General features: G+C 45.1%; 46 protein-coding genes and 1 tRNA gene (1 of these 47 running past the window's edge). 21 read left to right on the forward strand and 26 right to left on the reverse strand.

Annotation, left to right across the window (positions count from 1 at the left end; translation table 11 throughout):
• A partial coding sequence (locus JMX98_RS08090; protein ID WP_201585830.1) for a transposase occupies nt 1-245 on the forward strand: 245 nt, incomplete at its 5' end.
• A 208-nt stretch (nt 246-453) separates the two neighbouring features.
• Here the strand turns inward: JMX98_RS08090 and JMX98_RS08095 are convergent.
• Both JMX98_RS08095 and JMX98_RS08100 read right to left on the reverse strand, forming a co-directional pair.
• Complete coding sequence (locus JMX98_RS08095; RefSeq protein WP_198337077.1) at nt 454-1,710, reverse strand: type II toxin-antitoxin system HipA family toxin; 1,257 nt, start codon at nt 1,708-1,710, stop codon at nt 454-456.
• A gap of 4 nt (nt 1,711-1,714) precedes the next feature.
• Entirely contained in the window at nt 1,715-2,020 is a 306-nt protein-coding gene (locus JMX98_RS08100) for a helix-turn-helix domain-containing protein (protein ID WP_192520902.1), read from the reverse strand.
• 335 nt (nt 2,021-2,355) lie between these two features.
• On the opposite strand from JMX98_RS08100, the gene JMX98_RS08105 reads away from it, so the two are divergent.
• The 9 genes from JMX98_RS08105 (at nt 2,356) to JMX98_RS08145 (ending at nt 13,643) form a co-directional block, all read left to right on the forward strand.
• A complete protein-coding gene (locus tag JMX98_RS08105; protein ID WP_201585831.1) occupies nt 2,356-3,222 on the forward strand; it encodes an exonuclease domain-containing protein in 867 nt (288 codons plus the stop codon).
• Nucleotides 3,223-3,259: 37 nt separating this feature from the next.
• Nucleotides 3,260-5,680 (forward strand): TerB N-terminal domain-containing protein, encoded by a 2,421-nt coding sequence (locus JMX98_RS08110; RefSeq protein ID WP_201585832.1) that lies wholly within the window; start codon nt 3,260-3,262, stop codon nt 5,678-5,680.
• Between the two features lie 65 nt (nt 5,681-5,745).
• Nucleotides 5,746-7,059: an ATP-binding protein gene (locus JMX98_RS08115; protein ID WP_200662084.1), complete on the forward strand. Its 1,314-nt coding sequence runs from the start codon at nt 5,746-5,748 to the stop codon at nt 7,057-7,059.
• Nucleotides 7,060-7,097: 38 nt separating this feature from the next.
• Entirely contained in the window at nt 7,098-9,356 is a 2,259-nt protein-coding gene (locus tag JMX98_RS08120; protein ID WP_201585833.1) for a DEAD/DEAH box helicase, read from the forward strand.
• A gap of 483 nt (nt 9,357-9,839) precedes the next feature.
• Nucleotides 9,840-10,709 (forward strand): PP2C family protein-serine/threonine phosphatase, encoded by an 870-nt coding sequence (locus JMX98_RS08125; protein ID WP_201585834.1) that lies wholly within the window; start codon nt 9,840-9,842, stop codon nt 10,707-10,709.
• Between the two features lie 67 nt (nt 10,710-10,776).
• Nucleotides 10,777-11,865, forward strand: coding sequence for a helix-turn-helix transcriptional regulator (locus tag JMX98_RS08130; RefSeq protein WP_201585836.1), 1,089 nt, complete (start codon nt 10,777-10,779; stop codon nt 11,863-11,865).
• A 67-nt stretch (nt 11,866-11,932) separates the two neighbouring features.
• Entirely contained in the window at nt 11,933-12,532 is a 600-nt protein-coding gene (locus JMX98_RS08135) for a PD-(D/E)XK nuclease family protein (protein ID WP_201585837.1), read from the forward strand.
• Between the two features lie 78 nt (nt 12,533-12,610).
• A complete protein-coding gene (locus JMX98_RS08140) occupies nt 12,611-12,958 on the forward strand; it encodes a hypothetical protein (RefSeq protein WP_201585838.1) in 348 nt (115 codons plus the stop codon).
• A gap of 43 nt (nt 12,959-13,001) precedes the next feature.
• Complete coding sequence (locus JMX98_RS08145; RefSeq protein WP_201585839.1) at nt 13,002-13,643, forward strand: hypothetical protein; 642 nt, start codon at nt 13,002-13,004, stop codon at nt 13,641-13,643.
• Between the two features lie 42 nt (nt 13,644-13,685).
• Here the strand turns inward: JMX98_RS08145 and JMX98_RS14310 are convergent, their stop codons facing one another.
• The 5 genes from JMX98_RS14310 to JMX98_RS08165 form a co-directional block, all read right to left on the reverse strand.
• Entirely contained in the window at nt 13,686-14,045 is a 360-nt protein-coding gene (locus tag JMX98_RS14310; protein WP_413786537.1) for a phage integrase central domain-containing protein, read from the reverse strand.
• A complete protein-coding gene (locus JMX98_RS08150; protein WP_265089363.1) occupies nt 14,011-14,343 on the reverse strand; it encodes an Arm DNA-binding domain-containing protein in 333 nt (110 codons plus the stop codon). Before JMX98_RS08150 ends, JMX98_RS14310 begins: the two co-directional genes overlap by 35 nt.
• Before the next feature lie 186 nt (nt 14,344-14,529).
• Nucleotides 14,530-14,605 (reverse strand) — tRNA-Arg (locus JMX98_RS08155).
• Nucleotides 14,606-14,676: 71 nt separating this feature from the next.
• On the reverse strand, nt 14,677-15,480 hold the full coding sequence (locus JMX98_RS08160; protein WP_201585841.1) for a hypothetical protein: 804 nt from the start codon (nt 15,478-15,480) through the stop codon (nt 14,677-14,679).
• Nucleotides 15,481-15,598: 118 nt separating this feature from the next.
• Complete coding sequence (locus JMX98_RS08165) at nt 15,599-16,144, reverse strand: hypothetical protein (protein WP_201585842.1); 546 nt, start codon at nt 16,142-16,144, stop codon at nt 15,599-15,601.
• Nucleotides 16,145-16,516: 372 nt separating this feature from the next.
• Here JMX98_RS08165 and JMX98_RS08170 point away from each other — a divergent pair, with 372 nt between their 5' ends.
• From JMX98_RS08170 to recD, 3 genes are all read left to right on the forward strand, one after another.
• Nucleotides 16,517-20,992, forward strand: coding sequence for an exodeoxyribonuclease V subunit gamma (locus JMX98_RS08170; protein WP_201585843.1), 4,476 nt, complete (start codon nt 16,517-16,519; stop codon nt 20,990-20,992).
• 74 nt (nt 20,993-21,066) lie between these two features.
• Complete coding sequence (locus JMX98_RS08175) at nt 21,067-25,656, forward strand: UvrD-helicase domain-containing protein (protein WP_201585845.1); 4,590 nt, start codon at nt 21,067-21,069, stop codon at nt 25,654-25,656.
• A gap of 102 nt (nt 25,657-25,758) precedes the next feature.
• Nucleotides 25,759-27,972 carry an exodeoxyribonuclease V subunit alpha gene (gene recD, locus JMX98_RS08180; protein WP_201585847.1) on the forward strand — a complete coding sequence of 738 codons (2,214 nt, stop codon included), beginning with the start codon at nt 25,759-25,761 and terminating at the stop codon, nt 27,970-27,972.
• Nucleotides 27,973-28,048: 76 nt separating this feature from the next.
• Here recD and JMX98_RS08185 read toward each other — a convergent pair whose 3' ends face one another.
• Together JMX98_RS08185 and JMX98_RS08190 are read right to left on the reverse strand one after the other, a co-directional pair.
• Nucleotides 28,049-28,609, reverse strand: a complete 561-nt coding sequence (locus tag JMX98_RS08185; protein WP_105245837.1) for a hypoxanthine-guanine phosphoribosyltransferase — start codon at nt 28,607-28,609, stop codon at nt 28,049-28,051.
• 90 nt (nt 28,610-28,699) lie between these two features.
• A complete protein-coding gene (locus JMX98_RS08190; protein WP_201585849.1) occupies nt 28,700-29,368 on the reverse strand; it encodes a hypothetical protein in 669 nt (222 codons plus the stop codon).
• Nucleotides 29,369-29,725: 357 nt separating this feature from the next.
• Here JMX98_RS08190 and JMX98_RS08195 point away from each other — a divergent pair, with 357 nt between their 5' ends.
• The 3 genes from JMX98_RS08195 (at nt 29,726) to JMX98_RS08205 (ending at nt 32,948) form a co-directional block, all read left to right on the forward strand.
• Nucleotides 29,726-31,408 carry a carbon starvation protein A gene (locus JMX98_RS08195; RefSeq protein ID WP_201585851.1) on the forward strand — a complete coding sequence of 561 codons (1,683 nt, stop codon included), beginning with the start codon at nt 29,726-29,728 and terminating at the stop codon, nt 31,406-31,408.
• A gap of 126 nt (nt 31,409-31,534) precedes the next feature.
• On the forward strand, nt 31,535-31,858 hold the full coding sequence (locus tag JMX98_RS08200) for a cory-CC-star protein (RefSeq protein ID WP_413786538.1): 324 nt from the start codon (nt 31,535-31,537) through the stop codon (nt 31,856-31,858).
• A gap of 52 nt (nt 31,859-31,910) precedes the next feature.
• Complete coding sequence (locus JMX98_RS08205) at nt 31,911-32,948, forward strand: ArsA family ATPase (RefSeq protein WP_201585853.1); 1,038 nt, start codon at nt 31,911-31,913, stop codon at nt 32,946-32,948.
• Between the two features lie 4 nt (nt 32,949-32,952).
• Here the strand turns inward: JMX98_RS08205 and JMX98_RS08210 are convergent, their stop codons facing one another.
• Both JMX98_RS08210 and JMX98_RS08215 read right to left on the reverse strand, forming a co-directional pair.
• A complete protein-coding gene (locus tag JMX98_RS08210) occupies nt 32,953-34,566 on the reverse strand; it encodes a DUF3482 domain-containing protein (RefSeq protein WP_201585854.1) in 1,614 nt (537 codons plus the stop codon).
• Nucleotides 34,567-34,632: 66 nt separating this feature from the next.
• Nucleotides 34,633-36,000 carry a DUF2868 domain-containing protein gene (locus JMX98_RS08215; RefSeq protein ID WP_201585855.1) on the reverse strand — a complete coding sequence of 456 codons (1,368 nt, stop codon included), beginning with the start codon at nt 35,998-36,000 and terminating at the stop codon, nt 34,633-34,635.
• 217 nt (nt 36,001-36,217) lie between these two features.
• Between JMX98_RS08215 and JMX98_RS08220 the strand changes: the two genes are divergently transcribed.
• Nucleotides 36,218-36,970 carry an SDR family oxidoreductase gene (locus tag JMX98_RS08220; protein WP_201585856.1) on the forward strand — a complete coding sequence of 251 codons (753 nt, stop codon included), beginning with the start codon at nt 36,218-36,220 and terminating at the stop codon, nt 36,968-36,970.
• 40 nt (nt 36,971-37,010) lie between these two features.
• Here JMX98_RS08220 and JMX98_RS08225 read toward each other — a convergent pair whose 3' ends face one another.
• From JMX98_RS08225 to JMX98_RS08235, 3 genes are all read right to left on the reverse strand, one after another.
• Complete coding sequence (locus tag JMX98_RS08225; protein WP_265089364.1) at nt 37,011-37,154, reverse strand: hypothetical protein; 144 nt, start codon at nt 37,152-37,154, stop codon at nt 37,011-37,013.
• Between the two features lie 73 nt (nt 37,155-37,227).
• Entirely contained in the window at nt 37,228-37,848 is a 621-nt protein-coding gene (locus JMX98_RS08230) for a GNAT family N-acetyltransferase (protein WP_201585857.1), read from the reverse strand.
• Nucleotides 37,849-38,004: 156 nt separating this feature from the next.
• Complete coding sequence (locus JMX98_RS08235; protein WP_201585883.1) at nt 38,005-39,480, reverse strand: ABC transporter ATP-binding protein; 1,476 nt, start codon at nt 39,478-39,480, stop codon at nt 38,005-38,007.
• Between the two features lie 143 nt (nt 39,481-39,623).
• On the opposite strand from JMX98_RS08235, the gene JMX98_RS08240 reads away from it, so the two are divergent.
• Complete coding sequence (locus JMX98_RS08240; RefSeq protein WP_201585858.1) at nt 39,624-40,088, forward strand: DMT family transporter; 465 nt, start codon at nt 39,624-39,626, stop codon at nt 40,086-40,088.
• A 9-nt stretch (nt 40,089-40,097) separates the two neighbouring features.
• Here the strand turns inward: JMX98_RS08240 and prpF are convergent, their stop codons facing one another.
• Nucleotides 40,098-41,345 (reverse strand): 2-methylaconitate cis-trans isomerase PrpF, encoded by a 1,248-nt coding sequence (prpF, locus tag JMX98_RS08245; protein ID WP_201585859.1) that lies wholly within the window; start codon nt 41,343-41,345, stop codon nt 40,098-40,100.
• 78 nt (nt 41,346-41,423) lie between these two features.
• Here prpF and JMX98_RS08250 point away from each other — a divergent pair, with 78 nt between their 5' ends.
• Nucleotides 41,424-41,576, forward strand: a complete 153-nt coding sequence (locus tag JMX98_RS08250) for a hypothetical protein (RefSeq protein ID WP_201585886.1) — start codon at nt 41,424-41,426, stop codon at nt 41,574-41,576.
• Between the two features lie 3 nt (nt 41,577-41,579).
• Here JMX98_RS08250 and JMX98_RS08255 read toward each other — a convergent pair whose 3' ends face one another.
• The 6 genes from JMX98_RS08255 to JMX98_RS08280 all read right to left on the reverse strand — a co-directional run bounded on the left by JMX98_RS08255 (nt 41,580) and on the right by JMX98_RS08280 (nt 49,970).
• Nucleotides 41,580-41,825: a type II toxin-antitoxin system Phd/YefM family antitoxin gene (locus tag JMX98_RS08255; RefSeq protein WP_201585860.1), complete on the reverse strand. Its 246-nt coding sequence runs from the start codon at nt 41,823-41,825 to the stop codon at nt 41,580-41,582.
• A gap of 201 nt (nt 41,826-42,026) precedes the next feature.
• Nucleotides 42,027-44,666, reverse strand: coding sequence for a Fe/S-dependent 2-methylisocitrate dehydratase AcnD (acnD, locus tag JMX98_RS08260; RefSeq protein ID WP_201585884.1), 2,640 nt, complete (start codon nt 44,664-44,666; stop codon nt 42,027-42,029).
• A 99-nt stretch (nt 44,667-44,765) separates the two neighbouring features.
• Nucleotides 44,766-45,896, reverse strand: coding sequence for a 2-methylcitrate synthase (prpC, locus tag JMX98_RS08265; RefSeq protein ID WP_201585862.1), 1,131 nt, complete (start codon nt 45,894-45,896; stop codon nt 44,766-44,768).
• A gap of 112 nt (nt 45,897-46,008) precedes the next feature.
• Nucleotides 46,009-46,902, reverse strand: coding sequence for a methylisocitrate lyase (prpB, locus tag JMX98_RS08270; protein WP_105245810.1), 894 nt, complete (start codon nt 46,900-46,902; stop codon nt 46,009-46,011).
• Between the two features lie 427 nt (nt 46,903-47,329).
• Complete coding sequence (locus tag JMX98_RS08275) at nt 47,330-48,637, reverse strand: NRAMP family divalent metal transporter (protein ID WP_201585864.1); 1,308 nt, start codon at nt 48,635-48,637, stop codon at nt 47,330-47,332.
• A gap of 277 nt (nt 48,638-48,914) precedes the next feature.
• Nucleotides 48,915-49,970 (reverse strand): LysR family transcriptional regulator, encoded by a 1,056-nt coding sequence (locus JMX98_RS08280; RefSeq protein ID WP_201585865.1) that lies wholly within the window; start codon nt 49,968-49,970, stop codon nt 48,915-48,917.
• A 168-nt stretch (nt 49,971-50,138) separates the two neighbouring features.
• Between JMX98_RS08280 and JMX98_RS08285 the strand changes: the two genes are divergently transcribed.
• Nucleotides 50,139-51,185, forward strand: a complete 1,047-nt coding sequence (locus tag JMX98_RS08285; protein WP_201585866.1) for a hypothetical protein — start codon at nt 50,139-50,141, stop codon at nt 51,183-51,185.
• Nucleotides 51,186-51,433: 248 nt separating this feature from the next.
• Here the strand turns inward: JMX98_RS08285 and JMX98_RS08290 are convergent, their stop codons facing one another.
• Nucleotides 51,434-51,934, reverse strand: coding sequence for a hypothetical protein (locus JMX98_RS08290; RefSeq protein ID WP_201585867.1), 501 nt, complete (start codon nt 51,932-51,934; stop codon nt 51,434-51,436).
• A 154-nt stretch (nt 51,935-52,088) separates the two neighbouring features.
• Between JMX98_RS08290 and JMX98_RS08295 the strand changes: the two genes are divergently transcribed.
• A complete protein-coding gene (locus tag JMX98_RS08295) occupies nt 52,089-52,745 on the forward strand; it encodes a hypothetical protein (protein WP_227680096.1) in 657 nt (218 codons plus the stop codon).
• Nucleotides 52,746-52,919: 174 nt separating this feature from the next.
• Here JMX98_RS08295 and JMX98_RS08300 read toward each other — a convergent pair whose 3' ends face one another.
• The 4 genes from JMX98_RS08300 to JMX98_RS08315 all read right to left on the reverse strand — a co-directional run.
• Nucleotides 52,920-53,324 (reverse strand): helix-turn-helix transcriptional regulator, encoded by a 405-nt coding sequence (locus tag JMX98_RS08300; RefSeq protein ID WP_201585868.1) that lies wholly within the window; start codon nt 53,322-53,324, stop codon nt 52,920-52,922.
• Nucleotides 53,325-53,428: 104 nt separating this feature from the next.
• Entirely contained in the window at nt 53,429-54,172 is a 744-nt protein-coding gene (locus tag JMX98_RS08305; RefSeq protein ID WP_201585869.1) for a zinc-dependent peptidase, read from the reverse strand.
• A 56-nt stretch (nt 54,173-54,228) separates the two neighbouring features.
• Complete coding sequence (gene uvrA, locus JMX98_RS08310; RefSeq protein WP_201585871.1) at nt 54,229-56,787, reverse strand: excinuclease ABC subunit UvrA; 2,559 nt, start codon at nt 56,785-56,787, stop codon at nt 54,229-54,231.
• Nucleotides 56,788-57,003: 216 nt separating this feature from the next.
• Nucleotides 57,004-57,671 carry the 3' portion of a DUF819 domain-containing protein gene (locus JMX98_RS08315; protein WP_201585873.1) on the reverse strand. The gene runs 577 nt beyond the window's last position, so 668 of the gene's 1,245 nt are visible here — the last part of the coding sequence; its start codon lies beyond the right edge, outside the window; its stop codon occupies nt 57,004-57,006.

Raw genomic sequence — 57,671 nt, forward strand, 5'->3', positions numbered from 1 at the left:
TACCAAGTCTTAAAACAAAATGTGTGATCGTGATGGACAATGCTAGATTTCATAAGAACAAATGCATTCAAAAACTACTGAACAGACATGGCCATCGTATTCTTTGGTTGCCACCCTACAGCCCTGATCTAAATCCCATTGAAAAGAAGTGGGCACAGGCAAAATTTCTACGTCAAGGCTGGATGGAGAATAATCTACCTAAGCTGTTTCATGATATGGGTTGTATCTCTTTTATTCTAGACTGACTATAGATGATGACAATTATTTAACAAAGACTAAAAACTAGGTATGACATGGGTTTAAAGGGCTTGAGGTAATGCGAGGTTATGTCTAAATACAATGATTGGCGCGCCCACCACGCATCGACTAATACACCTTAATCCTTAAAATATAAGGTCTATAGGATTTGTTTTATTAATTTTAACAACAAATTTAACAACTTATATAACGCCATCAACTTGCCATCCGCTCAATGTTATCTTTTATATCACAAGCGACCTTATTTGATAACTCTTTTTCAATATCATAGTTGTCAATGATAGTTAAAAACGCTTCAGCGACTGATGCTACTTGATCAATCATTGCTTGAGCTTTATTTTTCTTAATATCAGCTGCTTTAGCCAGTTTCAGTAAGTCAGATCGAGTAGGGTGCTTCGCTTCACCTGTCACATCCATTTGATGATAACCATTCATTCCTGAGTTATAAGCAAGATCATAAACGGGCGCTAATGACCACCTGCCAGCTTTGTCCATCATAAAAGAGAAGTTTTTGCTATGGTCGTCTTTATTATTAAAAATCACATTAAATACCGCATGTCTAAAACCGTCTTCTACCGCGGCTTGTGACCCAGTTAACATACGCACACAGCGCAAATACTGCAGATAATCTAGCGATGGGATGCGAAAATCAATGTCTAATAAGCCTGCCAGCGTATGAGTATGCACGCGCTGATCGCCTATTCGGTCAAAACGTTCAACCCCAAACGCGGCATAGTCGTTATTAATATCAAAATAGTGATGCGCTGGCATGTTAAGACCTGCTTGTTTTGCCATATCAGCGTAAAGCGCTTCTAATAGACAGACGCTTTTGTGCTCAGACTGAGCAGGGAACTTGATAAGCCAAGGTGTTGCCGGTGGGTTTGCGCGGGTTAAATCAGTAGTGATAAAATCACTTGCCTCATCATATAAAACCAACGCTTTTGGTCTAGCGCCCTGAGGGGAGCCGCCAATAACGATAAGCTCAGCCAATATGTCACTGTCTTGACCCGATAGAATGGTTTGATTGGCAGCCGCAAGCTTCGCTAAAGTCAGCTCCGGCATATCAATAGCATCAGATAAATCATGCTCAGGTTCAAAGCTCAGGGCGCCCATGGCTGAATCGCCAATATAAGCCAAGCGATCTAAAACATTAATTTGCTGTATAGGTTTGTCCATAACCTTCCGAAAAAACCTATCCATCAGCAGCATGCCCCAACCATCAGGCAAGCTATCTGACAACAGACCGCAAAGATAATGACTGGACGCATGACTGCCATAGTAAGGCGCACTGCGTAGTGGCATCTCGATAGGCGATATCTCTAAACCATCAGCAATCCACGCCGCATCATAGCCAAATACAGGGCGGCGTCCGTCCATTGTGAGCTGACCGATAAGACGTTTAGATCCAAAGCCTTTATAATAGACATTAATAACAGATATTGGTTGGTACATAGCGTTACTCGCTAGCTTTATTTGATGCTCGCAGGCGTGGGTTTTGTTTAGCGATAATGTCTTCAATACTGCTAGGTTTGATGTCAAACAATTCGGCAAAATGATTAATCATACCAAGTGCAATGGCAAGCCGGATTACATTATCTAGCGTGCCACCTTGTCCCGACTCAATGCGAGCCACTGTACTGACACCAACACCTGCTTTTTCTGCTAGAGTAGCTTGGGTTAGATTGAGTACCAATCGCTGCGTTTTTAGGCGCTCACCCAAAATGACAGCTATTTCACTTGGCGTATAAAAATCAAATCGCATATTATGTTAATCGCTCATAATTGGATGTTTAAGTGCTATTATAGCATTTAAAGACTCAAATATGAATGATGGTGTATATAAGTAATAAGTTGACAGCAAATTATATTGCTCTAGCACTCATCTTTAGTGTCATGAATCATGCGGAAAATATTAAAATATAGTTTTAACCCTTTAAAGTATAGCGCTTGTGAAGCAAGAAGATGTCGCAAGGCTATCGTCAGAGTTTCAATAGAGCTCTATTCATATTTATCAGTCAGATAGGTTGGGATGTCAATTTTAGTTTACTGTTATTAGCGATTCAGATATATTACATACCATTTGTGCAAGGATAGATGATGAATTTCGTGACTATTGATGTGGAAACTGCTAACTCAGATGTCGGCTCTATTTGCCAAATAGGAATGGCGAAATATATCAAGGGTAAACTGGTAGATACTTACTGTCATTTTATCAGACCAGCGTCTAGCTTTAGTCGAGTAAATACAGGCATTCACGGTATCGATACCATGCAAGTTAAAGACGCGCCGTCTATGTTTGATATTTATGGCAATATCATTCAGTTTGTTGGGAACAATATGGTGGTCAGTTACACCGATTTTGATCAAAGAGCGATAACCAAATGCTTAGATGATCATAATTTACCGCTACCTTCTTGGCAATGGGTGGACGCCTCACGCATGGTACGTGATACTTGTCAGCGCTTTAAGGATTCAGGATATAACCTTGCCAATGTGTGCCGCGAGTGGCGATATGATTTTAACCATCATGACGCCTTAGAAGATGCTAAGGCATGCGGTTTTGTGACAACTACGATTCTTAGAGAAAATAGCGCCTGCATTACAGAGTGGTTACAAGACGCCTCATCTCAATCAAAAAACAAACATACGCCGCCGCGATTCCCTCAAAATCGAGCGATAGCAGGCAATAAAGAGGGGCGGTTTTTTGGACTAAATATTTGTTTTACAGGTGAGCTGTCCATAAAGCGGGCCGAAATTACTGAGATTGCTGCAAAGCAAGGATTCCATGTTAAGGCAGGTGTGTCCAAAAAGCTTGATTACTTGGTTGTGGGAACGCCCGACTTAGCCGTACTAAATGGACATGATAAAAGCAGTAAACAGCGCAAGTCTGAGGCGTTGATAGCAGAAGGTAGTGATATCAGTATTATTACAGAGCATGAGTTTCTTAAAATACTAAAACTATAGTTTGATTCTTTGTTTTTTATAATGGGCTTCATAGATAATGAAAAACTTCATTGATAACGTCATGGCACGGTTTAAAGAAAAATACGATGCCAAGAACAATGATACAAAGTCCACTTTTATCGATTTGCCGCCTGATATAAAACAGTCAAGTCGTACGAGCCAATACGATAACAGTGACTCAGATGATATCGATAACCTAGCGACGTTTGTCCTCTCATCAGACGACTTAACAAGCCGTCAAAATGACCAAATTATACCCTCAAATCAAAACCTCAAAAAAGGACGCTGGGTCACTCAGTACGAGTCCATAACGATTCATGGTCGCACAATTGAACGGGGATTTATTTATGTGGGTGCGCAGCTTGATACATTGGTCGGCTATGGTATTGAGCCCTCATTAATAGATGAGCGCTTATCAGTCAGTCCGCCGAAATTCATACATAGCATGACCGCCATTTATAGTGATGAGTCGCTTGGATACTGGCCAGCTTACGTGCAGCTTTCACCCGCATGCCGCGGCATTTATTTAGACTGGTTGGCGTCAGATCGTACCCATCCTAATATACCCATCGGTTACGTGTTTATTTACTTCAACGGGCTTGAGCGCCGCGTGATTGAAAGTATCAGTGAAGATAATGTCTCTGACGATGAGTTCATTAGCCTCTATAATGAAGTGTATCGTTTGCATACGATTTATGGCGAGCAGTCCTCTTTTTATAATTATTCCGCCCGTCTTTTAGAGTTTATGACGCTGGTGCGCTCACCACTATTCGAAGAACGATTACAAGCCAACCAAGTGTCACCGCCACCTGCCAACAGCCATAATCTCATCTTTAAAATGCAATTGGCAAAAATCGTAACTTTAAAACAGCCTGTTCCTACGACATTGGCGTGGGAGTGGCTGGTTTTTTCTAATGAGTATCATTTTAAAACGCCTGCAAGGCGCTGCGCATCAGAGTTCAAAGACTTGTTTGATGTTTTATATCAAAAAGCCTATCCCAAAGGTTTTATGGTTGCCCCTAATAAAACCAAATTAAAATTAAACTATAATGCTGCCAGTCGTGCCATTGGTTATGTTGATCTAACGCTTGATGACTTGCAAGATGCCAGTGTTTTAAAAGCACCGGTTAAAAAATTGACGGCTATTGCTGAGCAATGCAACGAGGCGTTAGATGCTTATAGTCGCTATTTGGGTCGTGATAATAACGACAAAATGGACATCGATGCCATATTGCTATTGCCAGAGGTATTGACTGAGCGACCAGATTATCAAAACAAATATCCTGCCATAAAAGACTTTAAACTATGGGCGGAGTCTATTGTTTTAAACAATGAAGGACTGACGACAGTTGATGCATTGTGGCGTTGTATTCATGAGCGGTCATCCAACGCGCCTGCATCATCCCATGCGTTGCCTCGGTCATTAACCAAAAAACATCATGAGCGTATTATTAATTTAGCCGAGCGGGTAGGCTTTGGTGTCGTACCTGATCCGCGTTATTATCAGGCTAAGCTAAAGTCGGATGGGTATGTCGTTATATTTCGCGGCGGTCACGGTCATGACTTTGAGCCAAGCGCCGCTTTTTATCAAATCAGCTTAGCGCTCAGATTAGGAGCAATGGTTGCCACTATAGATGGTCATGTTGATAAGCAAGAAGTAGATACGCTATTGACAATTACTGAACAGGACCAGTCACTACTGTCAAGCATTGAGAAGTCATCATTAAAGGCATACCTACTATGGCGATTAAACACGCCATCCAATATGGCAGGATTAAAATCAAAACTTAGCGCTTTAAGTGAGGATCACGTCAGCTTTATCAGCCATTTTATTATTAGCGTTGCCTTAGCAGATGGTCAGGTAAAACCAAACCAAGTTAAGCAAATTGAAAAGCTATATCAGGCGTTAGGTCTGGATAAGCAAGCCGTTATTAGTGACATTCATCACATCACCAGTAATAGAAATTTATCAAAAACCACAACTGCGCTGAATCAAAAAGCAGATATTATGGGTGACGCTATAAGTACAGCTGTTAAAGACAGCTCACATCAGCCGTTTGTTTTTGATAAAGAATTATTAGCTGCTTATGAGAGCGATACTGGGGATGCCAAAGCCATGCTGGCAAGCATATTTGCAGATGAGGACATAGCAGATGACGCAGATGAAGACAGTGGTGTATTGTCAGATGCGCCTGTAGATGACGACACCGCTCATAATACTTTAGTAAAAGGGTTAGATACCACGCACAGTCAGCTTTATCAGCAGCTTATTAGCAAAGAGGTTTGGCAGCGTGAAGAGGCTGAAGTCTTGTGTGAGTCACTAAACCTTATGATTAATGGGGCTATTGAGACTATTAATGACTGGGCTTTTGATAATGTTGATGCGCCTGTGTTAGACGATGATGATAACCTTGTAATTGATTTTGAAATCGTCGATGAATTAAAAACACTGGTCTGACAGACAGTCACGATAATTCTGACAATAACGATAATAACAATGTAATGACAGCGTAAGGATAAGCCATGACAAGCAAAAAAATCAGAACCAAAGAGCGCGATGCCATCATTCAATCGCTAAAGGCTGGGGTGACCCCAAAGGTCGGTATTCAGCATATTCAAGTAGGGCGTATTCATGAGCTCAAAGCGCTGATCGATGATATTGATCGCGTGGCGGATGGTGGTTCCGCCTTTCGATTGATTATTGGTGAGTATGGGTCAGGCAAAACCTTTTTTTTGAGTGTGGTAAGAGCGATTGCGCTTGAGCGTAAGCTGGTCACAGTAAACGCTGACTTATCACCTGACAGACGCATTCAAGCATCAAGCGGGCAAGCAAGATACTTATATTCTGAGCTCATGCGTAACCTATCGACGCGTAATAAACCAGACGGCAATGCGCTTGCAAGCGTTGTCGAGCGCTTTATTACCGAAGCTCGCAAACGCGCTGATAGCACGGATGAAACCATTGGTGAGGTGATTCAAGATAAGTTGGCTGAGCTGACAGAACTGGTGGGCGGTTATGACTTTGCTAAAGTGATCGAAGCGTATTGGCAAGGTCACGAATCAGGCGATGATGCGCTAAAAGCCAATGCCATTCGTTGGTTACGGGCAGAGTACTCAACCAAAACCGATGCCAGACGCGATCTGGGCGTGCGTACGATCATCTCTGACGCCTCATTTTATGACGCGCTAAAGATTATGAGTCTGTTTGTACGTCAAGCGGGTTATCAAGGCTTATTAGTCAATCTAGATGAGATGGTCAACTTATATAAACTCAATAGCACTCAAGCCCGTCAAGCCAATTATGAGCAAATCCTACGTATTTTAAACGACTGCTTGCAAGGATCAGCCGCCCATTTGGGCTTTTTACTGGGCGGTACGCCGGAATTTTTACTTGATCCGCGTAAAGGACTCTACAGCTATGACGCGCTACAAACACGGCTTGCAGACAATAGCTTTGCCAAGCGGGCAGGCGTGATTGATTACACGTCCCCTGCGCTGCACTTAGCGAGCCTTACGCCAGAAGAGTTATATATCTTGCTCAAAAATCTGCGTCACGTTTATGCAGGTGGCGATGAAACCAAATACTTAGTACCAGATGAGTCCTTGCAAGCTTTTTTGCAGCATTGTAGCCAAACCATTGGTGACGCTTATTTCAGAACACCTCGCAATACAATTAAGGCGTTTTTGGATATGCTTGCCGTCATTGATCAAAATCCAGACGTATCTTGGGATCAGCTCATAAGCGCGGTCGCCATTGATCCAGAACATCCGTCTGATATGGATATCGATATGAGCGGGATGGATGTAGAGGATGAATTGGCTGATTTTAAACTATAAGCTTTCGATAATACTCATAACAATAAGAGAAATAACTTTTGAGAGACGCGCATTTTCAGCTTGATCATCAGGTACAGCGCTGGATATTTAATCAAGGCTGGCAAGGGTTACGTGACGTTCAAGCCCAAGCGATAGTGCCCATTTTATCAGGTGATACAGATGTATTGATCAGTGCGGCAACGGCAGCGGGCAAAACGGAAGCGTTTTTCTTGCCTGCCTGTAGTGCGCTTATGCGCTCAGATAAGCGCGATAATGGCGTCGGTATCTTATATATCAGCCCACTCAAAGCATTAATTAACGATCAGTATCGCAGGCTTGAAAGCTTGGCTGAGCTACTTGATTTGCAAGTGACGCCTTGGCATGCTGACAGCTCTTTAGGTCAAAAGAGACAACAGAAAAAATCACCATCCGGTATTATTTTGATCACGCCTGAATCGCTTGAGTCGCTGCTTGTGCGTGATATGGGCTGGGTCAAACAAGCATTTAGCAACTTACAATATATTGTGATTGATGAGTTTCATGCTTTTTTGGGAGGCGCGCGCGGTCAGCACTTATTGTCGTTATTGACAAGGCTTGAACATGTGACCAATCGTATCACCTCGCCCATCCCACGAGTGGCATTGAGTGCCACCTTAGGAGAGCTGCAAAGCGTACCGCGGTCACTCAGACCCAACCAGTCGCTGCCTTGCACCATCATAGAAGACAGTAATGCCCGCGCTAGTGTCAAAGTTCAGGTAAAGGGCTATGTTCAGCCCAGCCAATTAACACTTAACACGAATCAAGAACAGGCGGATTCTGAATATCACGTCTTTGAAGGTATCGATGTTCTTGACACTGCTGAGACAAAAGTCTGCGCTGATCTCTATCGATTGTGCCGCGGCGGCAATCATTTGGTATTTGCTAACAGTCGCGCGCGTACCGAGCTGATTGCCGCAGGACTGAGTGATCTGTGTGAGTACAACACCGTGCCTAATGAGTTCTTTCCGCATCACGGCTCGCTCTCAAAAGAGCTAAGAGAAAGCTTAGAGAGTCGATTACAAAAAGAGGCGCTGCCAACCACTGCCGTTTGCACCATGACTTTAGAGCTTGGTATTGATATTGGTAAGGTTGACACCGTCATTCAAGTCACCGCCCCACATTCGGTTGCAAGCCTTCGCCAGCGACTTGGACGCTCAGGCAGACGCGGCGGATCAGCGGTACTTAGAATGCTGATTACCGAGCATGAAATCAATAAAGACAGTAGCCTAATCGATGACTTGCGGCTTGAATTGATTCAATCTCTCGCGATGATAAGGCTACTCATTACCGACAAGTGGTTTGAGCCTGCCAACACGTCTTTATATCATTTTTCAACATTATTGCATCAAGTACTTGCCCTAGTTGGACAATGGGGCGGCATTCGTGCTGATCAAATATACGTGCTCCTGTGCAACCAAGGTCCTTTTCAAAAGGTGAAACCTGCGCACTTTAAATTGTTGCTCATTCAAATGGGGGCAGCGCAACTGCTGACCCAATTGGGCAACAATCAACTCGTACTAGGCGTGATGGGTGAGCGTATAGTCAGTCATTATACTTTTTATGCCGTGTTTAAGACTCCAGAAGAGTACCGTATCGTGGCTGGCAATAAGACGCTGGGAACACTGCCCATTGACACCATGATATTGCCCGACCAATATATTATTTTTGGCGGTAAGCGCTGGCAGGTCAAAGATGTTGATGTTGAGAAAAAAATCGTTGATGTCATCAAAGTCAAAGGCGGCGGTAAGCCACCAACATTTGGTGACAGCAGTATGTCCATACATGACAAAGTTCGCCAAGAGATGATTGGTATATTGAACAAAAAAGACTACCGAATTCAAGTTGGTAGTGAGTACATAGACTTTGCCGATACAGTCGCAAAGCAGTTGTTTTTAGACAGTATCAAAACGTTTGAAAGATATGACTTAAGTCATCAATCACTCGTCAATAAAGACGGCAGTTGCTATATATTTATGTGGCGCGGCGATAGCGTGGTTAATACGTTGGTAGCGCTACTGTTACAAAATGGATTTACGGTTGAGAGTTACGCTGGGGTTATTTGCGTACTCAAAACCAGTTCTGCTCAAGTCTATGCGTTTTTACAGAAGATCGCCCAGCGCCCAGTACCGACTGCCACTGAACTTGCTAAAACTGTTCCTAACAAAATGATCGAAAAGTTTGATGAATATCTACCTGATGAATTGCTTGATATGGGTTACGGCGCACAAGCATTTGATATCGAGGGATTGGATGATTGGCTAAGGACATTGAGTAAATAAATTTTTTGAAACGGTATCATCATTACCTTTATGATAGCTATCAGGTTTTTGAGAAAGCAAACCCCGATATCACTCATGCCACCTAAGAATTTTGTAAAACTGACGAAACCCTGCTGAGCGTTTACTATTATAGCCTAGCAGGGTTTTTTCTGCTAAATCGCACTAGGCGCATATCACTCTATTCTATGAATACTGATAATGCGATACCCTAAAAAAGGACAGAATAGTCACCTGATAAGTAAGGAAAAATTAATATGTATTCATATTCCTAATAAAAAATATAACGATTCATATGATTTAAATATTGCCTTTGTGATCTACCAGCAATAGCGCTAATCTTTTTAAACTTGGATTGGTAAACCTTTAGAAGGTTTCAGTCAATCGTCATTACTATCAACTCAAAATATCGTATAACCTAGAAAAAAAATTACTAGGTAATCTATTATACTTATCCTAATTATAATAAATAATGAGCGAATGAATATGACAGCGACTTTGAGTGATGAGGATAAACCTCTTATTGAAACAATAGCGCACGCCTGCGCCATTACTTTTCAAGGTAATGCTAGCAATAACCTCCAACAAGACGCATTTTTCTTTTTAGACCATTGGTATCAAGAGAATTTAGGAATAATGCCTGTAATATCAGTGCAAGCGCCATTTTGTCTTGCGGTATCAGACGGCGTTGCCAGCTCTAACCAGTCACAGCACTGCTCAAAGGCAGTTGTTAAAGCAATTAGATCGCTATGGAATGACGAACAAGTAAACATCCAAAACATGACCTCAGATTGTATCTATACGCAACTGAGTCAAACCAAACACACAAAAAAACGCTATGGCGCTGCAGCAACCCTCGCGATGATTATCGGCACACTAAACGATGATAAATCAATCAATATAGACATCACTCATGTCGGTGACAGCCGTGTGTACTTGCTAAGAAAAAACACAAAAGGATGGCAGTGCTTAACTCGTGACCATAACTTATTAAATGAGCTGGTAGATGAGAAGGCGCACGATGAAGATCGTCAAGCAAGTTTTGATGAGTATAATCGCACAGGTATGGCAGGCAGCTTATATAGTATCACTGAGTGCTTTGCATTGGCAGTGAATAGCGATGACCCAAGCAACGAGCCACCTAATAGTACAAAACAGACAATTACAGTGCAAGCAGGTGACAGTCTTGTTGTTTGTACTGACGGTATTCATGATTTAGTGCCAAGTAATGAATGGGCGCGTATCGATAATCAAACGGATTTACAAGAGTGGCTACAGACGCTTAAACAGCAAGTTTATGACTCTGATGGCAATGCCTATGATAATGGCACGGCGATTATGGTGCGGTTTGAATGATTATCTTATGACAGTTCACTTTTAAAATGACAGTTTGATAGATTTTATAGCCTATAGAGCAGCCAATATGCCCACATACCCAGTCGCCAGCTACAACAAATCAACCCGTCTGTTTGCGCTCTATCAGCGCTTGCCACGTACTAAAGACAAGGCAATATCACTCACAGAGCTAATGAATGTTTATGGCAATAATCCTAACCATTATGCAAACGAGCGTAAAAATTTAGAGAACGATTTGAGTAGTCTCAATCAAATATTTAATGACATCTTTCACAGCGATGCTTTAATGCGTCTGCCAGCTTGGGGACAGAATATTAGCGGACAAACGGCAAGGTTTTATATTGAGCCAAGCTTTAGTATCGATATCATTAATGAGCAAACGGTATTTTTTTGGCAGATGCTGGCCAACTATACTGCAAATTATCTGCCGGCCTCTTTTAAGCAAAGTATTAGCGATAAGTTGAACCAGTTAGATCGTCAAGATAAGACCAGCTTCAATCAAAGTCGGCTAGGGCAGTGGCAAGATCGTCTCATTACCCTGCCGAGTATCGTACAAGCACCAAAGCTTGATAGTGGGGTGCTGGCTAGCATCCAACAGGCGTTATTACAAAACCGTCAACTGCAAATCAGCTATCAAAAAAAGTGGGACGATAGCGTGAGTGAAAAACGAATCTATCCGCGTGGCTTGGTCTTTATCGATAATATGATGTATCTGACAGGCTTTTATCCGGTAGAGGATCATATTGACGATAATGTGTTGTTAAAGGCACATCGTAATTTTGCGGTTAATCGTATTGAAGCAGCTGAAGTAACAGAGCAGTTGGTACCGGACTGGGTAGAACGCAATGCTTTCACTCTTGAGAATCTACGTAAGCTAGGAAAGTTGGAATTGAATCATGGTTTAAAAATCGGACTGGTTCTAAAGGTGCAAAAATATGCCTGCCAGCATTTATATGAGCGGCCGTTATCATCTACTCAAACGATTACGGTTATCGATGACACTTGGAATGAAGTGCGCGCAACGGTTGCCAATACGCAGCGCTTGCAAGATTGGTTAGTGAGCATGTCGCAATTGGCAGTGGTGATTGAGCCTGCTCAGTTAAAAGCGGTTATTTTAAAGCGTCTAGAAAGTGGGATGAAGTTATATACAAAATAGTTGATCAAGAGTTTTACCAAAATCACTCAAACACAAATATATTTTTTAATTTAATCAAGGAGCTAGAATGACCACACCTAACTTATTTAAATTTGCCACCTCTGAATTATCACAAGACGCTTTTATCTGTTGGCTTCTTTCTTGGGCAGACCAAGACTATCAGACAGGAAACGATAAGCATAGAGCGCTAAACAGATTAGCAACCAGTGTATTGGCGTTATTCTTTAAAAAAGCGGGTAACTCGCTACCGAGTCGTATTGATAAAATAGTAGTGAAGCGTCAAGTGAATAACATTGATGTCCTTTGTATCATAAACGACACTTACTGCGTATTAATTGAAGATAAAGTAGGCAGTTTGCAGCATTCAGATCAATTGATTCGATACAAGCAGTTTATGCTCAATGGACACGCTCAAACCTTTACAGAGGATAAAATCATTCCTATTTATTTACAAACGCATGATCAAAGCAACTATAAGGCTGTGTTAAAAGACGGCTTTTATCCAGTAACTAGACGAGATTTATTAGACCTCTTTAATAGTGAACAAAATGCGGCACTGCAAGAGAGTGATATATATAGCGATTATCTTAACCATCTGCAGTCTATTGAAGAAGCGGTGCAAAGCTTTAAGTCAAAACCTGTTAACGAATGGAAAAAACGGGCTTGAATTGGCTTTTTCCAATATTTACAGTCTTACCTAGGAGAAGGCAATTGGGGTTATGTTGCTAATCCTTCGGGCGGCTTTATGGGCTTTTGGGGACTGGGTCATAGAGTAGAGAATAATATAGATATTTACTTGCAAATCGAGCAAGAGAAAATCTGCTTTAAAATGTCTGTTCCTGATAAGGAAAGACGAAGTAAGATTAGGAATGAGTTCTATAAACTATTTAAGATAGAAGCTTCTGATTTTGATTTAAAAGTGACTAAGCCGAAGCGCTTTGGTTCAGGTAGGCATATGACCTTTGCTGTATTAGACACAGATATCTTTGATGGTGAAAACTTCATAGATATACAGCAGGTTAATAGACTGATGGATGAAGTACAAAAATTAATTAATCATACGGTAAGTCAGTATAAAAATAAAAACGAGTGATACTTTTAGTGTCATAACATTTAGAGTAACAAAAGGTCTAATCATGAAATATCAGCTCGACGAATCGAAAGTAGACGACATTCCATGTGTCGCCTTATACCGACCAGATAAAGACCATTATTCGCCATCTATTATCGCCTGTTTTATGATCAATGACGGTTGGAATGAGCAGGCACTACTAGAGCTAAAAGAGAAAGCAGAGGCTGATATTTTAGTAGGCTTACAGACAGATAACAATGAGTATGAACGCTTAGATATTGTAGAAGGCATTATTAGATGCCAGCCTAATGAAATAAATGATGTCGTTGAACTGCTAGATGTAAGGTCCGCAAGTACTATTATCGGTATAGATGTGATAGATGTTATAAGCTTGTTTGAGGTTGGCAGTTCATTCCAGTTTGTTCAAGCGAGCTCTACAGGCGAGCATGAATTCGATATGATAAAGATAGCCACACACAAGCTGATTAACCTACTTGCAAAAGCTCATGATACTAAAGGAATGTTTGTTGGCATGCAGAGTCCGCAAAGCTTACCACTGGAATCCATAGCTTATGTAACAGAAGCTGTTGAAGAGTTGTTGTCTGGTGACGATACCTTTATATACTATAGTTCAAATAGTACTGATGAGCCTGAATTTTTTCGTTTGAATGGAATTTATGCTGAAGACAAACAAAGCCACACATAGTAAACGTATGGCTTTGGCTGCTACTATCAATTGAAGCTGGTTCTATTTGCTAACAGAATCCCCGCGCCACATAGCATGCTCACACACTGCGCAAAACCAACTCTCTTTTGCTCGCATGTAAGCAATATCAGCGGGCACTTCAATAACAGAGCTAATCAAGGCAATGCACTTGTGTGACGTATCGGTCGTCCATTTACCGCGCTTTTCAAAGTAAGTTTGGATGGCTAATCCAGTTTTGATGACGTCTTGAGCCGTGATAGAGGCAATAGGGTAGTCGCCTATATGCGGTGCAATATGCTTATCTAAATAATTATGGAGTTTTTGAACATTCTTAGGTGTGGTACTAGACCTTTCGTTAATATAGCTCTTAGCGATAACTGAGCAGTGCCTGAGCTTTATCACGTGCTAGCCGCGCCTCTTTTAGCGACACCTCTGGTTTAAAGGTAGAGTCAATAGCTTGTTTGGCTGGCTTATAAATACCAATTTGATATGTTTTTTGCTTAGGTTTAAGGTCTTTGTCAGATTGATAGCGATAAGTCATCTGCCAAAATAGTGAGCCATTTGGATGTTGTATCAGATATAAATTGTTACCATCACCATGGCGTGTAACTTTGGTAGGCGTGGATAGTTTGGCGATTGCTTTCACGCCAGCATCAGTTAATCGGTAGTCTTTTTTTTCTTGCCATGGCTTATACCTCAAGGTGTCGAGAGGTTTAACAACAACCTCACTGTATAATTAACAACAAAAAATGACGTTGTATATTATTTAACAACATTTTAGAGGTGCTAGTAGATAATGACAATTATTTAACAAAGACTAAAAACTAGGTATGACATGGGTTTAAAGGGCTTGAGGTAATGCGAGGTTATGTCTAAATACAATGATTGGCGCGCCCACCAAGACTCGAACTCGGATCGGTCGCTTAGGAGGCAACTGCTCTATCCTGTTGAGCTATAGGCGCGTTGTGGAGAGACATTGTAGAAAAAAGCCGCGCCAAAAGCAATGAGCAATCTACAAATAGACAGATTATCTTTATTTGCCATTACTGAGCGCGTCGGCGACGTCTACGGGGTTTTCACCTGAGGCTTGTTTGGCGCGTGACGTTGGATTAAATAAATCATCTACGCTGTTTTTATAGCCATCGATATTATCATAATCGTATTTTTTTAATATATCCTGTCCTGCGCTCGATAGTAAAAAGTTACGAAAGCTGATGGCAACGCTATTATCGGACAAAATCACCCCGTCTAAGCTTTCTTCATCTGTTAATGCATAGCTAAATGCATTTAAACTGCGCGCTTCTTGATTGTCTGTTTTGGCTTTAGTGGCAGTTTGCCCCATCTCTGTATCTGCCGCTTGGTCATGAGAGGTGGTACTGGCTTGCTTTTTATTAAACGCATTTTGCATCAGCGTTAGCTGGGCTTGCAAAGGCTCAAGGCGTTTGGCTGTCAAGCTACCGTGGGCGATGATGATGTCTGTACCGATGTTTGAGGTAGGCTGCTCGGCGGTCATGTTGCTATCTGCTAATTGCAAGAACGCATGAGGGGGCACATAATTGGCCAAAACTTGTACGTGCGGATAGCGAGACTCAAAGCTGACAATCACATCATCCAAAGGCACTTGTAGGCGCTCTTCTGCTTGTACATACAGGGTGGAGGTTGATATATCGTCCTCTTCACTCTCTGCCGTTATGGCTGACGCTTCATTATTGTTTGCCATAATCGGCAAGGGGTCTATGTTTTTACGGTTACTGATCCACAGCCACATAAAAATGGCGATAAAAACGATGAGCAATAGTAAAATTAGCCCAGCCAGTAGCAGCTTGTAGTCTTTCATATATGACTGCTCTTCTTATAATCGGTAGTGAATGGTCAAGGTGATACTCAGATAACGCAAAAAATCAGACTTCGATATCAGAGTGCGCCCTAAGAGCTCTGCTATCAGGTTATTATCCCTAAAGCGACTGATGCAGCACTTCCTCTGCCAAATCTGCCAGCATGTCTGCAAAAATATCCGTCGTGGCAGCGGTATTTACGGCCGAATCGTTGCCGCTTGGACTGTTGGTTTTTAGGCGGCTGGGCGCGCTGGTATCATCATTTTTGCTCGCCGCTGCTGGATGATAGTGTGAAGGGGAAGTGGGTTTGTTGTCAATGGTTTTTACTTGATGAGCGGCAAGCGGCGACTCACCTGTTGATAGCTTGTCTTTGAGCCATTTAAAGCCATGTGCCTGCCACCATGCTTCAAAACGTGACAGTGAGCTACCGTGGACGGCGGCGGGGAGGTTTAGGGTACGAAGCTTTTGTGCCAGTATCGGATCGCTGATGGCTTGATGAATGCTCAAGTAGAGTCCGCTACTATCGTCAGTATAAGGCTTTCGGTTTTGCCAGGCGTTATCGTTGATTCGCATACGTGGCAGTTGCCAAAGCTCGCCGCGATAATAGACGACGTACAGCCGTTTTTTTGGATGGACGAAAATGGCATCAATAGGGCGCAGGGGCATAGTAGTTGTTTATCTCGTTGACAAAAGAGTTAAGGTAAAAACTTAACGACATCCGTTGTCGCAGGCTGTCTTGCTGAGCAGATGATATACTGGCAAACCGCCATAAACAATGGCACACTGATCGACAAGTGACGCATCTTGTGCTTTTTATCGTTATCAAGCTGCTTTATCATGCATTCTGATATTGACATTATGCTAGCAGAAATGTAACAAGCGAACGATCATCAAACATGAATTGATGAGTGTCGTCGGCAGCATTGCTATTATGCTTTGCACCATGACAGGCTATGTTTGCACGTTACTGTACCTGATCGTACCTAGTATGCATCCGTCGCCTCGTTATTTTATTATCACTCCAATTAGATCGCCTTTATGTTTAAAATCATTCAGTCCCACCGTACCGAGCTGTTGGTTGAGCAGTTGTTAGCTGCCTATAAGTCCAAAAACCAACCCGTCTTTGAGAAGTTTGTGGTCATTGTACCGTCCATGGTGCTTGGTGATTGGCTAGATAAGTCTATTGCAAGCCAAGCGGGTATCAGCACCTTAGTGACGACGACGTTTTGGGGTCAGTATCAGTGGACATTGATGCAAGATGTGTTGAGCCGTCACAATGCCTATTTGCTAGAACAAAACCCTGATGCGGCCACATTGAATGTACCTGAGGTGGCAGTGCTGTCACCAACGGTGATGCAGTGGCGCTTGTTTGGTTATTTGACTTATTATCAAGAAGCCATTGTCGCTGATGAAAAACATCCCGTTTATCCACTGCTGGCATCTTTGATTGATGAACCGCAAGAAGTGCAGCAGGATAAGGCACAGCAAGACGCGCGCATTTGGCAGCTGGCAAGTGATTTGGCGAGGGTATTTAACCGCTATTTAACCCACCGTGAGGACTGGCTAGATCTCTGGTCGCATAATAAACCGCTGACTGTAGAGGCGCTGATCGCTGAAAAGGATGCTCTGTCCCTGCGCTTCGATAAGTATGCGCGAGGCACCCCTGATTGGTTGGTGGCGCATTATGTAGAGCTAGAGATCGCGCAGCGTTTCTTATGGTCGCATTTGTTTGCTGATGTGCATCAGCACCGGGTGGCGCTTGAGGATGCCTTTTGGTCAGCCTTAAAAGAAAACAAGGCGAATGAGCGTGCGCAATTGCCCAAAGTGCTGCGCATTTTTACCATTCAGCAATTGCCACAGACCGAGCTCGACTTTTTGCAGCGCTTATCGCAATACATGGATATTACGCTACTACACTATAACCCGTCTAAGCTGTTTTGGGCGGATATCGTGGACAAGTCGTGGCTACAGCGTCAGCAGATTATCAACCCTGAAAGCGTGTTTTTGCGTGATTATGGGCACAGTTTGCTATCGCGTTTGGGCAAGCAGTCGCGCGATACTTTTGCGATGCTTGCGAATTTATCGGGTAATGAGCAGTACCAAGACGCACTCGTCGAATGGCAGGACATCTTTGATGAGGGCGGTGATAGCAATGAGGGCTTGAGCGATGCGTTCGGTATTGATTCTGATGACAGTGGGCAACAGCCGCAAGACAGCCCAAGCTTATTAAAGCGTTTGCAAAATGATGTATTGATGCTAGATGAGCAGTCTACCCAGCAAGCGACCGCAGCCAAAGTCTCGCAAGCAGTCAGTGAGCAAATAGAGCTGTCTTTTGAGCAGGTTGATCAAAAGCCGCAAGAATCGGCGTGGTATGACGATGAAGTATTAGAAAACAAGCGCTTTGAGAAGGAGCGTTTGTGGGCGATGTCTGCACAAGACAATAGCCTCAGCATTCACTCATGCCATAGCCTACAGCGTCAGCTAGAAGTGCTGCGTATCATGATTGGGCGCTGGCTCAATGAACCCTTAGCATCTGGTGAGAAAAAACGCCATATATCCGATATTGTCGTGTTGCTGCCCGATGTTGAGCGGCATCATGCGCTGATCAGCTCTATATTTGTCAGTGGTAAAGGTCAAGATGGTTTAACCCTGCCAGCAAAGGTGACGGGGGTGGTTGATGCCGATATTCGTCAGCTATGGGAGGCTATTATTGGTTTTTATAAGTTATTAGGCAGTCATAGCGCCCGCTTTGAAGCGGCTGAGGTGCTTGATTGGCTAATGCTGCCACCGCTGTATGAAAACTTCGGCTTAACCCATGAGCAGATGAGCCGTGGTTGTGATCTGCTGATCGAGGCAGGCTTTATTCGCGGTTTTGATGAATGGCATCTTAAACAAACCCTAGATAGCCACGACTATGATTACCGATTTACCTTTGCTCAAGCGTTAGATAGATTGACGCTTGGTCTGGTGATGCCAGAGGCCAGTTTGAGCGATTGCTTATACCCTTTGGCACAGGAGGACTGGCCAAGCACCGCCTTGCCAGAGATGACTCTGCCGCTGCCGCAAGTGAGCCTAAATGATGCGGTGATTGTTGAAGCGCTTTGCCGTATTTATGCAGGCTTGACTGCGCGCCGTGATGACCATACAAAAAAACTCAAAGCCGAGGACTGGCTGGCGCAGATTGAGACACAAGTGATTCATCGCTACTTCGGTGATGTCGATCAGACACGTACGATGCGGGCCATCTATAATGCCATGAATGGCTTTAAATCAAGCCTGAGGGCCAATCGCCACTATCGACAATATGCCAGTAGTGATAGTGCCAACAGGGAGGTAGAATACAGGCTGGCAGGTGTCGAGCAGTTGCCGCTTAAGCTGAGCTTTATGCTGGACAGTATCGAGGCGGAGCTTGAGAGTCAGCAGGTCAGTGCTGAGCCGACTGGAGTGATTACTTTTGGTCGATTTGGCGCGCTCAGAAACGTGCCTTTTGATTTGGTGGTGATGCTCAATATGGATTTATCTGAGTTCCCGGGGCGCGACCGTGATAATCGCTATGATTTGATGAAAGCTGCCAATGCTCGCCGCGGTGATAGAGTCAGTGAAGATGACGACAATGGTGCGTTCTTAGACGCACTATTGTGCGCGCGCAGTGCGTGCTGGATATTTTATAATGGTCAAAGTCTGACAGACACCCACGAGCACCTGCCTGCCAACCCAGTCAGTGAGCTGTTGCAGTTTTTGCAAGGCGAGGTGCAGTGGCAGGTCAACTCGCTTGAAGCCTTAGACACCTTAGACGCATTGCCTGAGAGTGTTGACTCTACCACCGAGAGTCTTAAGCGTTATTTACCTAAATTGATTAAGCAATGGCTGGTGACGGAGCATCCGGCACTGCCGTTTCACGAGAGCTTGTTTGAAATAAATAGTGAAGAGGCGGATGCGTTTGAGCAAGCATCTGATACGTCTACGCCTCATTCAACCCTTCATCCCAACCAGAGCGAGAACGTCGACAAAGACAAGACAGATGCGCTGGATGCTATTTTGCATACCGCCATGCGCAAAACCAAGCTTGCGCAACAACGCCAATTTCCGCCCGCGCCGCTGTGGCAAGCGGTGTTTCATACCTTAAAGGATAGTGCATCTTATGAGCAGACAGAGCTGGTTGGTTTGCCGACTAAGTCCCAGTATGAAGCCATCGTTCAGCTGCTTGGACACTCTCTAGGTCAATTGGGGCAAGTAGACAATCAAACCTTAGCGGCATTGGCTGAGATGCTATCACTAGACGCAGAGTCTGGTATAGACACCATTAATATCGACGCTATGTTTGATACGGTGTTCAATATTGAGGAGATAGACGTTGAAGGCGCATTGGCTTACCAAGTGCGTCATCCTGCCAAGGCGTTTTTGCGTACTCAAAAGGTGCATGTGGTGCAAGGCGAGGAAGCGATGGCACAGCAAGAGCCACTATTCCTAGACAATCTGACAACTTATCAGATCAAAGCGCATTTGATTCATGAACTGGCGAGCGATGCCGCTAATAACCATGGCGATAGTACAGCCAAGCAAGACCACTCAATTTTAATGTATCAAAAAATCATGCCAGCAGGGGTGGCGCGCCAAACGACCTTGCCCAATCAGCAGCAAAAACTGCAGCAGCAATGTCAGGAGTTTAAAGAGCAGCTAGTTGCTAATGGCTTGGACAATGATTTGGATAATGCCCAGCTAGTTGATGGAAATGGTATAAGTGGTTTGCAGCTACTGACCCCAACGATCGAGCATCCCGTGCAGCTAGCGCTAGCATCTGTGCTAAATGGTGCTGATGATACGTCATTACTAAAACTATTACCTAAAGTGGTTAAAATAAAAGGCTCAGTACCAACATCAGTACCGATAGATGCTAATAATCCTCGTGCTAATCTACAGGCTGGCATGTCCTATGCCGAGCAATCCCCCAAGCAGTGGTTAAATATACTGCCCAATTCTGCTAGCCCCAAGCATTTAATCAAGTTTTGGTTGTCACATCTGTATTGGCAAGTCGCCAGACGCACAACTGCCGAGCAAGTCGCAGCAGATGATGGCGTGAGTATTTGGCGTTTTAATAAGCCAAGCTCGCAAGTTGGTAAATATAAAGATGTAATTGCATTTAAGCTCAGCCCTATTGTGTATGAAGATGCGTTGGCCGAGCTGATAAAATGGGCAATTTTTGGCAAGCTAGTCGGTCAAGTGCCGATTACCTTATTGCCAGAATATGCGCTCAGTTATCTTGATAAGTGCGCAAAAGCGGCAGAGAGTGAAGATGAGAGCGGTAGCTATTGGCCAAAACGTGCAGATTTCTTAGATTGGCTAAGGCCCAATTATCACGTAGATACGGTATATGATACCTGCTCGCAGCATGCCATTTGGCAATATGTACTGCGTGATCAGGACGCGTTTAAAGCCCTATCAGCAGCCTTAACGACGTTAGTACAGCCGCTGTATGAGCCGATGTATAAAGCCCTGCAAGGTCTAGATAGTTAGCTGGCTAGTTGATTGCTTAACACGGTTCGTTTTTTACCTTTTGGCTTAATGGATAATAAAAAGTGTACGCCCCTATGACAGAATTTATCACTGATACACCTATGTCACCGAGTTTTGACGATGAATTGTACCAACCCTCTTCTCAAGGTTTGGATGTTGCAGAGCCCAAGGCAGAGGTGATACCAGCGATTGAGGTGGCATTGACAGGTCGGCATCTTATCGAAGCATCAGCCGGTACGGGTAAGACTTGGACACTTACGGGCATCGTACTGCGCTTGCTCATTGAAGCACGGCGCGCGCCAGAGCAAATCATTGCAACGACCTTTACTCGCGCTGCGGCAGCCGAGATGCGTCAGCGCATTCATGATCGTTTGGTGGATTTTTATCAGCTGCTGCAATGGATGAGTAGCCTGAGTGCCAACCCTGCAAATAAAGAGCATTTATATCCATCCATCCTACAAGTGACGCCAGACAGCGATAAAGATAAGGAGAATAGTCAAGTAAGTCAGCACGCAGACACGGATGCGACTGCTAAAAAAGACGCTGATGAACTCAACCAAGACATTGCCTATGACTATGATAAAGCCCATGACAAAAAAGCCGCGGCCAAAAAGCGTGTACAAGCAAAACAAACTCGTGAAAAATGGCTAGTCGCGCAGGCAAAAGGTGCACGCTTAGATGACATCATGCAAGACCCTATCAATCTGCATCTGGTTGGCTACTTGCTTGATCATGTATATAGCTATCCGATGACAGAGGCGATTCGCCGTACGGCATTGGTGTTGACGACCTTGGATAAGCTGTTTGTCGGTACCCTCGATAGCTTGGCACAAAAGTGGCTTACAGAATACAGTAGCGAGACAGGCCACCAGCAAGGCATGGCCATTATTGACGACAGTAGTATCGAGCAAGTGACGGACAGTATCGTTCATGATGAACTGCGTCAGTTTCAAAGCCGACTGTACCATGAGCAGCCCAAGCTTTATGCATTGATGGATCAGCAAGGCAAGCTGACGGCGGTGGGCGATCACAAGAGCTTTGTGACGCGCTCACTGAATTTCATCTCTGCGCCGATTGATGAGGTAAGGCTAGCAGATTTTGATTTTGGTTTATATGAACAGCTATTGCATGAGTTTGCGACATTGGATTTGGCAGATATTCAGCCGTATTTAAACCCTGATTATCGAAAGTCTCAAGGGTTTCATGGTGGTTCTAATTTATTCAAGCAATTTGATGCCATTATGGAGGTGCATCAAAAAATAGCGGAACATCAGCTGGTGTTTACCAGTTATTTAAATGAACGTGAAAATAAGATTCTTACCTCATTGCAGGATTCTAGATATCCCAATGAAGAAGGTAAAATTAAGAATTTTAATAAGAATAGAGAAAAAGAGCATGAAGCATTTTTCGCGTTAGAAACCATCAGTAAATTAATGGCTATCTTGGATATGGTTGATGGTTTAAATCAGCATATTGTGATGTTGTTAGCCAACCTCAACCGCCATATCGTGCTGGCGGTGCGTGACAGACTGCCGGTTATCTTAGAAGAGCGCGGTGAAACCACCTTTAGCTTGCAGATGGTACGCTTAAACCAAGCATTGACCGGTCGGCAAGGAGAGAAGCTGGCGCGTTATATTCGTCATCATTATCCAGTGGCATTGATTGATGAGTCGCAAGACATCAATGGCGAGCAAGCCATTATGATTGAAAGCATCTATCTGCCGAAGCGTAAACCGTCGGCCAATGATAAACAGGCTACGGGTAATAAAGCGAGCAATAAAGCCAACCATGAGTTTTTGCTATTGGTTGGTGATCCTAAGCAGGCCATTTATGGGTTTCGCGGCGGTGATGTCGCCAACTACAATTATATGAAAGCCCAGTTTGAAAAAAGCAGCCTATGGACGCTCGATACTAACCGTCGTTCAAACGCCAGTGTGATTAACGCTCTAAACTGCTGGTTCGGTATGCCTGCGCCAGTGACTCAAGAGAATAGGCTGGCACAGTTAGGTAGTGGTATTTATTACCAGCACATCAAAGCTGAAAAGCAAGAAAATCAGCTGTCTTGGTTTCGTCAGCCAGACATGCCAAACAGCGACCTAAATAGTGACTCGGTAGATGACTTAGTAAATGACGTGCTCTCTGCTCAGCCAGTGAGTGTGTTGCACCTGCCTTATGATAAGGCGCTTGAGTACGACGAGTTTGAAATCACAGCCCGTCATATTGCCACCTTGCTTAGCAGCCATCAGACACTTAAAGGCAAACCGATTCAACCGAGCGATATCGGTGTGCTGGCACGTGCCAAAAAAGACTTAAAGCAAGTCGAAGACGAGCTTGTCAAGCTTGGTGTGCCGACCCTGACCACCAGTGATGTCAGTATCTTTGAAACCATCATGGCAGAGGATGTGGCAGCGCTGCTAAGTGCCATGCTATACCCGTATCGTCACGATATGATCAATCGGGTGCTGACCAGTCATTTATATGGCCTGAGCATCAGAGATGTCAAAGCCATGATGACGGACCATGAGTCAGGAGTTGTAGATTTAAATAGCGCTAATACACAAGCCATTGATAATAAGACAAGCTATCAAGACTTTATTAGCTATTTAAAAGAAGGTGCCCAGCGTTGGCAGCACTTTGGCATATTATCGGCCATGCATTACTTGTTGGACAAAAGCCCTGTACAGCCGCAAGGCGTGTGGCAAGCACTAGCCGCGCATCCAGAAGGCGCGCGTCATATTATGGATTTGCGCCATGTGATGGATATCTTGGCGCAGTATGGTATCGGCATGGGTGAGTATGAGCTGCTAGCGTGGTTTAGACAGAACATAGATAGCGCGCCGAGCAGTGATTGGGCTAAGCAATATCCGCTACCGACAGAGTCTGGCGTGCAGCTAATGACCATTCATAAGTCTAAAGGACTAGAGTTTCCCATTGTCTATGTACTGGGTATGGACGATGCCAGTAGAAAATCAGGTAATAAAGAAGACTATGGGTTGTATCTCTATAATGCGCAACAAAACCCTAGCCAGCAATATGCTACTCAACAAGACGCTTCTCAACAAAATCAGTCAGTGTTGGCGCAGCAATCGACAGGCAATCAGCGCCGATTCTCACCAGTGCAAGGCTCTGCGACCACAGACGGCTACTATACTGATATTGAGACGCAGGAGGGCTTTGATGAGCTGCGCCGGCTTGGCTATGTCGCCTTTACGCGCGCCAGTGAACAGCTTTATGTGGTATTAAAAGATGCCTATAGAAATACTGATTGTAACTTCAGGCCAGTGTGTTATTGGTTTGACTCAGAGGAGGCCAAGTTTGAATTGCCAGATAGGCTCAAAGGCATCATAGGCATGATTAGAGGGCATAAGGTCGATGCGTTTTATCGTGATAACTGCGTGACAGCAATAAGCGCATTAACGAATAATGGCGCGCTTGCCTCGACTAAGCCCAAAACCGAGCCTATTCAGTATGATGATTTTTCAGAGGTTATGAAAATCAATTATTTTTATGGTTGGGCCAAGACCAGTTTTACCGCTTTAGCACGTCAGCTAGATGAATCGGCGCAGACAATGGCTGTGATGGATGAGCGTATAGATGATGCGGTAGATATTGATGTTGATATCAATATCACCGAAACGTCAGTTTCACCGTCACTGGGTGGTCATGAACCAGATAGTTATGAGTCTGCCGCGCAAGTCGGTCAGGCAAGTCTCAAGTCAGAGGATGATATTCGTTTTACCTTTGTCAAAGGTGCCAATGCGGGTACGTTTTTGCATGAGATATTTGAAAAAATTGATTTTGGCAATAAATCGCAGTGGCCACAGGTTATCGATAGGGCTGTCAGTAGCTATCAGCTGCCGCTGGTGTATAGCAGTGCTGAGGCCCAAAGCCGTCGCCTACAAGCAAAGACGCAAGACAAAGGTGGTAGTGCGTCATTAAATACTGATTTATTGGATTCGGAGGTGATCGATGTTGGTAAGCATGAAGCGCTCATTGGCTGGATAGAAGAGGTGCTACATACGCCGCTCTTAGCGTCTAATCAGCCGTTACATGCTATTGATGAAGGTCATAGGTTTGCCGAATTAGAGTTCAATATGGGGCTATCAGAGCGTTTTAAAGCACAGGATATCAATCAGCTTTTTGAGAAGTACCTACCAGATGAGACTGAAAAGCACATCAATCTGGTGCCGCAAAACAAAGCGCACTTATATCGTTATTTACGTGGTGAAATCGATTTGGTATATGAGCATGCTGGCAAGTATTATGTCGTCGATTATAAAAGTAATTTTTTAGGAAATAGCCTAAGCGATTATGATGAAACTACGCTCAAGCGAGCAATGTCGAAAGCAGGGTACTGGTTACAAGCCGCCATTTATCAAGTAGCATTACATCGGTTTTTGTCAATGCGAATTGCTGATTATATAGGCAATGAAGATAAATATTTGGGCTCGGTGGAGTATGTCTTTTTACGAGGTGTATATGATCCAGCCTCTCAGTTGGCGACTAAGGCAAAAGAGGCGAACACACTGAGCGGCGGCGACTCAACAGCCAGTGAGACAATGCCTGATAAGCCAATAAGCAATGCCCGCTATGGACTGGTGACTTGGGATATACCCATTGATTTTATTAAGGCTTTAGACACGTTGTTTGGCATACCAAATTAGCAGTCTATAGTTTATTAAATCTAAGGATAACATAGTGCTGCTAGGATACTTTTTTAAAGCCCTAAATTGAACTGATTATATAAATATAGAGAAGAACACATCATGAGTAATAATAACAATAAAAGTAAGGCTGATATCAGCTCACAAGAAAGCTGGGCCAGTCATATTAGCGATTATATTTTGCTACGTCGTCAGCAAACACATGTAGCCTATAGCAAGGCCGATGCAACGGCTAAGGACAGTAGTGCAAAAGTAGACTCAGCATCAGATAACGGCTTATTTACCGCTCTATTTACTATGTTGGCTGCGCATTTAGAAGAGGGGCATACTGTACTCAACATTCAGGAAACTGAGCATGAAGCGCCGCATAGTGGTCAGGTTGGTAGCGAGATAGTGACACTATATGAGTGGCAACAGCAGCTGTTAGAGATGCTAGCAATGCCGCTGATTGCCTTGATTGACACTCAAATAGCGGTTCAATCAGAGGTTGATATTACGGCAGAGGCATCAATATTTATGTTGCTGGAGAATTTGTTTGCTAAGCAAGACCAGCTATGGGCGCAGCTGGCACTTAGCAATCATGAAAAAGAGATGTTGGTTAAAAGGCTTGATACAGTAGCGGCACTTTACCAGTTATTGAAAAATAGTAACTTAACGTTTTTTGCTAAGTTAATCGATGAGCACACTTTGTTCGCTGACGTTAATGCAAACGCAAACCATAATGAAAATAAAAATAGCCTAAGCAAAAATAATCAACCTATCGTTTATCAGCACATTAACAGCAAGGAGGACGATAAACAAAACGCAGCAATCACGTTTTGGTTTCACCGAGCGTGGCAAGCGGAATTTAACTTAGCGGCACGCATCAATACTATTTTAGACCAACAAGTAACGCCGCTTAAGATAGCGATACCTGACAACCTTCACGAAAATCAGATAAAGGCGATTGATATCGCTAATAAAAATGCCTTTAGTATCATTACAGGTGGCCCAGGCACGGGCAAGACTTACACCGTGGCGCAGCTGGTGATGGCATTGCAGCAAGCGACAGAGGGTAGGGGAGCGGCACATGAAAAAATCAAGTTTAGTACAGACAGTGCTAGCCTAGCGTTAGCCGCGCCAACGGGTAAAGCGGCACAGCGTATGCAAGAGTCTTTGCAAGCCGCGTTAGATGCCGCGAATGTCGAATTACAATTACAAGAAGCCAAAACCATTCATCGCTTGCTAGGTATCGGACGTACGGGCAGACCGCGTTATGATGCCAATAATCCACTTGGCGAGGATATCATTATCGTCGATGAAGCATCGATGCTAGGGGTGGAGCTGGCAAATTATCTTGTCAGCGCAGTAAAGCCTGGGGCGCGACTGATATTGTTGGGTGATGCCAACCAGTTGGCTGCGGTAGATGCAGGGGCGGTATTGGCTGATCTATGCCGTATTTCGCGCTTGCAAGCGATTCATGCGGAGCTCACAGAGAGTCGCCGATTTACCGCTGACTCTGGTATAGGTAAACTTGCTTATCAAATAAATAAAATAGAAACGGACACGCAGGCTATTTGGCAGTTGTTAAAATATGATGAGGCGCTGAGCTTTGAGTATATAAACAATATCAATAGCTTACCAACTTCATCAGCTAATGATAACGCTATAATAAATAGCCTAAGCAATAAAGAAAAAATATCAAAAGCAACTAAACATTACAACTCATACTTAAATAAAATCAAAAATCTTCTGCAAAAGCCAATAGAAAAATCCATGCCGAAGTCAGTCAAAACAACCATTACTTCGCTAATGAACACCTTCAATCAGTTTCGAATATTAACTGCCGGCCACAATGGTGAATGGGGTGATCATTACATCAATAACTATTTTACACAGTGGCATCTTACTGAGCTGAAGCTGCCTCTGGGTCAAAACACTTGGTTTCATGGCCGACCTGTCATGATTCTACAAAACAACTATGAGTTAGGGTTGTTTAATGGCGATATTGGTTTTTGTTTGCAGACTAGCGATGATCGTAGCCGTCTCGAGGTGTTTTTTGAAAATAAGGAGCAGGGGATTGCTGTTAATTTGCTCAATGAAGAGGTCATCGCCACTGCTTATGCGATGACTATTCATAAATCCCAAGGATCAGAGTTTGATCATGTGCTCATTACTTTTGACAATAGTCACGCAAGGCTGCTGAGTAAAGAGCTGATTTACACCGCTGTGACACGTGCCAAAAAACAAGTGACCATATATAGTACAAAACACGCACTAGAAAAAGCCGTTCAAACGCCCACTGAGCGCCATACTGGCTTAGCCTTACAGTTTTAGAGTCACTACTAAACCTATAAGCAAAAAAAAGCATCCGATTAGGATGCTTTTAAAAATGCCCGCTTAAATAAAGCGCTTACGCTTCTTCTTTAATGGCATAAATACCTGGCAGGTGACGTAGATAACCATGGAAATCCATGCCACAACCATAGACATAACGGTCTGCAACGTTGATACCGACAAAGTCCACATCAAAGTCAGCAACTTTGCGATCATGTTCTTTATTTAGCAGCACGCAGCATTCGATAGACAGCGGTTTTTCTTTACCAAGTTGTTCTACGACGGCTTTTAGGGTGATGCCTTCATCAAAAATATCATCGATTAGCAGTACGTGCTCACCTTCGATACTGACATCAGGCTTAAATTTCCAGTCTAGCTCATTGGTACCTTCGTTATCACGGTAGCGTGAGGCATGGATATAATGCATACGATGATAAAAAGTCAAATGGGTCAGTAGTTGACCAGCTGGAATCAATCCGCCGTTCATCACGACCATGACGATAGGATTTAGGCCAGCGTAGTGCAGGTTGAGCTGAGCGGCCAGACGCTCATAAGCTGCGGCAACTTCGATACTGCTAATAAGGCACTCTGAGTTGCGTAGGGTTTTTTCGATTTCTTGGTTACTAATTTGGGTCATGGGTTGCGCCTTTGATAAAAGTGCCGCCTATTTTAGCAAATTTTACTAAATTTGCCCAACATTCCAGTCTTAATAAAAATATAATATTCGCTATTCTGGCTTTTTTACGATAAAGGGGCGGTAATAATTGGCCAAACGGTTTAAGGAAGTATCTGGCAAATCGGGCAATAGCTTGTTTAATGCCATAGACATGCCTTTGTCGATGGCCGCTTTGGCAACGGGCACAGATTTGCGTTTGATCATGCCAAGCTTTAAGGTTTCAGCGTAGCGGCTGACAAAGTGTGTCAACGTTTCCTCGTTCATGGTTTCAAGCGCGGTTTTAAAGGTTTTCATATCTGTATGCTCAGGCGTAATCGCTGCAAAGCCTTTGTCGACGGTCATGGCGTCTTTATCAGACAGCTGAAAACCAATGCGCTTGATACCATCATTATCGATAAATGTCGCTCGATCTCTTAAAAAATGAAAGCTGGGTAGCACTTCTTCGTTGTTTTCTTTACCCAGTAGGATGTTTAATAGCGTGTCCGTCGCTTTTTCAACGGTGCCGACCACTTTGCGCATGGCTGCTTGACGTTCAGGGTTTGGAATGATATCCACTAAGCCGACGAGTAGGTTGTCAATCAGGTCACGCGCGGTTTGGTGAGTCAACGCGTCGCGATAAGGGTAGTAATCTACTGACTCATTTGATTCAACCACTTGCTCTGCTTCAGTAATAAGCGCTTTTAATTTGTCTGAAGGAACGAATCCAAAATAATGTGCCATGCTAACTCCTTTATTTGTTGTTTTTAACGTCTTACTACTGTTGTAACCTTTGTAACCTTCAATAAATCAGTTACCATCTAAGGCATGTCTTTTATCAAAACATACAGGAAGTGAAGACATGCTTATAGATAGACAAAGAAAAATTCATCAAAATTTGTATTCATTTACCAAGCGTTTTAATCTTACAATACCATATGAAAAATCGGTGCTATCAATCAAATCAATGATCAGCTGCTATGTCTTTGATAGCAATGTTCTTGGGTTTTTATCGCTCACTAATTTAGCATACTTTTTTGATTTTGATTTAAAAAGCTTGAACTCATAAGGCTATCTAATACTTGTCTAGGGAGAGATAAGATGAATAGTGCTATTGTACTGCTAATTGCAGTTGCTGCCATGCTCTGCGGTTATGTGTTTTATTCAAAATTTATCGCCACAAAAATTCTGGCATTGGACAACAGTCGTCCCACGCCAGCTCATACGATGAAAGATGGGATTGATTACGTCCCTACCAATAAGTATGTATTGTGGGGACATCATTTTACCTCAGTGGCAGGGGCGGCACCGATCATCGGTCCAGCTATTGCAGTGATTTGGGGCTGGGTACCTGCCATCATTTGGGTGGTGTTGGGGACTATTTTTATGGCGGGTGTCCACGATATGTCCGCTATTTGGGCGAGTATGCGCAATCGCGGTCAGTCGATTGGCTCTATCGCGGGTACGGTCATGGGCACACGTGTGCGCAGCTTGATGATGGTCGTAATATTTTTATTGTTATTGATGGTCAATGCGGTGTTTGGCGTTGCTATCGCCAATATGATGATCAAAACGCCATCTGCTGTATTGCCTGTTTGGGGCGCATTGGTGGTAGCCTTTATCATCGGTCAGTGTATCTATCGCTACAAGATGAATCTGATTTGGGTCTCTATCATTGGCGTCACTGCTTTATATGGTCTGATTTATCTTGGCCCTATGTTCCCAATTGTGTTGCCTGAAACGGTCTTTGGCTTGCCTGATAATGCGGTTTGGATTCTCATTTTGTTTACTTATGCGGCAATTGCATCATTGTTGCCTGTCTGGATGCTGCTGCAACCACGCGATTATATCAATGGCTTGCAGTTGTTTGTTGGCTTGATTCTATTGTACGCCGCGATTTTCATTGGTACGCCAAATATTGTCGCGCCAGCAGTAAACACAGCGCTGCCAGCTGGCACACCATCACTCATGCCATTGTTGTTTGTGACCATTGCTTGCGGTGCAATCTCAGGATTTCACGGATTGGTGGCGACAGGGACGACCTCTAAGCAGATTGACAAAGAAGAAGACGCACGTTTTGTTGGTTACTTTGGGGCGCTGGGCGAAGGTATGCTAGCACTTGGCGCGATTTTGGCAGCCACGGCAGGTTTTGCGACCCTTGGAGACTGGCAGGCGGTTTATCAAAAATTTGGCGACGGCTCTATTGGCGCGTTTATTGATGGCGGTGCAACCATTCTAAACGCTGGTGTCGGTATCGATATCGTGCTATCCCAGACCATGCTTACGGTAATGGCAGCATTGTTCGCTGGTACCACGATGGACACGGGTGTTCGTTTGCAACGTTATATTTTCCAAGAGTTTGGTGAGTTTTATAACTTGCCTGCATTGAACAAAGGCTTCGTTGCAACCCTGCTTGCCGTCGGTAGCTGTTTGCTATTGGCCTTTGGCGCTGGCGGTATCGATGGTGCTGGTGGTATGATTATCTGGCCATTATTTGGTACGACCAATCAGCTGATGGCAGCCCTAACCTTGATGATTGTTACGGTTATTTTATTGCGTAAGGGTAAGCCAGTTTGGTACACCTTAGGGCCACTGACTTTCTTATTAGTTATGACTGTCTTTGCTCTATTAATTCAGCTAAAAACCTTCTTCACTGATGGCAATTGGCTACTGATCATTATGGACATCATTATCTTGATCGCAACGATTTTGGTGACGTTTGAAAGTCTGTCGGTACTGCGTAAAGAGTGGTCAATACACAAAGGTAAAAGCGGTGACATTTAAACGCTAAACAGATTTGAGTGTCTATTACATCAAAACCTTCTATCAAATAAAAAGCGCTAGCAGCAATTGCTGGCGTTTTTTGTATCGACTAGGCATGATAGAGCATAACAAAACATCAGGAGTTAGATGATGAATAATAAAGAAGCACCAAACGAGATAGAAGCAGCTGAAAACGTCCAACCACCAGAGAGTACTCAACCATGGTGGCAACGGTTTGTGGCAGGACTCAATGAGTTTTATCATGCACCATATCGCCAAACGATGGCACGGGCAGCGCGTGACGAAGAAGATTTTTTTATGATGATGATGTTTGCAGAGAGCCTCGGTATTGATAATCCTGCCGGCTTTTATACCTTAGAGTTACAGCCGTTATTTTTAGAAAACTTTCACGAATGGCACACGCGCATGGGTATGGATAGATGCCCATTTGACCATGTTGGCTGCTGCTAATCGTTTATTTATGATTGAAAAATAAAAATAATATAAGAAATGAGATGAAAATATGGCATTACATCCTCTACATACATTAGTAGAACAACTAAAAGCACAACCGATTATATTTATCGGCGGTAAGGGCGGTGTGGGAAAAACCACTACTGCCGCCGCACTTGCCAGTTATTACGCAAGCCAGCAGCAAAAAACGCTGATTGTCTCAACCGATCCAGCACACAGCTTGGGTGATGTGCTTAATATGCGGTTAAGTAACGAGAAAACAGCGGTAACGCCTTATCTTGATGCTATCGAGCTAAATCCTGACGTCATCGTCGATGCGCATTTTGCCCAAGTTGAGCATACCATCAGTGCTTATGCCAATCCCGATATGATGCCCAAAATTCGTGAGCACCTGCGTCTATCTAAGTCGGCACCCGGTGCACAAGAAGCCGCCATGCTCGAATCCATGTGTCAGCATTTAGTCGAAGCGGCAGATGCAGGCTATGAGCATATTATCTTTGATACTGCACCGACAGGGCATACGCTACGGTTGCTAGTACTACCAGAAATGATGGGCGCGTGGACAGATGGATTATTGGCACAGCAAAGGCGGCAAGCCAAATTGCGCTCAGTAGCGACGCATTTGGACAGTCACAATCAAACGCGTGGTAGTGGTGGTCAAAAAAACAGCGATCATAATGTGCCAAATCCATTTGCTGCAAAAAAATCTGATCGCTGGGAGCAGGCGGTAGCAGTACTAGAAAAACGCAAAGCACTGTTTCGTCAAGCAGGCCTACTGCTGCATGACCGTGGCCAAACGGCGATTGTCTTGGTAATGACCGCCGACGTGTTACCACTGGCTGAGACCAAACGCGCTGTCTCACAATTAGAGGACAGTAAACTGCCGCCAGCGGCGATAGTAGTCAATCAACTAATCAAACCGACGCAGGCGGATGCGTTTTGGCAGCATCGCGCCGAGCGCCAGCAACAGCTACTGCAAGATATTGAAAGCAGTTTTCCCAATTATTCGCTATACCCAATCTATTTGCAAAAAACAGACGTACGCGGTACAGATGCATTAAGTACCTTGCTAGAGGCTTCATGCTAGCTGGTCACTCAGACTCACGTGATTGTAATTTGCTCGCCAGCGACCACGCCATATCGGCACGCAATAGCTGAGCCTGCTCGGATTTACCGCTACTAAGCGATGACCACTGCGGTTTGCCGCGCGCTTTTTTGAGCTCGCTTGGTAGTTTGTGTGTCGGCCATGGTGTGACGGTATGGCCGTCGTCATCTAACGCTTGCTCAATATTGGTTTTTTCCCCTTTATATAGCAATTGCGTGGCATCAGTTGCTGCATGACCACGACGGCGCAGGGCGGTAAGCAAATCTATCGCGCGCGTGGCGAGTAAGGTTAGAGTGGCAGGGTCGATATATAAGCGCTTTACGCCAGTGATTTTATCAGCGATGCTACTGGTATTAGACAATAACCCACCTGCGATACCACCGATGGCAGCGCCCAATCCCAACGTCGTGCCAAGGGCCGCCGCATCAATACCCAAGCCTAATAGTGCACCTGCTGCCGCGCCCGATGTGGTGCGAATACCATAGCTTTTGAGCAGCTCAGGGTCAAAAGGATCTTGCTGGTACGCTTGTAATTCAAGTGGGGTGGCTGCTACCGCATTATCATAAAACTTATATAAATTGAGCAAATTGTGCTGCATCGCCCGTTCGCTTTGTCGCACCGCTTCTTGCATTTGTGCAAGTATGGGCATTGGGTCATCATCTTCATTGATTTCATAAACGAAAGCGGCGACATTTAATAAAAAGTCGGCAATGATGATATTGGCTTCATCATACAGCTGCGCCCAGTTCTCTGTTCGACGCGTCATCAGTTGCTCAAGCATCTCCGAGTGAGTGAGCATAGTGGCGAGATTTTGCCATAGGCGCATCTCGTCTTCAAATTCAAAGGCGACGGAATCAAAGCGCGTCGATATATGCAGATTGCGTCTTGCCAGCATCGTTTGCCACTCATCGATATTGGCATCCTGACTGTCGGTAAAATTAAATACTGGCATCACTGGTATCGCCGCCCACGATAAAATAGCCAACTCGTCTTTATATTTACCGAGTACCGGCTCACGCGCATCGACGACATAAATGGCCATATCGCTTGCCAGCAACTGCCGAATCACTTTGGCTTCTTGGCTATAGTCGTCATTGCCGCCACTGCTCGTTAGGTCGTCACCACCTTGGGCAATATCTGCGGCCAAAAACTGCTGCAAACGCTCAATACCATCACGGCGACTGGCCGTATTGTCTTCTAGCCAATCCATCAGCCCTGAAGCGTCCTCTAGGCCAGGGGTATCATATAGTATGACCAAGTCTTCACCGGTTTGGCTATCTGTGAGTTTGGCTTGCTCAACATGACGCGTGGTGGCCGCCTCATTTTTGACTTCACCAAAATAAACATCACGTAATAGTGTGCGCAGGATAGAGGTTTTACCTGTATTGGTATGGCCAACGACTGCCAGTTTCAGCGCTTCGCCACTGGCGATGGTTGTTTTTTTGCCAGCGTGCGCTGTCAAGTCGTTTGATTCTTCAGTGTCGTGAGTCTGCGTAGATGCTGTTGGCGAGGCCTTTACATACCCTACATGAGGCTCGTCTTTTAAGGCTTTGTCGGCAAATAGGCCGACGGGCTGACCATTGGTTCTATTATTATCCATTTTATGTTTCCGTATTATTCATATATATAAACGCTAGCGCTTTTGTACAAATACCAAAAAACGTGACTAACTGTCCACTAGGCCAATGTTTCGCGCCGCAAGCGCGGTTTGCCACTGTTGATAGCGAGTTTCTTGGTTTGCTATCGTCTGCACCGAGTCTTTTGCCAAAGTGCCATCACTAAGCAGCTGGATAATAAGCCCGTTTGCCGCATGCTCTGCGATACGATCGAGTTTGCGCAGGGTGCCGCGATCAGGCAGCGCATTACTATGAACGCCTAATAACACTTGCACGGGGTGCTTATCAAGATAGCTTGTCAAGCGCTCCATATCATCGCGGTCATCAACGATACCGAAATCCTCTATCTCACTATTATCATTAATATCGGCATCAACACCCCCAAGCCACCAGTTGTCTTGCTTTGCTGGATACTCGAGTAGGGCCACCAGTTTTTTACCAGTGCTGACCGTCGCTTTTGGCGCGACAGGAGCGGGTGCTTCTTTAAAATCATCAGCATCAACCACATGACGCTGCCAAAAATTCAAAATTTTTTGATAATAAGGCTGCTTGATATCTAGGCGCATTTTTTTGCGGCGAAACATCAACGCACAAAACGCCCAAGCGATGGCTCTAGGTACGATACCATACATCAGCAAGCTTCCTACCAGCAGCCCCGCCCATTGCCGCGCGGCAGACAGCGGCATCGCCTCAGTCACCATGCGGCTTTGGGCGATAGCGGTACTGTCTGGCACGTCAAACCCTACCAAGCTTGGCAGCCAGCCGAGTATCTGAGTCAACGTGATAAGCGCCTGATCAGACAGTAAGGTCGACTCCCAGCTAAAGCTGTACTGACGCACGATCAATAAAAACACAATGGCCAGCAGCATACCCGTCAAGGTAGCGAGCCATAATTGATGGCTAAAACGCCCCAAATACCAGCGCATACCGCTGTGCTGTAGTTGACGCTCGTACAAGTCAATGGCTGCTTTGGTCACATCGTCTTTACCACGAATAAGATAGCTGGGACTGACAAAACTGGCAAACCAATTGGACGACTGCTTGCCTTGATTGATGAGCGTCATCGCAAGCCAGCCTAAGAGCATAACGGTATGAAAGCCAAGCAAGCAGACCAGAACATAAAAGAAATTAACCACATTGGTCTGAAGTAGGGTAAACAGTCCTAGAAACCCTGAGATGCACCACACCACACTCATGACTATCATGATACCCTTGATGCGGCCATCAATCTTGCCGAGCACCCCTGCCAGCGCACCGTTACTATCAATACGTGAGGCGCGGCGGTGCAGTTTTTGGATAGGTTTTCCATCCTCACCTTGCAGCTTTTCGGTGATAAGTAGTGGGTCGGTTGCAAAGACATGCTGCTGCGTCTCAAGCGTGCGTACCAGCTCAGTCAGTTGGTCTTGGGGTGATAGCATAAGATATCCGTATAAAAGCGTTGGTCAACAATCATCAGTTTGATTGTGTGAATGATTATTGTAGCCTATATCGTATGGCGGTGACTTCGGTTATTTTTAGCGTTTTCTCATAGTATATGTAAAATGAATGCGCCAAAATAAATGGAGAAATAAAGATAAGCAGCAGCCTATAATACAGATAACCATAAGGGCGGTATTATGAAACAAAAAAAATTATTTGGTCATTGGTGGCACCGGTGGTATCGGTCGGGCGATTGTGAAAGAGCTATTACAACGAACCGCTAATGAGCAAAGCGATACTAATACAGCACATGCCAAAATATATGCCACTTATCACAAAAGTCAGCCTGACTTTGCGGCAGATCATTTGTATTGGATATCGATGGATGTGAGCGATGAGGATAGTATCGAACAAGCCATTGCTGATATTAAGCAACAAAACACTCATATTGATTGGGTGATTAACTGTGTCGGCTTATTACATACGCCACACAATCAGCCAGAAAAAGCGCTGCGGCAGATGCAGACGGACTTTTTTCTACAGAATATGCAAGTCAATGCACTTGCCAGTCTACTGATTGCCAAGCATATCAAGCCATTACTCGCAAAATCTGAACGTAGTGCGGACCACCCTGCCATTTTTGCGACCATATCGGCGCGTGTGGGCAGTATCAGTGATAATAGGCTTGGCGGTTGGTACAGCTACCGTATAAGTAAAGCGGCGCTAAACATGGGTATGAAGAATTTGAGCATTGAATGGAGGCGGTCACTAAAGGGTGTCTGCGTGGTGGTCATGCAGCCAGGTACGGTTGATACCCAACTGTCTTCACCTTTTCAGGGCAATGTGGCGGACGAAAAGCTGTTCACGCCTGCCTATAGTGCGGCGCGTTTACTCGCCGTGCTTGATTCGATTAGTGCTGCTCAATCTGGTGGTTTTGTCGATTGGGCAGGTGAGTCGATACCTTGGTAAAAGACAGGTAAAACGGGTGATTGATAAAAACGTCAAATCATTAATCGGCGACAAATAAATCCATAAATTCATTGACCGGTGTTTGCTCTAAGCGGCTTTGGTCATCACATAGCACAAAGGTACCGGCACAGCGACTGTCAATAAAACGTGTGGCCAAACTGGCGCGAAACTTGGCTTTTAGCACTGGAATGCCTTCTTTGCGGCGGCGTTTATGACCGATAGGATACTCGACAGCTTAGATTCAACAAATGGCTATCTTATGTCATCAAATAAATCAGACCTGCGACAAACATTAGGCTAAAGAGTAAAAGCAGCACACCCAAAACCTTACTTGCCACCCCTGAGCCTCCTGACGGCGGTTTTTTAACTTTGCTCTTTTTGGCCACTCGCAGCACCATCTTGACATGCTCGATATTATCCTCAAGGTAGTAATCTCCTTCAGGAACAAACCCTAAGGACTGATAAAAGCTGAGCAAGTAGGTCTGTGCGGAGATAATAATAGGACGCTTTTTGCCATATTTTTTGCGGCAATGAGCGATAGCTTGAATCATCATCTGTCTTGCTATGCCTTGACCGCGATGCTCTGATAATACTAGTACGCGTCCAATAGCAGACATAGCGGTATTAAGCGAATCGGTATCGGCGGCGCTCAAGTTAGATCTGAGCCCGTTGTACTCAGGTGGAATAATACGGCAATAACCAACGAGCGCTTCGTTTTGATGCGCAACGAGATGCAGACAATCAAAGTCAAGCTCATCCATATCTTGATAAGCGCAGTTTTGCTCCACCACAAACACCTGCGAGCGCGATCTTAGAATATGGTAGATATCGACGGAGGTTAACTCATCAAAGGTTTTTATAGAAAATTGGGTGGTCATAATATTTTGGCTTTTGCAAATGAGATGATAATCATGAGTTTGAATGAAGGCATATTTTTAATGCTTTTGGGTTTATAGTGCTAGGCTAAAAGCACCAGCCTACGACGTCGCTTAGATTATTATTAAAACGCACTTTTTGCAATAATGTATAAGACATTAACCCTGAATCGTCTGACTGATCTTATCTAGATTTAAACTATCGGACATGGCGCTAAAGATCTCATAGTACTTACCGCCTTTATCATACAGCGCTTCATGCGTCCCAGTCTCAACCACTTGACCATTTTCTATCACTACCAAGTCATCAGCGTCAATGATCTGCGCGATGTTATGCGAGACCATAATTACCGTTCTATCTTTTTTGATAAGATCTAAGCTTTTTTTGACCTGTTGACTGGCGATGGCATCGAGGCTCGCCGTTGGCTCATCCAAAAATACAATCGGTGGATCTTTTAAGAACATACGTGCTAGCGCAATACGCTGCTGCTGACCGCCCGATAGCGATTTGGCCGTACTCTCGTAACCGTCTGCTAATTGCATCACTTGCTCATGAATCGAAGCCTTTTTGGCTGCAACTATAATGTCATCCATAGTCGCATTCATATCGCCGTAACGGATGTTTTCACTAATAGTGCCTGAGAAGATATGATTACTTTGTAATACCAGACCGATATTCTGACGTAAGTCATGAGTATCGCAGTCTTTTAAATTATGACCATCTAAGCAAATCATGCCGATGGTCATTTGGCCCTGCAACACAAAGTAAGAGGTCAGCAAGATGATGACCACGACGCCGATTTGTTCAATAAAGGTTTTCACCGCGTCATAGATAAAGCCAATACTGCGAATACGCAGCTGATTATCCGTCATCTCTTTTTGAATTTTTAGATGCTTTTGCGCTTCAATAGGCTCGCGGACAAAGGATTTGACCACATTAATTGAGTTGATAAGCGAGATAACCAGTCCGCTTTTGGCTTCGCGAAAGCCACGCATCTGCCGACGAAACCCTTGCAGACGTTTGGCTTGTTTTTGACTAATAAAAAAGTAAATCGGAATAATAAACAGCCCAACCAGACCAATCCAAAAGTTGGTCGAGAACATAATAATAAGCGAGACAATGGCACTGGCAAACAGCGGTAGCATATCGATAAAGAAGTTTTGCACCAAACTTGTTAGGCTACTAACCCCATAATCAATACGAGTTTGTAGTTTACCGCTATCGTTTTCACTACTGGTATAAAACGCCATGCGATAAGTCAAAATACGCTCGATAATCTTTTGTGATAAATCCCGCGAGAGATTAATGCGAATCTTTTCACCATAAAAGCGCTGCCCAAACGAGATAAATATCGACAGTATCTCTTTGGTCAGTAGTACCGCACTGATAATGCCAAGCATACGTACGCCCGCTTCCCAAGGCTCGGCAAGTGTGGCAATCTCAGTCAAAGTATCGACAGCATAACGCAACACAAAAGCATTGACCTGCGCGGTAAAGGAACCAAGTACGGTCAAGATCAGCGTGGCAATGATTAAAAGCTTATAAGGCGCGGCAAACACCGCCAGCTTTTTGAGGATATTCCACAATAAAGCGCGCCGCTCAGTCTTTTTGACTGGCGGCTTTTTGTCTAACATCACGCGGCGAAACTGGGGAGAGGTTGTCATAAAAAATTAGCTCATTGATTTGAATATTTCACTAAATTATATTTATATTAAATATAAAAATTAAGTTTGGTATTATATGGAGATATTCTTTATTATCTTTTGGTGAACGCCGTTTGAAAATACTCCCTTATATCTTGATTAGCCTATTAGGAGGTGCCATTGTTCCGCTCCAGCTGGCTATTGTCAACGCTTTTCGAGAAAGTACGCAAGCCTCTCAAATCCAATCTACCTTTTATTTATACTTAGGAGGTGCATTGGCTTCTTTAGTGCTGTCCTATATGATGAGTGGTGGTATCAAACCGCCAATAATTGAAAATGCGGCATGGTGGATGTGGTTACCAGGATTCTTGGGCAGCTTTTATATTTTATTTATGTTTATTGCCGCGCCCAAGATTGGTGCAGGAAATACACTGCTTTGGGTCTTTCTTGGGCAAATGTATTTTGCCCTGATTCTAAACCAAACGGGCTTGTTTGGTTTAGAAGTTAAAGCAATAGATATTTATAAAATCATCGGCTTAGCTTTAGTGACTCTTGGTGGTATATTAATGATATATGGCGAGACTAAAACAGTAGCTTAATATTGCGGCTTAAAAAGCATCCGCTGGTACAAAAACTTCTCCAACCATAATACGGCGGGCTGAGCGACTCATCGACACTTTTTTGGCTTGCCAGCGGCCGTCGACTTGTTCGGTCTTACCGCCGACCAGTAGCGTCCCTGATGGATGACCAAAACGCACCTCGGACAGCTCGCCACCGCCAGCCGCCTCATTGACCAATGTCCCTTGCGTGGTGGCCGCTGCCGCAATGGCGACCGCTGCGGTACCCATCATCGCATGATGCAGCTGTCCCATACTCATCGCGCGTACCACTAAATTGATATCATTTGCATCGACTGATTTACCACTTGACGAGGTATAGCTCTGTGCTGGTGCTACCCAAGCGATCTTGGGAATATGTTGGCTCGCTTGTGCCTCACTCTCATCTTTAAACAATCCCATCGCCACGCCGCCACGCGCACGTATTTTTTCTAACTTGGCTAATAGTTTGTCATTACTATTAATATCACCTTGTAATTCTGTACCGCTAAATCCTAAGTCTTCCGCGTTCATAAAGATAGTGGGGATACCTGCGCTGATAAAGGTCGCTTTGACGCTATCCTTATCGAGGCCACAACCAGAGACATCAAAGTCATCGACGAGGTTGTTGGTCGGGAACATATCACTGGATGAGTCGACCGGATCGATAAATTCAATTTTGACCTCAGCAGCGGGGAAGGTGACGCCATCAAGCTCAAAGTCGCCCGTTTCTTGTACTTGCACCTTGCCATCTGCGTCTTTGTATACAGGCACATGAGCGATAATGGTCTTGCCAATATTTTCTTGCCAAATACGCACTTCGCAAATACCGCTATCGACATCAATGCTACTAGAAACCTTATCCGCGTCAACAATACCCATATTAATCGCACAAGCACCAACTGCGGCGGTTAAGTTACCGCAGTTACCCGCCCAATCAATCATGGGCTTTGCGATATTAACTTGTCCAAATAGATAATTAACGTCATGATCAGCTTGTTTTGCTTCAGACAAAATCACCGTTTTTGACGTGCTAGAGCTACCATTACCTAGACCATCAATCTGCTTACCATAAGGATCTGGGCTACCAATGACCCGCAGTAAAAAATTATCACGCGGCGAGCCTGCAACTTGGCAATGCTCAGGTAAGTCGGATAATTTAAAAAAAGTACCTTTTGACGTGCCGCCGCGCATATAGGTGGCAAGGACAGAGATTTGCGGCGCGAATTTTGGTTTGTTTTGAGAGGTTGATTGGGTCATTATTAGGAGTCCTTAATATAATTATGATTTGATTCTGTACTATTGGTAATATAAATAAAGGTGAAAATAGAGAAGATTATGACAACAAATAGAAAGCACAAAGAAAGCTCAGCTAAAATTAAACGTATTATGCAAGATAACCCTGACTTGTCTTATGAGTTTGTGCGTCAATTACTCATCGCTCAAGATGAAGTCGAGGCTGGTCGGGTCGAGCCTTACAAATCTGGATAAATATTATTTAGTCTTAGAATTTAACTTGCTACTTTCATATTGCTCAACAGAATTAGCCAAATGGGCAGCATTCGCAGGCGCCCCTAATAAATAAAGCGTCTCCATCAAACCATTGTAATGAGCACTCGACATAACAACCGCATCATTATCGTTTTGACGATTTATGACTACTGCATCTGTACCATTATTCACCGTATCTAAAACGGCTTTAAAGTCTTTATTAGCGTCTGTAAAGCTGACAATTTTCATAATATTTTTCTTAATATAAAATTTTAATAAAATACAATCTATAGTAACTCTGCAAAATTGTGATGCTGGGTTAAAAACCCAGCCTACGCCAAATTCATATAGTTAGAGAGTATAAGCTTAAAAAAACCGATGCCATATAGACACTCTATACAACATCGGTTATTTATAACTTACAAGCTAAACCTTAAACGCTCAAAACGCTTAGGCCACTTCACCCGCTAAGAACTCTTTGGCAAAGCGCTGCAGCATACCGCCAGAGTTATACATTTTCACCTCATCAGCAGTATCTAAACGGCAAATAACAGGCGTTTTATCGACTGTGCCGTCTTTGCGATGAATCACTAGCGTCATCTCGCCACCAGCGGATACCTCACCTTCGAGATCAAACACTTCGCTGCCATCGATGTTTAGCGTCTCACGGTTGGTGCCTTGTTTGAACTGTACGGGGAGAGCACCCATACCGACAAGGTTTTGACGATGGATACGCTCAAAATCTTCAGCCACGACGACTTCTACGCCAGCCAGACGCACGCCTTTGGCAGCCCAGTCACGGCTTGAGCCTTGACCATAGCCGTCGCCTGCGATGATGATCAGCGGTTGGTCACGATTCATATACGTCTCAATCGCTTCCCACATACGCATGACCTGACCTTCAGGCTCTACGCGAGCGAGTGAGCCTTGAATGACGTTGCCGTCCTCGTCGCGTACCATTTCATTAAGCAACTTCGGGTTGGCAAAGGTGGCACGCTGCGCAGTCAAGTGATCGCCGCGGTGGGTGGCGTACGAGTTGTAGTCTTCCTCAGGCAAGCCCATGGTATCGAGATACTCGCCAGCGGCGCTATCACCCATGATGGCATTAGACGGCGACAAATGATCGGTGGTGATGTTGTCACCGAGTACGGCCAACGGACGCATGCCTTTTAGGGTGTTTTTCTTCGCCATCTTACCTTCCCAATACGGTGGACGGCGAATATAGGTGCTCATTTCGCGCCAGTCATATTGCGGGTCGATGACCGACGCTTCATTACGACCTGCCTGCGCTTTGGCTTCATCAAACATCGGGATGTACACTTGATTAAACTGCTCAGGCTTCACCGCTGATTTGACAATAGCGTCAACCTCCGCATCGTCAAACCAGATATCTTTTAGATACACATCGTTGCCGTCTTGGTCTTTGCCCAGTGAGTCTTTTTCGATATCGAAGCGAATGTTGCCTGCGATAGCATAAGCAACCACAAGCGGCGGCGAGGCGAGGAACGCTTGCTTGGCATACGGATGGATACGACCATCAAAGTTACGGTTGCCCGATAGCACAGCGGTACTAAACAAATCGCGATCGATGATTTCTTGCTGGATATCTGGGTCCAGCGCGCCGCTCATACCGTTACAAGTGGTACAGGCAAAGGCCACAACATCAAAGCCTAGCTTTTGTAGCTCAGGTAGCAACCCTGCTTCCTCTAAATACAGCTTAACTGTTTTTGATCCAGGGGCTAGTGAGGACTTCACCCAAGGCTTACGAATGAGGCCTTTTTCTACTGCGTTACGCGCGACGATACCGGCGGCAACCATGTTGCGTGGGTTTGAGGTGTTAGTACAGCTGGTGATCGCAGCGATAATGACGGCACCATCTGGCATCTGGCCATCTTTTGGCTCAGGCAACTTATTATCAGCGCCGTGAGCGATGCCCTCGGCCACAAGGTCTGTCGTTGACACACGAGCGTGTGGACGTGAAGGACCAGCGATATTACGCACAACTTTTGATAAATCAAAATGCAGCACGCGCTCATATTCAGCATCTTTTAGGCCATCCGCCCACAGACCAACTTGTTTGGCATAAGCTTCAACGATTTTGATTTGCTGCTCTGAGCGTCCGGTGAGACGTAGATAATCAATGGTTTGCTCATCGATAGAGAACATCGCAGCAGTAGCGCCGTACTCTGGCGTCATATTGGAGATAGAAGCACGGTCGCCAACAGTCAGGTTTCGTGCACCTTCACCAAAGAACTCTAAATAAGATGACACCACGCCCTCAGTGCGTAAAAACTCGGTCATCGCCAGTACTAAATCGGTACCAGTGATGCCTTCTTGTAGTTTACCTGTCAGCTCGACACCGATGATATCTGGCAAGCGCATGTATGAGGGATTGCCCAGCATCACGCTTTCGGCTTCTAGCCCGCCGACACCGATAGAAATAACGCCAAGCGCATCGACCATCGGCGTGTGGCTGTCGGTGCCGACTAGGGTGTCAGGGAAGGCGATAGCATCGCCGTCTTGGTCGGCGACCACTTGTACGACAGGCGACATTTTTTCTAGGTTGATTTGGTGCATGATGCCATTACCAGGCGGTACGACGTTGACGTTGTCAAAGGCGTACTGGCACCAGTTGATAAAGTGAAAACGGTCTTCGTTACGGCGCTCTTCGATCGCGCGGTTCTTCTCAAATGCGTCTTCTTCAAAGCCTGCGTGCTCAACCGCTAGCGAGTGATCGACGATCAATTGTGTCGGTACGATAGGGTTTACTTTGGCAGGATCACCGCCTTCCGCTGCGATGGCATCACGTAGGCCTGCCAAATCGACAAACGCGGTCTGACCTAAGATATCGTGACATACCACGCGGGCAGGATACCAAGGAAAGTCGACCTCTTGCTTACGGTAGATATGCTGCGCTAATGCCTCGCGCAAATCCTCAGGTGGGCAGCGACGCACGAGGTTTTCGCATAATACCTTTGAGCTAAAAGGTAGCTTGGCATAAGCACCAGGCTCGATCTCATTGACCGCTTGCTCGACATCAAAGTAATGTAACTGGGTACCGGGCAAGGGTTTTTTGTACTTATCGTTCATGGTTTGCGGATTAACTTGCGTTAACGGCTGTTTGTTGTCTGTCATGACGGATCATCCTTACTAAGAAGGGTTATTAAAAATCGCTGTTATTTAAGAAAATTAACCGCGCGCGCCGATGTCCGGTACTGAGCGCAGCTCTTCGCCCGTATATTCCGCGCTTGGGCGAATGATACGGTTATTCGCGCGCTGCTCAAACACGTGTGCCGCCCAGCCAGTTAATCGTGAACAGACAAAGATGGGCGTAAACAGCTTGGTCGGGATGCCCATAAAGTGGTAGGCTGAGGCATGAAAAAAATCAGCATTACAAAACAGTTTTTTCTCGCGCCACATGACTTCCTCACAGCGTACCGATACTGGGTATAGCACTTCATCACCGACGTCAGCCGCCAGCTTTTCAGACCAACCTTTGATGACGACGTTACGCGGATCCGACTCGCTATAGATCGCATGACCAAAGCCCATGATTTTATCTTTACGCGCCAGCATGGCCATCATCTCTTTTTCGGCCTCATCCGGTGAGCCAAAGCCTTCGATCATGTCCATCGCAGCCTCATTGGCACCGCCATGCAAATGCCCACGTAGTGAGCCGATCGCACCTGTGACACAAGAATGAATGTCCGATAACGTAGATGCACAGACGCGGGCGGTAAAGGTCGAGGCGTTGAACTCATGCTCAGCGTACAAGATCAATGAGACATTCATCACGCGCTCGTGTAGCTCGTTTGGCTTCTCGCCTTTGAGTAGATGCAAGAAATGCCCACCGATAGTAGCATCGTCCGTTTCGGTCTCGATACGCACGTTGTCATGGCTAAAGCGATACCAGTAGTTGATGATAGATGGGAAGACCGCCAGCATACGATCGGTTTTATCATTTTGCTGATCAAAGTCGGTTTCCATCTCAAGGTTACCGAGCATCGAGCAGCCGGTACGCAGTACGTCCATAGGATGCGAGTCCGCTGGAATGCGCTCGAGTACGTCTTTTAGCGCTTGCGGTAGGCCGCGCATTTTTTTGAGTTTGGCTTGATACGCATCAAGCTCGCTTTGGGTGGGCAAGTTGCCATACAGTAGCAAATACGCCACTTCTTCAAAGATACACTTGTCCGCCAGCTCAGAGACATCGTAGCCGCGATAGGTCAGACCTGAGCCTGATTTGCCAACTGTCGATAGCGAGGTCTTGCCTGCGACTTGACCACGTAGGCCTGCGCCTGATAATTCTTTTTGTGCTGCCATGGTTGAATTCCTTTTTTTAGGTGGCTTGTTTGGGTAATTGACGAAAAGGGTGATGTCATAGTGATAAGCACTTATTATAGATACTTATTGATTGACACTTATTAATCGGTGCTTACTTATTATCTGCAAACAGTTTGTCTAGCGTTTGCTCAAACTCATGATAGTTTAAGAAATCATATAGCTCCATGCGGGTCTGCATGGTATCGACGACGTTTTCTTGTGTGCCGTCATCTAATAGATGCTGATAGACATTGAGGGCGGCTTTGTTCATCGCGCGAAAAGCAGATAAAGGGTACAGCACCATATCGACACCCACTCCATATAGCTGATCGGTGGTGTATAGATCGGTCTGGCCAAACTCTGTCATGTTGGCCAGTACAGGGATATCGAGCACATCGGTAAACTTGCGATACATCTCGATGTCGGTTAACGCTTCTGCAAAAATCATATCAGCGCCGGCCTCAGCAAAAGCAACGGCACGCTCAACCGCCGCGTCCAACCCTTCGACCGATAACGCATCGGTGCGCGCCATGACCACAAAATCAGGGTCGGTTTTGGCATCTAAGGCCGCTTTTAGGCGATCGACCATCTCTGAGATACTGACGATTTCTTTGTTTGGGCGATGGCCGCAGCGTTTTTGTGCCACTTGGTCTTCGATATGTACAGCAGCCACGCCCGCTTTTTCCATTTTTTTGATGGTTTGGGCGATATTAAAAGCGCCACCAAAACCAGTATCGATATCGACCAATAACGGCGTATCTACCGCGTCGGTGATACGGCGCGCATCCTCTAGCACATTATCAAGGCTGGTCATACCCAGATCAGGTAAGCCAAAAGACGCATTGGCCACGCCGCCGCCTGATAGATAGATGGCCTGATGACCGACTTGGGTCGCCATCATCGCGGTATAGGCATTGATAGTACCGACGATCTGTAAGGGTTGGTTTTGGTCGTTTTTTTGAGCCAAAGCTTGGCGAAAACGTGCGCCAGCGGATAAAGAAGTCATGTGGTGGTCCTTGTTATCGTTTTATGCAAAACACTGAGTATAAAAAGTAAAAAGTGAGGTTGATCGTATTAGTTTTTGATTATACCCAAATATCTACCGATGCAAAGGCCCTGCTAAGCTAGATTTATAAACTATTGCTAATTTATTAGTGAAATAAAAGTAAATCTATTCGTATTTCAAATAGCATTATCCAAAAAGTCATTATTTCTTTGATTTATTATTTATATCCTTTAAATCATAAAAGTACTGGCAGTGATTTATTTACATTTATTTACAATTACATCTACGCTGGCAGGATTTGACAAAGCAAAGGAGCAGGGGCGTTATCTAGTCGCCAAAAAAAGCCCTAATAGCAATACTAAAAATGCTAAAAGGGCTTTTATCGCTTGAGCGTTATTCGTTTAAGAAGGAGGTGCTTTTATGCTCTCTAGCCAAACATACCGGTTAGGTTGGCTAAGAACAACAACGCAAAGCTGGCTAAGAAAATAAGCCCAGCGATCGACCAAGCATTCATGCCAGCTGAGAGCTTTTTATGCTTTTTCACCAGTGAGTAGTTGAGCCAGCCAAAGATGGGCGCTGAGACAAAGGCGGAAATCATAGCAAACTTGAGCATCGCGCCAAGCTGACCTGTAAAGAAGGTAATGATTACCAAACCACCACCGATGGCATAAGTTGTCCAAAACGCGACTTGTTTTGTGTTGATTTCCTTTTCACCTTTGAGCAAACGCCAGCACTCTGCATTGGCACGGCCATAACCGTCGGCACAGGTGATGGTGGTGCCAAACATACACATAAAGGCGACGAAGGCGACCAGCAGCCGCGACCACTCACCGATGGTCGCTGTGTACATATTGATCAACTGATTGATATAAGCGCCGCCAACCAGCTCAATCTCTTGTCCTGAGCCGTACTGCACAAACACGCCAAGTGATAAGAAAAACAGCGCCAAAATCGCAGATACTGAGTAACCGACATTAAAGTCTAGCAAGCCCTGACGGTGGGTCGTATGATCGGTTTTGACCTTGGCAGAGGTCCACATAGAGGTAATGGCAGCAAACTCTAATGGCGCGGGCATCCAGCCCATCAACGCCACAATAAAGCCTAGTGTCGCCAAATTCCATGGCGAGGCGGCAACAAAGTCAGTCGCCATCACGGTCGGCTTGCCAGCAGCGATGATGACCGCCGCAACGGTAGCCGTCGTGAGAGCAATCATGATCCATTTGGTCACGCCATCGAGTACCTTATAGTGACCTGCAATCAAAAAGAACCACGATACAGCCACAATGATGAACGATAGCATCATCGTCGATAGACCAAGAGAGGCGGGCAGCATAAAGCCTAATATCACCGCAGCAATCAGTGACACAGCACCGGTACTGATGACGGCAGACAAGATAGATAGGATAAAGTACACCCAAAGATAGACCCTTGAGCGCTTGGCATAGCCAGCAATCAGACTCTCACCTGTGTCATAGACATAATCAGTACCAAAGCGAAAAAACGGATACTTAACGACGTTGGCCAAAATAATCATGATCGCAAGCTGCCAGCCATATATCGCGCCAGCCTGCGTTGATGAGATCAGATGCGAGCCGCCGATAGCGGCCGTCGCCATCAAAATCCCTGGGCCAAAGATACGCCAGCTAAAGCCCTTGGGCTGCTGAGCCTCATCGGTTGCGCTGTCGGTCGCGTCGGTGCTTGCAATGCGAGAGTTGTTGAGTGGTTGTGTGGACATGAATACCTCGAGATGTTTGAACGGCAAATCATCACTTACCTGTGTCAGTCTGCCAATGAACGGTCATGAACGTTTTATTACCTTTAATAAAACGATTCATCTTGTATCGACTTTAGCACACCGAAGCTGTTCAGGAGAATGATTCTTCTAATAATTATTACTAATTGTTTGCATGCCCATTCTTGATAGTTAGCATAATTGCATGTAAATATCAAGAGTTTGGACGAATTTTTTTGGCCGTTCTTTATAACATAATAATCGTTCAATATCTGATAATTTAAGGCATCGAGGCAAATTTTTGTGGTCGATAGGTGATACCGCGCTGCTCATACACTTGATACGTCGCGGTGAGTAGGTCGGGGATGCTTGGATGAACGCAGTCTTTGAGCGTATGTAAATAAATAGGGGAGGTAGCGTTTTCGTGAATGAGACGCTGATAGCTGATCTGCTCGGTACGGACAGTGCTTAGGCTGGCAGGCACCAGCGTGATCCCTTCGCCTGCCGCCACTAGGCCCAGCGCTACTTGTAAGTCACTCACTGTCGTGGTCATAAATGGTGATACACCGTATTGGGCAAATAAATGCAGCAGCGGCTCGGTGATCGGCTCGTTTTGTCCTAGCGGCGCTTGAGAGTCCAATGACGTATGCTGCTGAGCTGCAGAATCGGTATCGATTGGCGAAGAGGCCGGCGACTTAGGCTTTGATGACGAAAAAGCTGTCGATACTGTGGTGGCTATCGGCAGGTGTGTTTGATGGTATAAAATCAGGCGGTTATTTGCCAAATCGATCAAACGCTGCGCACGCACCTGCGCAAGCGGATGCGCCTTGGGCAAGGCCACCACGTAGCGCTCATGACGTAGGAGTATCTGCTGAATCCAAGGATCTTGGTGAGCGAAGCGCCCAAAACCAATGTCAATCTCGCCAGATTTTAGGGCATCGATCTGCTGATAAGAGCTGATGTCTTTAAGATTGACATCGATATCAGGATTTGACTGCTTTAGGGTGGCGATAATGTCGGGTAGTAGCCCATACAGCACCGATGGCACAAAGCCGATATTGAGTGTGCTACTGGGCATAGATAAGCGCTGAGTCATGCTGGTGACTGCCTCAATCTCTATCAGTACGGCACTGATTTTTTCATAAAAAAACGCCCCCGCATCTGTCAAATGCAACGGCCGATGGTAACGATCAATGAGCACCACCCCCATCTCTGTCTCAAGCTGTTTGATCAGGCGACTCAGACTTGGCTGCGACAAACCTGTCTGGGTTGCCGCTGCGCTAAAGCTGCGTAGATCTGCAATCGCAATGAACGCCTTCAGTTGTTTTAAATCCATATCTGAGTGCCTGTTATATCTAAGGGTAAATAGGTAAAACCTACAAATTGTGCTTGAAGATAGAGCAGTAGGTAATTATATTGGCCGTAACGGTGCTGTTACATTTGGCAAATAAACTGTATCATCCTTTATCTAATGGTAATAGTATAACTGGCTCGGTATCATTCTATGAACGATATAAATAATGACAGTAGTATTGATCTTGAAGCAAAGCTTGATACAAAGTTGGCAAAAAAGATTGCCAATGCTAAAAATCGCAGAGACAAGCGCAATGGTGATATCTACAAGCGTTTTTTGAACCGCGTGCAGCACCCTGAGCCTCATAAAAAACTAGAGCCTCTAAAAAGCGCACATCATCTACCTGCTTATGAGCCGCTGACCGACGAAGAGCTACAATGGTTTGCTAGTCAAGATAAGCATGACAGCCAGCCAAAACAGCCGCCAAACGACCCAACAGCTGCGGCACCAGATACTGAGCGCGACAACGACAAACTTGATTTTACGCTGGGCTTTTCTGAGCCAGATAGTACGACCTCTCACAGTGTATCAACGCCTGAGGGTGGGGTAGATACCGACAAAGAGACGGGCAGTTTATTTAGCGCAGATATTGTAGAAATAGATAGCGGCGTAGCGCCAAAGCATCACATCGACGACCATGAACCACAGGATCGTCAAGCGGCTGCCAGCACAGAGGTTGAGGCTAGCAGCTATCAAAGTACCGACTCTCAAAGTCAAAGTATCGATCCTCAAGACGAGCAAGCGCTGGCAAGTAAACGCAAACCATCAACACTCATTATCGGTATCGGCTCAGTACTTTTGGCAGCGGCCGTGCTGGGTTATGCCGCCATCACTTATTTCTCTAGCGATACAAAAGACAACCCTATACAAAGTACAGAAGCCACAACCCCTGATAATGACGATACAGTAACCACGGGCACTGTGGCTGTAGCGACTCAGCAAGAGCAAGATGCGATGACAGACACCAGTGCAACTGCTGATCATACAGCGTCAAGCGACTCTGGTGCAGCACTTAGCTCGGATAAACCAGACGAAATCGCCACAACCGAGCAGCCAGCTGACGAAAGTCAAAACAATGCTGCCTCAAACAGCGAGGATGAGAATTTGGATACTGAGCTGGATGCTGAGCCTGTGATTACTTACGAAGAATTTAAAGATGAATCACAAACCACATTGTACCGCGAGACCAATGATTGATGATTGAAGATGTTCCTTGTAGGGTGGACTGACCATACAGTGCTTAGCAAGGCAATGTCTAGTAAGCGCTAATATAATCACTGATATAGTATTTTATAGACCTTATTTAACATAATATACATTATGCGAAAACAAACCAATGCTTTTAGTAGGTTGCCGATAAACTTTTATACGTCTTTTTTTATACATACTGATTCGACGATTTTAAATCCGTCACCAAACCAATCCATTGCCATAATTTTTTCAAACTAACGGCAAGCTTTTAGCAAATGCTCACGCAGCGATTTTCCTTGATCAGTTAATATCACGTCTGCCACTTGGCAATTTTTATTATCACAAGTCAAATCATAATAGACATCGCCGCCTTGTGCCAAGCTGACTTTAACCAGCCCTTTATCGGTGATAGCAAACTGCTTGTCTTGCTGATAATCAGGATCCTGTGAGTTCCATAGTACATCGTAACCCACATGACAAGACATTTGCGCTGTCTCAAAATATGTTTGTTCTAACTGCATGGCGTTTTGCAGCGCTGTATTGGCGTATTGTTGCAGGACGACTGGATTATCCATCCCTTCATTACGGATGTCTTGCTCATACATCTGGCGAATGGTTTGTAGTTTTTGCGCGTTATATGTCTGCGCGCCTGTTGTCGTATTACCCTTTGTAACATTACTTGCTGCATGAGCAAACGTCGCAAATCCTGTCGCGAGCGATATCAGTATGGGTATCAATGGTTTAATAATCTGCATGGGTCAATTTACCCTGTTTTTTTACACAAATAGCTATTAACCATTACATCACACTCATATGAGGACTGTGCTGTCTTATCGTATCATTCAGATTGAGATGATTAACGATTGTCGCTTTGCATATTCCCAGTAATGGCTATCATAAGGACACAATATGACCCTATTTGCAGCATTAAAGCCCCCTTATTTTTCGATAATGACAAGTGGTATGTTCGCCTTTGTATTGGCAGCAACAGGCTGTCAATCCTCAGCTGAGTCCACTATAAATACATCGGCGCAATCCACCAACACCCCCGTAACCACCGACATGAGCCAACAAACGCTCAAACAGCAAGCGTTACGCATCCAGCGTGCACTTGCCAATAACGACTATGCCAGAATCACCAAAGACATTCATCCTACCCGTGGTGTGCGTTTCTCTATGTATGCCTATGTGCGCCCTGAGTCCGATAAGGTCTTTAGCCGTGAACAGTATGCTCAGTATTTGCAGCAGTCCAAAATTCGCTTTACTTGGGGTGAACGTGACGGCTCTGGTGAGCCATTAATCATACCGCTACCAGAGTACCTAGACACTTGGGTAAAGGCCAAAACCTTTAATGACGCTACCCTTAGCGTCAATGAGTTTCAAAAAAGTGGCAATAGCATCAACAACCTAAATAAAATATATCAAAACTCTGATGTCGTTGAGTTTTACTATAAAGGTAGTGATGAATACAGCGGTTTAGACTGGCGGGTGTTGCGCTTGGTGTTTGATGACTATCAAGGTAAGCGTTATCTGGTAGCCGTTATCACTGACCAGTGGACGACTTAGTGCATTTATACGCAAATAGTGGCTAAAACAGCAGAATGTTGACATGTTGACGCTCAACCATGATGCCCTGCCCTTTTTTGCTGTCTTTATACCATATATTCGTATTTATAAATATAAAAGACTATGTTATTGCTTATTTTTCAAGTATTTCAGTTTAGCGTTAATAATACCTTGTTATCCCGTGTTGGGCGTATCTCGAGGCGGATAACCAAAATACTGTTTATAAATGCGAGAAAAGTAACTTTGGTCGCCATAGCCGACCCTATAAGCGACTTCTTCAATGGTGACATAGCTCTTTGATTTTAAAATATGATTGGCCTGCTTTAAGCGCAGCATCTTGACCCATTCCGAAAAGCTATAAGGCAAGCTGGCAAAGAGTTTGTGCAAGTATCTAATAGAAATATGACAAGCTGCAGCGACGGTGTTTGGGCTCAAATCAGGGTTTGCTAAATTTAAATTCACATAATGCTCGATACGTTTGAGATGCACAGACTGTATCGCTGACATCTCACTCATCATCACCTCTTTGGGTGCACTCAATGTCAAGACAATCAGGTTTAGCAGCTTGGCATGCTGCAAAAATCCCAAAAACTTATTGGGCTGCCGAATTTATGCGTGTTTTGCTGTTTATATTAACATTGATATGATGAGTACATCTATGACTGACGGTTTTGCTATAAAGACTACAGCGGTGTTTGCTGAAAAAACTTCACCATAATGTCATAAATATCAGGATACGCATCGAATAGCTTTTGCGGGGTCTCAAAAAACACCTCGCTAAGCACTGCAAAAAACTCCGCTGGATTGGTCGCACCATAGCGATCCAGTCCTGACTTGCGATGATTTTGAAAATCTTCAAAATCACGGCTCATAATTTCCGTCCAGCGCGCCGGATCCATATTAGGGTGCATGGGCGGAAAACCATTGGCGCGGCCATTTAACATATCGAGCTTATGCACAAACTCATGAATGACCACATTATGACCGTCACGCTCGCCTGAGTGCTTGGCATCCTTCCATGACAGTATCACAGGCCCACGCTGCCACGCCTCTCCGCTTCGATGCTGCTGGCCCTCATGAACGATACCGAACTCATCAATAGTGGTGCTCTCACTTTTATATGAGCCGTGGTAGATGATGACTGAAGACCAGCCTTTATACCATTCCAGCCCTAAATTTAGAATCGGTAGGCAAGCTTGCAAGGCAATCGACAGTCTGACTTTATCGGTAATCTCAAAGCCCTGCGCGCCGGTAATCGACTTTTCATCTAAGAATAACGTCGCCAGCTCAAACAGACGGCTCCTTTCGTCCTCATTTAGTCTATCAAGTATCACAATGCGCTTGGCAGCTTGCCGCCAATCAGCCGTGGTAAACTCACTATTGTCTAGTATGCGCTGCTCACGCCAGTCTTTTATCATGCCAAACATGGTTGTTCCTTAACGTTAAACGATATGCAATGATGATAATACTGCGCCAATTAACGCTATATCAATAAAAACGGTGCAGTTTGGCTGGTCTTTGATGTTGCCACATCCTCAGGTATACCTTGAGCAACGACTTGCCCGCCTGCATCCCCTGCTCCCGGCCCAATATCGATAATCCAATCGCTATTGCTGGCCACTTGCATATCGTGTTCAACCATAATGACGGTATTGCCTGCCTCGACGAGCGCATCCAATTGCGCCATCAGCATCGACACATCGGCAGGATGTAGGCCAGTGGTCGGCTCATCAAGGATATAAAGCGTATCGCCACGCTGGGTACGTTGTAGCTCGGTGGCAAGCTTGATACGCTGCGCCTCGCCGCCCGACAGTTCAGTCGCTGGCTGCCCCAGACGCAAGTAGCCAAGACCAACTTGCAAGAGAGCATCTAAAGCACGTAATATCGAGGCTTCTCCATCAAAAAACGTATAAGCAGATTCTACCGTGAGATCCAGCACTTCAGCGATGTTTTTATCTCGGTAAGTAATCGCCAACGTGTCATTATCATAGCGCTGACCGTGACAGACTTGGCAAGGCGCATAAACACTCGGCAAAAATAACAGCTCGACACTGACAAACCCTAGGCCTTCACAGTTGGGGCAACGACCCTTTGGTGTGTTAAAGGAAAAACGTCCCGCATCATAGCCGCGCGCTTTGGCCTCCGCCGTTGCCGCAAATAATTTACGCACATCATCGAACAGCCCTGTATAGGTGGCAAGGTTTGAGCGCGGCGTACGACCAATGGCTTTTTGATTGATATCAATAAGGCGGCTGACTTTGTCCATACCAGCAATGATTTGGCCTTTAGTGACCGTCTCGATCTCCTGATCTAACAAATCCGCTTCATCAGTTGCAGCTTGGGTAACCACTTCTTTCCCTAAGGCTTCATTAACTAATTCAACTAGCGCCTGACTGACCAAGCTCGATTTACCTGACCCCGATACGCCAGTGACACAAGTCATCACCCCTAGCGGAAACGCAATACTTAACCCTTGGATGTTGTTACGCTCTATATCAGTAAGCTTTAGCCAAGCGTTAGGTTTTCTAAGCGGTTTTTTGTGCGCCGTCTTTTTATCGGTAAAGAGATATTGTGCGGTTGTTGATGCAGCAACCTGACGCAAACCCTCTACAGGGCCACTATAGACAATTTTTCCACCATGCGTGCCCGCCTTGGGTCCGACATCGACCACCCAATCGGCATGGCGAATAACGCTCACATCATGCTCGACGACAAACACTGAATTGCCAACGGCGATAAGCTCATCCAATGCCCCTAGCAGTGCTTGCGTGTCGGCAGGATGCAAGCCTGCGGATGGCTCATCAAGCACATAGACCACGCCAAACAGCTGCGAGCGTATTTGCGTGGCTAATCTTAGACGCTGCAACTCCCCTGGTGACAATGTCGGCGTGGTGCGCTCAAGCGACAAGTAACCCAAGCCCAGTCTCGTTAGTGCTTCAACACGCGCTAATATATCACTAGCAATGCGCTGTGCGACGATGGCTTTTTCACGGTTGGGGGTGTCATCTTCGATTTTTGCATGCGCTGTTTTTTCCAGCGTCAATGCCAGATCAGTTAATGTAAGTTGCGACAGCTCGCCGATATCCAGCCCTGCAAACTTTACTGATAGCGATTCTTTTTTGAGTTTTTTACCGTGGCACTCTGGGCATATAGATATTTGCATAAACTGCGAGACCCGTTTTTTGACCCGTGGGCTTTGCGTGGTGGTAAAGGCATTTAGGATAAAGTTTTTGGCGCTGATATACGTGCCCATATAATTGGGCTTTTCTCCTTTTTCAATCGCAGCACGCGTCTGCGCCATATCGTATTCAGGATAGACGGGGACTGTTGGCGTCTCATCGGTAAACAAAATCCAGTCGCGAGACTTTTTGGACAATTTGTGCCACGGCGTATCGATATCATAGCCAAGCGTGGTTAATATTCGGCTTAGGTTTTGTCCTTGCCAAGCGCCAGGCCACGATGCAATCGCCCGCTCACGAATGGACTTGCTACCATCAGGCACCATCAACTCTTCGGTCACATCAAACACTCGGCCAATACCCGAACACATCGGGCACGCCCCCTCTGGCGTATTGGGCGAGAATGCATCGGCGTAGAGCATGTCTTGATCTGCTGGGTACTCGCCAGCTCGTGAGTACAACATCCGCAAGCCGTTTGATATGGTCGTGACACTACCAACGGAGGAGCGTACAGAAGGCGTGCCCCGCTGCTGCTGTAAGGCGACTGCGGGAGGCAGGCCTTCTATGGCATCGACATCTGGCTCGTCCACTTGATCGATCAGACGCCTTGCATACGGCGACACCGAATCCAGATAACGCCGCTGTGATTCGGCGAACAAAGTCCCAAACGCCAGCGATGACTTCCCTGAGCCTGATATACCCGTAAACACCACCAGCGCATCACGTGGCAAATCAACATCGACGTTTTTTAGATTATGCACACGTGCGCCTCGGACTTGAACGTGGCTGTTTGGTTGCTTGTTTCGCTGGTGATTGGGAGTGCTATAAGGGTCGTGGGAGTTTGTGTTATTGTACTTGGCCATACCGCAGTCTTTCCTCTTAACTCATTATTATTATAAGATTTGATTAACGAGAGGTTAACACACCTTGGCTGTGGGCTAGAGCTAGGCTTACGTATTCATAGCATAGAGAGACAAAACGATAACTTTATACCTAAATGACATAAAAAGAGCGTGTTAAGAAAATATCTTAGCACGCTCTTTTTAATTGAGATTGACAGCTCAGAGGAATTTTTAACCTTAGCCCACCACCAGCCGCATCATCTGCGTGCTGATATAGCCGCCAAAAGTACCGACCGCATAACCAAGAATACCCAAAAACACCCCAACTGGTGCGAGTGATGGATGAAAGGCGGTAGCGACAATCGGGGCTGAGGACGCGCCGCCTGTATTGGCATTGGAGCCCACGGCCAAAAAGAAGAACGGCGCACGAATGAGCCTTGCGACAGCAAAGATAATGACAACGTGAATACTCATCCATAGCAGACCGATAAGTAGTAGGCGCCACTGCGAGACAATACCGGCTAGATTGATTTGCATGCCGATAGCCGCGATAAGCACAAAGATAAATACTGTACCGATTTTGGAGGCGCCCACATGATCAAGCCGGCGAATTTTGGTAAAAGAGAAGATCACCCCTATGATGGTAATGATAACCACCATCCAAAAGAAGCTACTGGCAAAGCTGTACTGCACCGCCCAGCTATAAGGCGCAAACAACCCTGCGATTTGCCCGCCCAAAAAGTGCGCCACGCCCACCATGGCAAAGCACAGGCCAAACATCACCATGAGGTCATTCAAAGTCGCAGGCCGCGCATGGTGGCGCTCATAGCTCTCAACTGCGGTGATGACTTTGTCGATACTACTGCTATCAGCTTTTAACAATTTATCAATTTTATCACTGTGTT

It is taken from the genome of Psychrobacter sp. HII-4, assembly GCF_904846595.1.
GTDB classification, from domain to species: Bacteria; Pseudomonadota; Gammaproteobacteria; order Pseudomonadales; family Moraxellaceae; genus Psychrobacter; species Psychrobacter celer.

What these genes read in the sequence shown, in the direction of transcription:
- JMX98_RS08165 (WP_201585842.1), bottom strand. Translation starts at nt 16,144, where the DNA reads ATGCCCCTGCGCCCTATTGATGCCATTTTCGTCCATCCAAAAAAACGG.
- prpB (WP_105245810.1), bottom strand. Translation starts at nt 46,902, where the DNA reads ATGACTTCTTTATCCGCTGGCGCACGTTTTCGCCAAGCTTTGGCTCAA.
- JMX98_RS08170 (WP_201585843.1), top strand. Translation starts at nt 16,517, where the DNA reads ATGTTTAAAATCATTCAGTCCCACCGTACCGAGCTGTTGGTTGAGCAG.
- JMX98_RS08115 (WP_200662084.1), top strand. Translation starts at nt 5,746, where the DNA reads ATGACAAGCAAAAAAATCAGAACCAAAGAGCGCGATGCCATCATTCAA.
- JMX98_RS08100 (WP_192520902.1), bottom strand. Translation starts at nt 2,020, where the DNA reads ATGCGATTTGATTTTTATACGCCAAGTGAAATAGCTGTCATTTTGGGT.
- JMX98_RS08130 (WP_201585836.1), top strand. Translation starts at nt 10,777, where the DNA reads ATGCCCACATACCCAGTCGCCAGCTACAACAAATCAACCCGTCTGTTT.
- JMX98_RS08135 (WP_201585837.1), top strand. Translation starts at nt 11,933, where the DNA reads ATGACCACACCTAACTTATTTAAATTTGCCACCTCTGAATTATCACAA.
- JMX98_RS08190 (WP_201585849.1), bottom strand. Translation starts at nt 29,368, where the DNA reads ATGGCACATTATTTTGGATTCGTTCCTTCAGACAAATTAAAAGCGCTT.
- JMX98_RS08105 (WP_201585831.1), top strand. Translation starts at nt 2,356, where the DNA reads ATGAATTTCGTGACTATTGATGTGGAAACTGCTAACTCAGATGTCGGC.
- JMX98_RS08175 (WP_201585845.1), top strand. Translation starts at nt 21,067, where the DNA reads ATGACAGAATTTATCACTGATACACCTATGTCACCGAGTTTTGACGAT.
- JMX98_RS08295 (WP_227680096.1), top strand. Translation starts at nt 52,089, where the DNA reads ATGACCCTATTTGCAGCATTAAAGCCCCCTTATTTTTCGATAATGACA.
- JMX98_RS08160 (WP_201585841.1), bottom strand. Translation starts at nt 15,480, where the DNA reads ATGAAAGACTACAAGCTGCTACTGGCTGGGCTAATTTTACTATTGCTC.
- JMX98_RS08210 (WP_201585854.1), bottom strand. Translation starts at nt 34,566, where the DNA reads ATGGATAATAATAGAACCAATGGTCAGCCCGTCGGCCTATTTGCCGAC.
- uvrA (WP_201585871.1), bottom strand. Translation starts at nt 56,787, where the DNA reads ATGGCCAAGTACAATAACACAAACTCCCACGACCCTTATAGCACTCCC.
- recD (WP_201585847.1), top strand. Translation starts at nt 25,759, where the DNA reads ATGAGTAATAATAACAATAAAAGTAAGGCTGATATCAGCTCACAAGAA.
- JMX98_RS08275 (WP_201585864.1), bottom strand. Translation starts at nt 48,637, where the DNA reads ATGTCCACACAACCACTCAACAACTCTCGCATTGCAAGCACCGACGCG.
- JMX98_RS08205 (WP_201585853.1), top strand. Translation starts at nt 31,911, where the DNA reads ATGGCATTACATCCTCTACATACATTAGTAGAACAACTAAAAGCACAA.
- JMX98_RS08195 (WP_201585851.1), top strand. Translation starts at nt 29,726, where the DNA reads ATGAATAGTGCTATTGTACTGCTAATTGCAGTTGCTGCCATGCTCTGC.
- acnD (WP_201585884.1), bottom strand. Translation starts at nt 44,666, where the DNA reads ATGAACGATAAGTACAAAAAACCCTTGCCCGGTACCCAGTTACATTAC.
- JMX98_RS08110 (WP_201585832.1), top strand. Translation starts at nt 3,260, where the DNA reads ATGAAAAACTTCATTGATAACGTCATGGCACGGTTTAAAGAAAAATAC.
- JMX98_RS08230 (WP_201585857.1), bottom strand. Translation starts at nt 37,848, where the DNA reads ATGACCACCCAATTTTCTATAAAAACCTTTGATGAGTTAACCTCCGTC.
- JMX98_RS08235 (WP_201585883.1), bottom strand. Translation starts at nt 39,480, where the DNA reads ATGTTAGACAAAAAGCCGCCAGTCAAAAAGACTGAGCGGCGCGCTTTA.
- JMX98_RS08200 (WP_413786538.1), top strand. Translation starts at nt 31,535, where the DNA reads ATGATGAATAATAAAGAAGCACCAAACGAGATAGAAGCAGCTGAAAAC.
- JMX98_RS08305 (WP_201585869.1), bottom strand. Translation starts at nt 54,172, where the DNA reads ATGTTTGGCATGATAAAAGACTGGCGTGAGCAGCGCATACTAGACAAT.
- JMX98_RS08140 (WP_201585838.1), top strand. Translation starts at nt 12,611, where the DNA reads ATGGGCTTTTGGGGACTGGGTCATAGAGTAGAGAATAATATAGATATT.
- JMX98_RS08095 (WP_198337077.1), bottom strand. Translation starts at nt 1,710, where the DNA reads ATGTACCAACCAATATCTGTTATTAATGTCTATTATAAAGGCTTTGGA.
- JMX98_RS08290 (WP_201585867.1), bottom strand. Translation starts at nt 51,934, where the DNA reads ATGCAGATTATTAAACCATTGATACCCATACTGATATCGCTCGCGACA.
- JMX98_RS08285 (WP_201585866.1), top strand. Translation starts at nt 50,139, where the DNA reads ATGAACGATATAAATAATGACAGTAGTATTGATCTTGAAGCAAAGCTT.
- JMX98_RS08185 (WP_105245837.1), bottom strand. Translation starts at nt 28,609, where the DNA reads ATGACCCAAATTAGTAACCAAGAAATCGAAAAAACCCTACGCAACTCA.
- JMX98_RS08250 (WP_201585886.1), top strand. Translation starts at nt 41,424, where the DNA reads ATGACAACAAATAGAAAGCACAAAGAAAGCTCAGCTAAAATTAAACGT.
- JMX98_RS08145 (WP_201585839.1), top strand. Translation starts at nt 13,002, where the DNA reads ATGAAATATCAGCTCGACGAATCGAAAGTAGACGACATTCCATGTGTC.
- JMX98_RS08215 (WP_201585855.1), bottom strand. Translation starts at nt 36,000, where the DNA reads ATGCTATCACCCCAAGACCAACTGACTGAGCTGGTACGCACGCTTGAG.
- JMX98_RS08255 (WP_201585860.1), bottom strand. Translation starts at nt 41,825, where the DNA reads ATGAAAATTGTCAGCTTTACAGACGCTAATAAAGACTTTAAAGCCGTT.
- JMX98_RS08280 (WP_201585865.1), bottom strand. Translation starts at nt 49,970, where the DNA reads ATGGATTTAAAACAACTGAAGGCGTTCATTGCGATTGCAGATCTACGC.
- prpC (WP_201585862.1), bottom strand. Translation starts at nt 45,896, where the DNA reads ATGGCAGCACAAAAAGAATTATCAGGCGCAGGCCTACGTGGTCAAGTC.
- prpF (WP_201585859.1), bottom strand. Translation starts at nt 41,345, where the DNA reads ATGACCCAATCAACCTCTCAAAACAAACCAAAATTCGCGCCGCAAATC.
- JMX98_RS08125 (WP_201585834.1), top strand. Translation starts at nt 9,840, where the DNA reads ATGACAGCGACTTTGAGTGATGAGGATAAACCTCTTATTGAAACAATA.